The organism is Moorena producens 3L (assembly GCF_000211815.1).
In the GTDB taxonomy this organism is placed as follows: Bacteria; Cyanobacteriota; Cyanobacteriia; order Cyanobacteriales; family Coleofasciculaceae; genus Moorena; species Moorena producens.
Genome location: NZ_GL890954.1, coordinates 39635 through 97305, shown reverse-complemented (window position 1 = coordinate 97305; position 57671 = coordinate 39635). Strand labels below are relative to the sequence as shown.

The following is a 57671-nucleotide window of genomic DNA, read 5'->3' as shown; positions in this document are numbered from 1 at the left end:
CGAAAAAATCAAACACGTGGTTAATAACTCGAACTATGGTGCTGAAGTAAAAGCAACGAAACTAGCTCCTATAGTTCGCGGATGGCGTAACTACCACAGCAGCTGTGACATGAGCAGCTCAAGGGATTCTCTATGGTTCATGAACCACACCGCAAATCGGAAATTCCGTAAGGAAAAGAAGGTAAACCGGTACAAAGCCAATGAACTATGTAAGAAGGCATTCCCAAAGGTAGGTTACAAGCAAAACCAACACGTAAACGTAAAGGGGACTAAGTCACCCTACGACGGTGACTTAGTTTACTGGAGTAATCGGAACTCACGATTATACTCCGATGCTACATCAACAGCTTTGAAAAAGCAGAACCATTCCTGTGGATATTGCGGATTGAGATTCCTAGAAGACGAGGATGTACATCTCCATCACATAGATGGAAACCACGACAACTGGAAAACGAAGAATCTTCTAGCAGTTGATCAGAACTGCCATCAGCAAATACATTGGAGCAAAAGCGAGGTGCGCTTTCCAATGGGCAGATAAACTGCCCCTGGGTCGCACCTCAGCTAAGAATATCTAGGAGCCGTGTGAGACGAAAGTTTCATGCACGGTTCTGAAGGAGAGGTGCTCCCCGTAATAGGGGACATCGACTCTAACGGCGAACAACCTTGGCCAATAGGCACGCGCGTCGCGTTCAACCGTTCAAGCATCCAACCTTCAACCAGATAACCTTCAACCAGATAACCTTCAACCAGATAACCTTCAACCAGATAACCTTGGCCAATAGGCCACGCTACGCGAACAACCATCAAACCTTCACCTCTTTACCCTTGACCCCTTGGAGGGCTTCTACCAAGCTGCGAACCGCTGCTACCATTGCGACTTCGCTATCTAACTGATTGATAGCCGAACCAACGCCAACACCAGCAGCACCAGCAGCAATGGCCATGGGAAGGGTCACACTGGATAACCCGGAAGCACACAACACTGGTACTGAGACAGCACGAGAAATTTCATAGGCAGCTGCCAAGGTTGGTGCCGCTTTTTCAATTAAACCCAAGGTGCCAGCGGAGCGAGGTTTACTGCTGGTACCCCCTTCAGTTTGAATAATATCGGCACCTGCTTTGACTAATTCTGCCGCTAGTTCTACTTGCTGATCTAACTTTAGAATGTGGGGGACAGTTACTGATAAGGTTATATTGGGTAATAATTTACGGGTTTCAATGGTCAGTGCCAATACGTCGGAAGCATCAAACCACTTCCCCTGAGCATAAAAGCTATCAAAGTTACCAATTTCAATCAGATCAGCACCAGCTTGGATAGCAATAACAAACTGCTTTGGTTCTACAGCAGAAACACAAATTGGTAAATCCGTTAACCCTCGTGCCAACCTGACTAGATCGGGGCAGGCGGCAATATCGACAAAAGTCGCTCCACCCCGTGAAGCTGCTTTAACTACAGCAGCAACTTTCTGGGTATCAAAATTATTTAAGCCACTAATTACTTTCAGGCAACGACCTTGGTTTAAGGCTTCGTTTAGTTTGTGATGCATAGTCATATTTTCTGTTTACCCCTGTATTATCAACCAACTTTACCTAATTTTTAATTAACTGTAGGAAATTTTTTTTCTCTCTGAAGAATTCATCCAAACCCCTATATTTTTGCCTAAACTAAAAGCAGATCGGTGCTGATGGCTACTCCTTCTATATACAAATAAATGAATTTCCCCCAAGTCAAGCTATCTCCTTTTCACAGTGACGTCTTAAAGAATACCGAGTTAGGTCAGCTTTGTGGCAAAAAGCAGCTGTTTCGCGCACGCTATGAAGTGTTACGGATGATTGGTCGAGGTGGTTTTGGTGTAACCTTTCTAGCCAAAGATACATCCTTACCGGGTCAGCCGTTTTGTGTCATCAAGCAACTTTGCCCCAAATTCAGTGATCCAAAAGCATTACATAATGCTCGTCAGCGGTTTGAGAGAGAGGCAAAAATTTTGAACAAACTGGGGACTCACCCCCAGATCCCCATGTTGCTCGATTATTTCGTAGACCATGGAGAATTCTACTTGGTTCAAGAGTACATTCGAGGCATTACCCTAGCTAGGTTGGTGAGGCGTTCTGGTTGCTTATCCCCAGGAGCCGTTAAAGGTTTTCTGCGAGACATACTACCGTTATTGCAGTATATCCATGACCATGGGGTAATACATCGTGATATCAAACCTCAGAATATTATTCTTTCTAATGATGATGGTCGGTTGGTACTAATTGATTTTGGGGCAGTTAAGGAGTTAATTGCCCAAGCATCAGATAACAGTGTAAGAAACCCAACTACCCATTTCATCGGTACGGTAGGATTTGCACCACCGGAACAGTTTAGCCTACGACCTGTGTATAGCAGTGATATTTATTCCCTAGGGGTTACCTGTCTTTACCTACTTACTGGAAAAGCCCCCCTAAAATTTCAGAGCGATCGCCAAACTAGTGAACTGAAGTGGGGCAAAGCATTGGACTTGAGTGATTCCTTTGCTAATATTCTCAACAGAATGCTGGCTATTTCCCTCAAAGAGCGTTATTCAAACGCAAGAGCGATCCTAAGGGCCTTGGATCATAAATTACTTCAAGAGAATCTTGACGAGTTTCTAGTTATTCAACCTCAAGCTAATCAACACCAACGACAGGCAAAGCAAAACACCGGGAAAAGTCAGAAGTATACACCTCCTACAGAAAAAACGGCGATCGCGATTCGAGAATGGAAACAAAGGATGCAAGCCAGACACCGCCAGAAGGATATACAAAGAGTTGAACACCTATTTAATCATTAGTGCTAAATTGGCCATTACAATGATTCCGGACAAAAAAAGTTAGTTTTTCATCCTTAATTGGTAAGCATTCAGCCGTCAGCCGTCAGCTTTACGTAACTCAGATTAAATGAATGCTGACCTGTTTTATTCAAAAGCTGTTCGGTGTAGTGTGACCTATGCCGATCAGCACTTCAAGTAGCGTGCCCTATGCCCATCAGCTGATACGCGACACGCTGATAGCTGATAGCTTACCTTTATTTTTTACATGTCAGCCAGTATTACGCATGCCAGCAGCAATACCGTTGATCGTCAATAAGGCTCCTCGTAGTAACTCTCCCTTACTATACCGGGATTGAACCACACCCAATGTTACCTGGTTGCTATGTTGACGTAGGCGTTTGAGCAAAGATACCTGTAAAAATCCTAAGGGAACGATGGTACCATTACGCAAATGTACAGACCGTTGTAAATTGGGGTCGCCATCTAGGAGTGTTTGGTGTCCTGTAATCGTCAGGACTAAGTTGCGGGTCAGGTTAAATTCCTTAGCAATTTGCTCAAACAAATGCTCGAAGCGTTCCAGGTCTTCAGGGTTTGAAAGTTCCTTGACATAGTGGTGAGCAATTTGTAGATCCACCTTGGCTAAGGTCATCTCTACTTTGGAAATGACCATTTTGAAGAAGGGCCATTTTGAATAGAAACAGCGCAATAGGTTGATATTTTCCTCTGGAGCTTGATCAACAAAGCTTTGTAGGGCAGTGCCAACACCGTACCAGCTCGGTAGCAGGAAGCGGCTTTGAGTCCAACTAAAGACCCAAGGAATTGCCCGCAGACTGCTTAAATCCTTCTTCCCTGATTTACGCCGTGCAGGGCGAGAACTAATTTGCAACTGGCTAATTTCTTGAATTGGTGTCACTTGATGGAAGAAATCTACCAGATCCGGTTGGTCGTGAATCAGAGCTCGGTAATGGCTACGGGAGATCTGAGCTAATTCCTCCATAATTTCATTCCAGGGCTGGATATCATCAAAGCCATTATTGAGTAAGCTAGCTTGCATCACTGCTGTGGCTATTGTTTCAAGATGATAGAGCGCTAGTCCTGGAAGAGAGTACCTAGAAGCAAGGACTTCCCCCTGTTCGGTAATTTTGATTCGGCCATTGATACTACGACCTGGTTGCGCCAGGATAGCTTCATAAGATGGACCGCCACCACGACCCACTGAACCACCACGACCATGGAAGATCCGTAAAACAATACCATACTCTTCGGCCATGTGCTCTAAGGCTTTCTGAGCTTTGTGGATTTCCCAGTTGCTACTGAGGAAGCCAGAATCTTTATTACTGTCGGAGTAGCCGAGCATTACCTCTTGTAAGTTAGGAGAGGTTAACCCTTGTTCCCGTAGCGTGGCCGTTCGCGCAGCGTGGCCTACGGCCTTAAGGTCAGGGTTATTTGGTTGTTCAGCTTTGGCATTCGAGTAGGGTAGGTTATTTAGTTGACGGTTATTTGGGCTAACCTGCATCTGTTGATATCCACCAGCCAAACTAGCACGATACAAGGGTAGCTCAAACAGGGATTTCATCACTGCTGGAGCACGCTTAAGGTCTTCCACTGTTTCAAACAGTGGCACCACGCGAATGGTACTTTTACCAGTGGCTGGGTCATACAGACCAGCTTCCTTCGCCAACAAGAGGACTTCCAACAAATCACTGGCCGTGTGACTCATACTGATGATGTAGGTTTGGCAGATTTGGGGACCAAACTCTTGTTGCAGTTGCCGCACCATCCGGAAGGTTTCGATAGTCTCGCAGGTTTTTTCCGAAAATGGTAGTTCTGTTGGGATTAATGGACGTCGGGTTCGCAACTCAGCGGTTAACCACAAGGATGCTTCGGATTCCGATAGCAAGTTGTAGGGCTTAGGCAAAACTTGCAGGTACTCAGCAATTTCACTCAGGGCTTCTGAGTGGCGAGAACTTTCCTGGCGAATATCTAGGTGAGCCAGGTAAAAGCCATAAATTTCCACCTGACAGATTAAATTGTCTAACTCACGACAGTTCAACCCGGTTTCCAGCAGATTACTCTCAATCAGCTTTAGTTCTGCCAAGAATTCTTCTCCAGAGCGGTAAAAACTCCAGCTTTTACCATTAGCCATCTCATCTGGTACAGGCATACCATTGGCCAGCTGTTGGTTTCGCTCACGGGTGTTTTCGAGTTTTTGCTTAACGTAAGTCAGTTTGAGTCGATAGGGTTCTTGGCGATAGCGAATGGCGAGCTGTTCGTAAACCTCTGGCAATTGAGAGCGGTCTTGTTCTAGAGAGTCTAACAGTTCTGGTAGCACATCACACCAGTGCAAGGACAGGCTCAATAATTCAGTCAGATTCCTAACTTCACCTATATATTTACCTAGCACCAAATCTCGTTGATAGCAGGCAGTTTGCCAGGTAATTTGGGGAGTGACAAAAGGATTACCATCCCGGTCTGACCCTACCCAAGAGCCAAAATGACAGAAGTTCTTAGCGGGTGGGTTCAGCCAGGGGAATGAACCCTTTAAGGCTTGCTTGAAGCGACTATACAATTGGGGTATAGTATCAAACAGTACTTCTTGGAAGTAGTGAAGAGTGTAATCTACTTCATCAAGTACTCCTGGCTTAAACTGATGTAGCTCATCGGTGCGCCACCAGAGGCGAATTTCTTCCATGAGCTTTTGGCTACATTCAGTCACCTCCCAGGACGAAGTGATTCCCAAGGTACCATAGGTTTGCTCCGCTTGGTCTAATTGTTCGAGAATCTTAGCCATCCGTCGCTGTTTACCCCGAATGGTACGACGGACAATTTCAGTAGGGTGAGCTGTGAAAACTAAACGAATATCAAGATTATCAATCAGCCGCTGAATTTGACCTGGTGGCACATTTTGCTTATGCAAATGGGGAAATAACCAATCTAGTAGCCCTAATTTTCTTTGAGATCCTTGGTTTTCTTGCTGGCTCTTTTCGATAACATTGGTAACGGCACCCCCTGGTTGAGTAACATCATTGCCTATGTCCACCTCTTGCTCAACTGTTACAACAGTTGAGAAAGACGAATTACCATTTTTTGTTAAAATACCTTGGCTGAAGGGGCTTAACTCGGGTTCAGTGCTTTTTCGGTAGGAACGGCGTCTTGAGAGTTGTTGATTTCGCTGTTCATAATGTTGTTCGACAATATTGATCAGCTGAAAGTATAGAGCAAAGGCTCGTGATGCCCGGATAGCCTCATTAAGGTCAAGCTGTTGGATTAAATCAGCTACTGAAGATTTAGGATCTTCAGTGGCTTGTCCTTCTGGAGAACACAATTCCCGCAGTTGCTTGAGTAAATCAACGAGTTCCTGACCACATTCAGATAGGAGAACAGATTCCCACAAATCCTCTACAATTTTAAGTCGATGGCGCAGAAACAGGTCAGAGGTAGCCGGGAAGGTTGAATCTTGATTAGATGGAGATGGGAGAAAACTCATAGGCTCTATCTATTCCCTATACAAAGCTGATCTATTTTACGGGTTTGAGGTTCTTTAGAGTAATTAAGGAACAAGAATTTATATTTATTGGGAAAGCTCATGGAAGCTTAACATCTTTACATTAACTTTAATACTAAGCCAAATTGTTGAGTATCTGTCTAGCGGTTATCAATTTGGTGAGGTACAGAGTCTTGGGTTTTATGGAACAGCGGATCCCCGGAACAGGGAACACATAAGAGTTAATATGGAAGAGCTAACACGGAACACATAAGAGGGAACAGGGAAAAAATCCTGTGTACCTCATTAGGCTAGAAACCGCTAGAAAAATCATTAAATTTCTGAAATCTGACTATTGGGTGTAACTGTGAAACTACAAATCTTTATACGTTTTTCTTGAACCATGACCCCAGTGTGGCTACTTCCCCCAACAGATTTGCAACTATTGAACCATGATGTCCATCTCTGGCGTGCGCAGTTGGAGCTGAGTGAATTATTGATTGAAAAATTGGCAACTACTCTTTCTGAGGACGAGCAGCAAAGAGCTCAGCGATTTTACTTTGAGCGGGATCGGAAGCATTTTATAGCAGGTCGGGGTCTTTTGCGCCAAATCTTGGGTCGCTATTTGGCCATGAACCCACGCCAAGTGGAGTTTTGTTATGGAAAGCGGGGCAAGCCAGCACTCCAGGAAACCTCTGGGGGCAGAAGACTCCGTTTTAATGTTTCTCACTCTCATGGACTAATTCTGTATGCTATTACCCGGGATCAGCGCATTGGCGTTGACCTAGAATATCTGCGACCAATGCCAGATGCTGAGCAACTCGCTCAACGTTTCTTTTCCCCCCAAGAGTATGCCGTGATTTGTTCTGTGTCTGAGGAGCAAAAGCACAAGGCATTTTTTCAGGGATGGACGAGTAAGGAAGCCTATCTCAAAGCAATTGGTGAAGGACTAGCTGGCTTGGAACAAGTGGAAGTTTCTGTAAATCCAGCTGAACCGACTGCCTTGCTGAGCATCAACAAAGACCCTCAGGCAGTTTACCCTTGGTCTATAGCTGGTTTAACCCCTGCGCCGGGTTACTTTGCCTCGTTGGTTGTCGAAAGAAAAGATTGGCAGTTAAGTTGTTTTGATTACACCGAGGAATCAGTCCCTGGTTAGAGTGTGGAGTGACTGGGTGTAGGGTAAAATTAGGCCGTAATCCTAACTGGTTAATCGTAACTGAACCAGATCAAGTAGTTTGCATCGGAATGCGATCGCTTATATCATGTCAGGATAATTACCCTTAATAAAAATTTCCCCCATCTCCCCATATTCCCCTCCTGGGAGGGGTTAGGGGTGGGTTCCCATCTCCCCACACTTTCCACCCTCCCCACCCTCCCCGCGCCCCCCAAAATTGATGGGTATTCAACCAGAATTGATATTAGGGGTGACCGGGGGAGCCTCAACACCCATTCACCCCGAACGGGTGTATAATCTTACCGTAAAATGGCACTAAGTAGGGATAGATTGTCACATCTCCCACACCTTTTTATAGGGGTATGCCTATAGATTGATAGGGCTGAGTTATCTTAGTTGGGTAGGTCGTGACTTGTCGATCATCGCTAGGCAAACGGGCACTCCCCTGATCCTAAGTTAGGGTGTCCACATTAGCCTCTGGAGTCGGCGACAGTCGCTTCATTCAACATTTGTTTTTTTAAAATTACCTCAAACTACCTTGGAAAGGAGTCAGTCGTGGCAAGTCATAAAATCCTGGTAATCGATGATAGTACGGTAATCCGCAAGCGTGTCAAAGAGATGTTACCTCCGGGGTTTGAAGTCCTCGAAGCTAAAGATGGGGTGGAGGGAATTAATTTAATTTACCAGGAAGAACCTAACTTTATAATGTTAGATTTTATCCTGCCAAAAATGAGTGGATTTGAGATTTTTGATAAACTTCAAAGTGAGCCTAAATTACAAAGAATTCCTCTGGTATTAATGTCAGGTCGAAAAGAAGAGGTAACTGCTAAAATTAAAGAACCTTTTAAGTATTTTGCCTTTATTGAAAAGCCTTTTAATAAAAAGCAGCTGACGGACGCTATCAAAGAATCTATGCAAAAGGCTAAGAAGCGACCAGCAACTCCTGCACCACCAACAATTAGTGCAGCTACCGATCAGTCCTCAGTCGCATCAGCTCAAGAAATTGCACAGTTGAAGGCAAAGGTTGCCAAAATGCAGAAAGAAATTGATGCCTTGAAGAAACAATTAGGTCAGCTGGTGACCTTTATTAAGCAAAAGTTGAAGTAGTTTATGCAAGTATAAAGGATGAAGTATGTTCTTACTTCATCATTCATCCTTCACTAATTCTTAGTCCAATTACTCCAACTCACGGCGTCCTTCTAAGGCTCTAGCTAAGGTTACTTCATCTGCATATTCTAGGTCTCCCCCCATGGGTAAACCAAAGGCAATCCGGGTCACTTTGGTAAACGGCCTGATCAGTTGACCTATATATAGTGTGGTTGTCTCCCCTTCTACACTGGGATTGATGGCTAAAATGACTTCTTGAATCGTTTTCTGGCTGACTCGTTGTACAAGTTGCTGGATATGGAGTTGTTCTGGACCAATGCCATCCATGGGGGAGATCACTCCTCCCAGAACGTGGTATTTACCTCGGTACTCGCGGGTTTTTTCGATGGCAATCACATCCCTTGAGTCGGCAACTACACAGATAGTCTTCTCGTCCCGGTTGGAATTGCGGCAAATTTGGCAGACGGGTTCAGCAGACAAGTGAAAGCATACTCTACAGAAACCAACTTGTTGTTTGGCTTCCACCAACGCTTGCGCTAGGGCTTTGACTTCCGGTGTTGGACGCTTGAGGATATGAAGGGCTAGTCGTTGGGCAGTCTTTGGACCAACTCCAGGCAGGCGTTGTAGCTCTTCAATTAAGCGAGCGAGGGGGCGTGTGTAAACCATCTATTGACACTCCCCGCCCTTGAAGGACGGGGATTCTTTCTTCAAAGGGATTCCAACGAATTTACCCTCAGAAAGCATCTTGACCGTGTGTCCCACGGCTGCAAGTCCGCGCATAGCGACTACTTGAGCGGCTGCAACATCTCTACTGGTTGTGTAGCCGCAATCTTCGCAATGATGAACACGCTCAGCTAACGTCTTTTTCCCAGTTTCAGTTAAGCAGTTGGGACAGATCTGACTAGTCTTTTTGGAGTCTACTTTTTGAAAATAGACGCCACGCTTAAAACAACATTGCTCTAATATCTGGAAAAACTGTCCCCATCCTGCATCCAAGCAGTGCTTACCCAACATCCCTCTGGCCAACCCTTTAAGATTTAGATCTTCAACAAAGATCATTCCAGCCCAATCACAGAGATTATGAGCTAATTCCCAGTGGTAATCTTTTCTGACGTTAGCAATTCGTTCGTGTAACTTACTGACTTTCTTTTGTGCTCGCACACGGTTTCTACTTCCAATGCGCTTCCTACTTACCCTCTTTTGCAGCAATTTAAGCTTGCGTTCAAGGCGTTTGAAAGGGCGTGGATTAGGAAACAAAGCACCATTGCTAACAGCAACAAAATGTGAAATTCCGACATCAATCCCCAAGGCTTCTCCGTGAGGCATGACTTGGGGAACATCTACATCCCATGCTAGAGTGAGCATCACATACCAACCGGAGGATCTCTTGACTACTCTAGCTTGCTTGACTACAGCATCAGCGGGTATCTCCCGTGATTGCCTCATCTTCACCCAACCAATCTTGGGTAGTTTTACTCTGTTAGCTTCAAGGGGCTTGACTCCTAGTTGTGGAAAGACAAAAGACCGCATTTGTCCCTGCTTCTTAAAGCGAGGAAAGCCATGTCCTTGTTCCCACATACTTACAAAGGCTTTTTCTAACCTTTTGAGTGTTTGTTGCAAGACATGAACTTGAACAGCTCTTAATTCTTCAATAGCTTTTCTGGCAGCAGTTAAACCACGACACTGACTGGCATAAGTAGGACGTTTAGCATCGGCTGGGATAATGTATTCCCTAGGGAGAGAGCAGGCGTTAATTTGACAGCTACGAGACTTATACCAGTCCTTGCGTTCGACTAAAGCGTAGTTATAAACCTTGCGGCATTGCTCCAACCAGTCTTCAAATAAAGAGACTTGCTTGGCAGTTGGCTTCAGTTTAAACTCGTAGGTTAAATTAAACAATTGGCTTTCCTCCTTAAGCTCAGGATAACACATTTTTGAATAAAGGTGCAAGCGTTAGCTCAATAAGTGGGATGACATGCTCAAAGCCGCCCTAGAAGGGCGGGGCTTGAAACCCATTATTTTTGTTTGGTCAAGAATCGGGAATCGGGAGTAGAGAATCGGGAAAGTGTTCATGGACAATTTAGTGCTACTAGATCATGGGATTTTTAGAATCACAGTGGCAAAACAAAACATTAGAATCAGCTCAGCTATAAGATATATAGATCTAGATAGATCTGCGATCGCATTTTATCCGCCCCTATGAGTACAACCCCTGATTTCCTGAGCCACCTCAACCCTTCCCAACTTCAAGCCGTTGAACATTTCTGTGGTCCGTTGTTAGTTGTTGCTGGTGCCGGGTCTGGCAAAACCCGAGCCTTGACCTATCGCATTGCTAATCTGATTCTCAAACACAAGGTCTCACCAGAAAATATCTTGGCGGTGACGTTCACTAACAAAGCCGCACGGGAAATGAAAGGGCGGATTGAGCAAATATTTGCTCAGCAGCTGGCGCAACAGAAGTATGGTCAACGGTTGGAGCTTCTGCCAGAAGACCAACAAACCCAGTTGCGATCGCGTGTTTACAAAACTATCACCAAACCGTTGTGGATTGGCACCTTCCACAGTCTGTTTGCTAGGATTCTCCGGTTCGATATCAATAAATATCAAGATGAGCAGGGACGGAAGTGGAATCGTAACTTTTCCATCTTTGACGAATCCGATGCCCAGACCCTGGTTAAAACCATTGTCACTCAAACCTTAAATCTTGATGACCACAAATTTAACCCCCGTTCTGTGCGCTATGCCATCAGCAATGCCAAAAATCGCGGTTTTTCTCCCCAGGAATTTGAGCTACAACAGTCCAATTTCCGGGGACGAGTGATTGCTGATGTCTATAGCCACTACCAAGAGCAGTTAGCTGCTAACAATGCTTTGGACTTTGATGACCTCATCTTAGTGCCAATGAGGCTATTCCAACAGAATGAGTCGGTCTTAAGCTACTGGCATCAGCAATTTTATCACATTTTAGTGGATGAGTATCAAGATACCAATCGGATTCAGTATGAACTGATTCGCTTGTTGAGTACCAATGGCGAAACTCGAAAGAGTCAGTGGGATTGGCAGAATCGCTCAGTTTTTGTAGTAGGGGATGCAGACCAGTGTCAGCCACCAGGTACTCAAGTACTCACTACTGAAGGATATGTCCCAATCGAAGCACTAGATCCAAATCAACATCGGTTAGTCAGCTATAACCCTCATTCTTCCGCAGTAGTTGGCAGAGTCGAAGGTTATCGTTTCAACAAAGCCAGTCGTCCTTTTAGTGGCCATCTGATTGAGGTAACGGTTGATAGCCAAACTACTCGCTCCACACCAAACCATCGATGGCCAATCCGGTGGAATCAGCAAGCTAAGGACAAGACTCATGTTGTCTACCTAATCCGCCGAGGTCAGTGGTACCGAGTCGGATGGTGCAAGCTATTTAAAAGCGATGGTGGATTTCAGTTAGGCTATCGAGCCAGGGTTGACAAAGCAGATGCCGCTTGGATTCTGGTGACAACCGACAATCGGACAGAAGCTTCCTTCAAAGTTTCTTATATTGCCGCTCGCTATGGTATTCCCACTGCCCCGTTTGAACCAATTAATGGTGCCACTGAGTACACCCGTCAGATGCTGGAGCAGTTATTTAATGCCCTGGGTGATGTGTTACCAGAACGGGGGATTTCCTGTCTTCAAGACTTTGGACTCGACCCAAACTACCCGATTTACAGCCCTGATATTGCCTATCAAGGCGGACGGGGTAAAAGTACTATCGAGCTAGCAGCGATTAATTTATTACCAGAACTGATGGATATAGCCGTCTATCAGGGTGGCAAAACAGTGGCTTGGAAACCAATTAGGATTCAGCGTCAGGAATACAGTGGCTTGGTGTATAGCCTAGAGGTAGAGAAGCACCATGTCTACTTTAGCGATGGATTGCTTACTCATAACTCTATCTACAGTTTCCGAATGGCAGACTTCACCATCCTTCTGGGTTTTCAGCAAGACTTTGGTGACGGTTTAGCCGATCAAGATACTCGCACTATGGTCAAGCTAGAAGAAAACTATCGCTCTAGGGAAAATATTCTTCAAGCTGCTAACCACCTGATCGAAAATAATACCCAGCGGATTGAGAAAATTTTGCGAGCAACACGGGGTATCGGGGAAAAAATCTATTGTTATAGCGCTGATGACGAATTGGAAGAAGCTCAGTTTGTAGTCAGTAAAATTATCCAGCTAAAACGACAAAATCCAGAACTGGATGGAGGCAGTTTTGCTATTCTTTATCGTACTAATGCTCAATCCCGTGCCTTTGAAGATGTCTTGATCAGAGCCGATATTCTCTATACTGTAGTTGGTGGGTTCAAGTTCTATGACCGTAAAGAAATTAAAGATGCTCTGGCTTACCTAAGAGCGATCGCAAACCCATCCGATACTGTTAGTCTATTGCGCATTATCAATACTCCTCGACGAGGAATTGGACAAACTACCATTAACAATCTGGTCGCAGCTGCCCAAGAATTAGGAGTTCCCCTGTGGGAAATTATCAGTGATGAGACCTCAGTTCATACATTTGCTGGACGGTCAGCTAAAGCGGTAAAGAAATTTGCTCAGCTTATTTCTCAATGGCAGGAGCAATTGGAAGAGCGATCGGCATTAGAGATTCTCAAAGGGATTATGGAAGAGTCTGGTTATATTGGCGATTTAAGAAACAAAGGCACTGAAGAAGCTGAGAATCGATTGGAAAATATTGTGGAATTGTTTAATGCAGTCCAGCAATTTCAAGAAGAAAACGAAGAAACGAGCTTAGAAGGGTTTCTTGCTAATGCAACTCTAGCCTCTGACATGGATAACCTGGAAGAGGGGAAAAAAGCAGTTTCTTTAATGACCCTTCACTCTGCTAAAGGGCTAGAATTTCCCATTGTCTTTCTAGTCGGCCTAGAGCAAGGACTGTTTCCTCACAGTCGTAGTCTCAGAGATCCTGTAGCGTTGGAAGAAGAACGGCGTCTGTGTTATGTAGGGATTACTCGCGCTCAGGAACAACTGTTTTTATCCCATGCTCATGAGCGACGCTTTTATGGGAATCGGGAACCGGCTAACCGTTCTCAGTTTCTCAAGGAGTTACCCTCAGAGTTAATTGAGACTATGGTGGGAATGTTTTGATGGTCTCCTCGGTACTTGATACATAGCGCCTTCATAGGTAAGCATTCAGCCCTCAGCTGTCAGCTGTCAGCTTAAAATAAACCCGGCGTAGCGTAGGCTCTTCCCGTAGCGTGCGCCAATGCGCAATGGGCAAAGGGGAGAATTTAATATTGATAATTGATAGATTAATGAGAATTGAAAGTTTTCATAAAAGTCCTTGGTCAAGGCCAAAGCCTGATAGCTGATAGCTGATAGCTGAATGCTTGTCTTCATACTTGATATTACTTCATACTTCATCTTAGACAGATGCCTTGGCAATTTCCTCAAAGACTAACCCAATCCCTAGGAGCAATCATAATTATCCTAGGTTGTATCTTAGCAGTTGGCAAGCTACAGCAACCCCAACTCAATGCCCTTAAACAAAGCTCCAAAAACATCTCACCCGCAGACCTCCAGCGAGACGTAGAAGCAAAACAAGTGTATCTCAATCTGCTTCAGAGACTACCTACATTTGGCTTCGATAATGTATTAGCTGACTGGGTATTTCTGAATTTCCTTCAATACTTTGGTGATCAAGACGCTCGCCGAATTACTAGCTATCAGCTTAGCCCAGAGTACTTTGACGTTATTATAAACCGAGACCCCAAATTTTTAACAGCGTATTTTTTTCTATCTAGCAGTAGTTCCTTATATGCAGGAATGCCAGAAAAATCGGTCGCCTTAATGGAAAAAGGACTCCAGTCACTATCCCCTAAAGTTCCTCCTAAATCTTATTATGTGTGGCGTTACAAAGGAATTGATGAATTATTATTTTTGGGTGACCCTAAAGCCGCCCAAAAATCCTTTGAAAAATCAGCAGATTGGGCAAGTCAATACCCTGATGAGCAAAGTCAAAACATTGCTGAAATTTCCCGCAACACTGCTGAATTTATAAAGCGCAATCCTACTAGTAAGATAGCTCAAGTGAGTGCTTGGTCAATGGTTTTAAATAACTCTCCTGACCCTCGCACTAGCAAAATCGCCATCAGTAGAATTGAAGCCCTAGGTGGTAAAGTTATCATCACACCAGAAGGAGCAGTTAAAATTCAACTGCCCCAGACAGATTAATAGTGTTTGTGGTTGAAGGTTAGAAGGTTTAAGGTTAGAAGGTTGAAGGTTAGAAGGTTGAAGATTAGAAGGTTTAAGGTTAGAAGGTTGAAGGTTAGAAGGTTTAAGGTTAGAAGGTTAGAAGGTTAGAAGGTTGTTCGCGTAGCGTGGCCTTTTGGCCAAGGTTGAAGGTTAGAAGGTTAGAAGGTTGTTCGCGTAGCGTGGCCTTTTGGCCAAGGTTAGAAGGTTAGAAGGTTAGAAGGTTGTTCGCCTTTGGCCTTCGGTGTAGGGTAGGTTGAGGATTGTTCGCGTAGCGTGGCCTATTGGCCAAGGTTGACGACTCTGAGATCGCCATTACCCATTACCAATTATCCATTACCCATTACCCATTACCAAAAAAACGACACTCATTCCTATCAACATGGCTATAAAATTGCTATTAGTAACTGATTTAGTAATAACCCTAGACTAAAACCTGTTAGAGAAACCCCACAGATGATCCAAAAAGCCTGCCATTCACCGTATCCTTCTGTTTGAAGATCTAATCTGGTTAAGGCAGCAGCAGCAATCAGCACCAGAATACGGCTAGAATAATGAATCCAGCGCAGGATGATAACGGCTAGGAAAGAGCTGAAAATTACGGAGACAAAAGCTTTGGTATCAGATTTCATCCAAGTCCCGTACAATTTTCTAATCTGATACACTGGAGCAGTTATCGCTAAAGCCATCAACACGATATAAACTGCTCCGATCAGCCAGAGCCATACCGATATATGAAATAAGGAAGGATGTGATGCTGATGTAGTGTGTTCTACCGTAATCAATTCCTGAAAGTCAACAGATATCATCCAGCCAAAAATACTATGGCTTAACAGAAGAATTGATAATGAAAACCAGGGCAGTTTTTTGATTAACCACATTTAATTTAAAGAATCCCACGACTAAAGTGCGTGGGATTTGAGGTCATTAATCATTAGTCTTTTATTAATTGTTAATGGCTAATTGTTAATGGTTACTTGTTAATTAACCATTAACAAGTAACCATATCCTATTATTAAATGACCAATGACTAATGACTAATCACAAATGACTTAGGAGGTCAGCTGTCAGCCGCCAGCCGTCAGCTGTCAGCTGAGGTAACAGAGATTAAACCAATGCTTACCTGTTTTATTCAAAAGCTGTTCACTGTAGCTTGCCCTATGCCCATAAGCTGATAGCTGATAGCTGATAGCTGATAGCTGATAGCTGATAGCTGATAGCTTACCTTAGGACTTAGGAGACATTGCTTGAATAATGTAATCGAAGTAGGGACCTGTCAGCTCAGCCTCCTCGTCGGTGAGGATTCCCAAAGATGCCTCTTTTAAGCAATTTATCGCTTCTGACATCCCTGCCATTGGCACACCTAGGGCATTATACATTTCTCTTGCCCCGATTATACCAATGTCTTCAATAGGTTTCTGATCACCAGCAAGCACACCATAGGTGACCAAGCGCAAGTACCATCCATAGTCCCGTAAACACTGATTTCGTTCACGCTGACCATAGGCATTGCCTCCTGGTGCTATGAAGTCAGGGCGTTTCTGCCACAGCTGACTACTGGCTTTTTGTACAATCTTTTTTTCATTTTCCGACAGGGTGGCAGCAATGCGCAATCGCTGCTCACCGCTTTGCAAAAAATCATTGATACTTTTGAGTTCACCAGAGCTGAGGTATCTCAGCTCGTCGTCGGCTTTGAGAATGACTTGACTAACTACACTCATGTTATTAGTTTATGGAGTTTTTTATTGAGTTACTCAGGCAATTCATCCCAAGCTAAATTACAGATTTTACCTCGGGACTTGTTGCCAGAACTGTTAATTAGTAGTTTACCGACTTTGGGTGACACAACGGAAGGCATTGGGCATAAGATCAACAAATAGAGCAAAACCCATGCTTGCTTGCTGGCATCGATAGTCTCTTTCCCCTCTTACCCCATCCTTTACATTCCCTTGAAGCATCCTTTGCCCCCTCTTGCCATCTGTAGCTGGCATGAAAACAAAACTATCAGGATTTACGCAAAAACGCTATAAGTACTAGGGTACCTTAATAAAGCCACCTACAGGTAGCGACGGGTGCGCCGACCTGAGGTGGTTTCCACCATGAGCTACTGCATTCGATCTCCCTACTCCCTACTCCCTACTCCCAGATCCGCTGTTCCCTTTGCTATATAATGCCAATGATGATAACTAATCAGCCCAGCCCTGAGTGTTGGCAACAAGGTCAACTGATTGAGGTAATGATTACAGACCTCAGTGATAGTGGTGATGGCGTTGGACGCCTAGGAAATCGGGTCGTTTTTGTTCCGGATACTGTCACAGGCGATAGAGCTTTGGTGCGCCTGATGCGGGTCAAACCTAACTATGCTACTGGTAAGTTACACCAACTGTTAGTGGAATCCCCTAATCGTGTTCGTTCCCGATGTATCGTGGCGGATAAGTGTGGTGGTTGTCAATGGCAGCATGTGAGCTGGGACTATCAGCAGTTGGCGAAGCAAAATCAGGTGATTCAAGCCCTCAAACGCATTGGTGGATTTAGCGAACCCACCGTAGCCCCAATCTTAACCACAGATTCTCCCTTGGGCTATCGCAACAAAGCGACCTATCCCCTTAAACGCTCAGCAACGGGTTCAGTTCAAGCGGGTTACTACCAAAAAGGTAGCCACCAGCTCATTAATCTTAATCAATGCCCCGTGCAAGACCAGCGCTTGAATCCCCTGCTAGGGGAAATTAAGCAGGATATTCAGCAATTGGGGTGGTCGATATACAACGAAAGCCGCCACCAAGGACGATTGCGTCACCTTTCGTTACAGATTGGACAACAGACTGGCGAGATGTTGCTGACCTTGGTCACAACGGATCTGAATTTAAAAGACTTGGATATCCAAGGGCAAACTTGGCTAAATCGTTATCCCCAACTGGTTGGTGTTTGTGTGAATCATAACCCCCACCGCAGTAATGTCATTTTTGGTTCCCAAACCTATTGTGTTGCAGGTCAGCCATACTTGAGGGAAAACTTTGCTGGTCTTGAGTTGCGGCTGCGACCAGATACGTTTTTCCAAGTTAATACTGAAGCGGCTGAGGTTTTGTTAAACCTAATCATTAAACAGCTAGCCCTGAAGGGGCATGAATGTGTAGTTGATGCTTACTGTGGCATTGGCACGTTTACTCTACCCCTTGCCCAACAGGTAAGCCAAGCTATCGGTATTGAAGTGCAAGCCGCATCAGTAGAGCAAGCTGAGCAAAATGCCTTGATCAATGGGATCACTAATGTGAAATTTCAGGCGGGATCAGTGGACCAGTTACTCCCCCAGTTGACTATAGCGCCAGATATTATCTTACTTGACCCACCCCGTAAGGGATGTTCTCCAGCAGTTATTGACATCCTCAGGCAAGTGGCACCAAAACGGATCGTTTATATTAGCTGTAACCCAGCTACCTTAGCACGAGACCTCAAACTCCTTTGCCTCAACGGTGACTACCAGTTAACCCACATCCAACCTGCTGACTTCTTTCCTCAAACCTCTCATGTTGAATGTGCTGCTTTTCTCGAGCACTGATATTGGCGTTGCCCAATTGTGGAACACCCAAGCATCATCCCTGATTGGTGATGGGCAATTGGTGATGGGGAATTGGTAGCTTACCCAACGGTGGCACGGGCATCTAAATAGTTTCTTTATGTATAGTCTTTATGTATAGTCTCAATTATCTACATCAATTATTTACCTATTTCACTGGTATTTCATGAGGAAACTACCCAGAAGGGTCTGGTCTGAGCGAAAATTTTCTGATACTATAGACGTAGGGAATCAGAAATACACTAAGGTTAGGGAAGATGAGTAACGCTAAATGGCTATTATAGCGCTGTTTAGGCATTTTTTCCATTGAGCTGATAGGTAAAGCAGCGACATTAGTGAAAAACCTATTGAACTACCTATTGAACTAATTAACAGAATAATTAACCATAGAGAGGTTGTAGTTTAGCTATGCCAGCAGGAATCTTCATGTCTGAATATAGAAGCCAACCTCAAGAAATCGAGAGTTCCTAGTCAGGTGGTTGCTAAGCACGATTCAGCCGTGTTTAGCGTTAACCCGATCAAAATCAGGCATCTAGCCTCCTATTATATCAAGTCCACCAAAAAAAAGCTAGGGGTTTCTTGAGTGATTGCCACATCTTTGAGTCCGGCTGAGTGCGGTTGGGAAACGGTTAGCTTTGCTTCTACCCTTTACCTTTGCCCGATCCTCGATTTGCTTCTTGAACAAATTCCCAATAAATGGCAACCGGAACTCCGGCTGGGATTACAAGAAGCGTTAGTGAATGCAGCAAAGCACGGTAATAATTTAGACCCAAGTAAGACCGTAGAGGTTCAATTTTCAGTAGTCAATGGTGAATATTGGTGGGTAATTTCAGATGAAGGGTCTGGTTTTACCCATGGTGATGACCAAGAGAGTCCCGAGGTTAGCCTACCCTGCGATGAATCAGAAAGCGGTAGAGGCATGAGCCTGCTTCACCAAATTTTCGATAAAGTCCTGTGGAACAACCAGGGAACAGAAATTAGGCTTTGTAAACAAGTGAAGCATCCCTCTAAGCGCCCTCTATTTTCCTAAGCCCCTATTTCCCTAAGGGTGGCGTTTCCCATGAGTTGGACAAGGGGGAGCTGAAATAGAGCGGTCTAGCCATCCAGAGGCTTGGCGCAATCGTTCAAGGGCTTCTTCTGGATGATCATTGAGCAGAAATACCAAAGCAGCAGCAGCCTGCTCACTGGCTCGGGCGGAGCGATTAGACTTGAGGCGATGCCAATCATTGGGTCTGATCGCCAAACGTTCTGCTAAGGCTTGAGCCAATTCCAGAGTGCTAGGTTCCATCTTAGCATCAGTTTTGGTGAATTGGATGGATTCAGGCATTGTTTTTTGAGTGCTGAGTGGGGGAGTGTGTCAGTGCTTACCAACTCCCAACTATTTTAACCTAGGATTTAAGATTGTTATATGCCTCCAGAATCGTTTCATTCATCTTACCGTGATTCACGAAAAAATAGACAGGATCAACAAGATGTGAATGAGTTTGAAGAGGAATTGGCAGAAATAGAGCGATCGCTTAATACTCTCAAGACACGTTATACTCAGGTGCAGCGGGATCAGCGACAGCAAGCTCAACTCCAGGAGCGTCGAGAGCAAGTTAGGAAAGACTTGCGCAAGACTAAACGTAATAATACTAAAACTAATAATACTAATAGTAATCGACAAGCCCTAAAGGCTGAGTTAAGGCAAATTCAGGAACAACTGGAAGTCCTGGAGCTGAATTTAGAGAGTCAGTTGTTTTCTTGGCACAGTCTACAGGAACCGTTTTGGCATGGGGTGCGGTTTGGGGGATTGGGGTTGGTGATTGGTTGGATACTTAAGTCTTGTGTTAGTTAGTTAGTTGTTGACGGTTGTTCTTGTGTGCCTAAAGCCTAATTCCTAATCCTCGAATCGAATAATCCAATAACTCTATCGGATGCATTAAGGTAATGTCTTTTCCTTGCAGCCGCAAATGCTTCTTGATCTGTAACGAACACCCTGGATTTGGGGAAGCAATCAACTCTGCGCCAGTATTTAATAAATTATTAACCTTCTGCTGTCCCAGCTCATCGGCTACTTCCGGTTGCAGCATGTTGTAAACTCCAGCACTACCGCAACACAAGGCGGCATCCATCGGTTCCTTTAAGGTCACTCCTGGAATTTGCCGCAATAACTGTCTCGGTTGTACACTAATTTTCTGTCCATGTAATAGGTGACAAGCATCCTGATAGACAATAGTTAATGGCTCATCCCTAAGCGGTGAAAGGGTTGCAGTTAGTCCTACACTAGCTATAAACTCCTGGGCATCCCTGACCTTACCTGCAAATTCTTGAGCTTTTTGAGCATACTCGGGGTCATCTTCCAGGATGTGACCATACTCCTTCAAGGTATGACCACAGCCAGCAGCATTAATAATGATGGCATCAACTTCTGTGCCCTCAAAGCTATCAATCATCTGTCGTGCTAAGGCTTGAGCTTGCTCTGTTTGTCCTTGGTGTTCTGGCAAAGCGGCACAACAGCCCTGAGTTTTGGGAATCACCACTTCACAGCCATTGGCGGTTAACACCCGCACCGTTGCTTGATTCACTGAGGAGAAAAACAACCGTTGCACACAGCCAAGTATTACTCCTACCCGGTAACGCTTCTTGCCCACAGGGGGAATGACATCGGGTAAATTATCCCGAAAGGAATCTAGAGTAACCTTTGGTAGCATTGACTCCATGGCTGCTAAGCGAGGAGATAGCAGTTTGAGCCAATTCGTAGAGCGCACTAGTTTCTGCACGCCCAAGGTCTGGTACAGATACAAAGGAAACAATAATGAACGCAATCGCCCCGGATAGGGAAACAAGCTAAAGATTAGCTGTCTAAACAGCAAATCTGGAAAACTACGAGGCTGATTTCGCTGAACTTGATGACGAGTGGCAGAGATTAGCTTATCGTACTCAACCCCAGACGGACAAGTTGTCACACAAGCTAAACATCCCAAACAAGAATCGAAATGTTGTGTGCTCCCTTCGGCCAAGGGGGCTTCCCCTTGACTAATTGCATTCATTAAATAGATCCGACCCCGAGGGGAATCCATCTCTTTCCCAAGCACCCGGTAACTTGGACAGGTGGAAAGACAAAAGCCACAATGAACGCAGGCATCAATCAATTCTTGCTTGGGCGGTTTTTGAGCATCAAAACCCTTTTGCTTATTCGTTGTTAGTTCTTGGATATTGGTCATTGTTTAAAGGTTGGAAGGTTGAAGGTTGAAGGTTGAAGGTTGAAGGTTGGAATGTTGAAGGTTGGAAGGTTGAAGGTTGAAGGTTGGAATGTTGAAGGTTGAAGGTTGGAAGGTTGAAGGTTGAAGCTTTAAGGTTGAATGGTAATTGGTTAAAGGCTAATTGGTAATTGATGATTGATATAGCGTTTATGATAGTTATATGATACTTTCAAGTTTTTTACCCCGACTCCCGACTCCCGACTCCCGACTCCCGACTCCCGACTCCCGACTCCCGACTCCCGACTCCCGACTCCCGACTCCCGACTCCCGACTCCCGTTCCCCTCCTGGGAGGGGTTAGGGGTGGGTTCCGACTCCCGACTCCCTAAAACCCATAAATCAAATTCCTCCAACAAATCGACCAGGACTTAAAACATTTTCTGGGTCAAATTTTTGTTTAATACCACGCATTACGTCTAACCCATTGCCTTGATATCCCCAAATATCTAACTCTTGCTTCAAGGTTATAGGAGCTTCTAATACTGTTAAAAATCCTTGTTCAGATTCACAATAACTGCGCATAGTTTTAATCATTTCCGAACTAACTGCTTCGGAATCAAACCACACTTTACCCAATCCACTTCTAACATGAATTACTCCCAATCCTCCCAAGCTTTCTAGGGTGTTGAATGTTTTAGCAGCAGCAGTTGGTAATACTCCTATTTTGCAGACAATTGTTGAGGATTGTCGCGATTTCCCGATTGAGTTTGCCAATGATTCCCATAGACTCGTGTCATCCCCGTTACTATAAAAACTATTCCGTAACCCTAACTGTTCCGCAACTGACTGTATTCGAGCACATTGCTCTTTAACACTGTCTGCTACACTTTGGAACCTTACCATTAATCCCATATCCTGACCAATCCCTAATTCTGTGACTAACTTAGGGGATAATAAATCTAGTGCTGTGGGAGTCAAGGCTGAGGCTAATACTGTTTTTATAGCTGAGGCAATTCCATCCATTTCACCTGTCAACACAATAGTTTCTGCTGCTTCTGGTAATGGATATAGCCGAAAGGTTGCCTGAGTGATAATTCCGAGGGTGCCATAGGAGCCAGTAAATAGCTTCATCAAATCATATCCAGCGACATTCTTTACCACTCGACCCCCGGCTTTAGCGATTTGTCCATCACTGCGGACAAAGGAAATCCCGAGCAACATATCCCGAACCCCTCCATAGCGTTGACTTAGGGAGCCGCTGTCTGCGGTAGCAATAATACCTCCAATGGTCGCTTCTTGAGGATAAGCTGGATCTAATCCTAGAAATTGACCGGTTTTTGCTAAAATAGCTTGTAAGTCAGCTAATTTAACTCCAGCTTCTACGGTAACTGTCAAGTCTCCTACGGCGTGGTCAATGATTTGGTTGAGGTGCTTGGTACTTACTACCACATCAACGTCTTTACCGATACCTCCCCAGCCTAATTTACTGCCGTTACCACAGGGGAGGAGATGATAATGTTGCGAATGAGCTAGAGCGATGACTTGGGCTAGTTGCTCGGATGTGCTAGGGTAAACGATACTATCGGGAAGGGTGTCGGGAGCAATGGCTGGTTTGATGCGCTCTTGCCAGCTTGGGTCTAGGTTTCCCCAGGTGTAGATATTGGAATTTCCGACAATTGGTTCGAGGGTTGAAGCGATCGCATTCATACAAGTTGAGGGGGTTTGTTGATCAGATTGTGGGATAATCCATATAGTAATCGTAATGGATTGGTGAACAAAAACAGATCCTGATCGTCTTTCCTATCAGCCCATAACTGTGTGTTAGAGCTATAAACAGTACAGCGAACCTTTATTGAGAGAAAGCGGAAATGTCTGTCAATTATGCTGATTCCTATTGGCAATATCTCGAAAGTGCTGGTCTGAATCTGGATTCAGAGGCTTTATCTACTGTAGAGACCAGTATTGAAGGTACCTCTTGGGAGAATCCGACTTCTGCTATAGAATTGAACAACTGTGCTGTAATAGCATTAATTGAAGCTGAGCAATGTGAAAACTCATCCCTACGTGCCATGTATCTTGAGATGGCTTTTGATGCTTTGAGTCAGGGAATTGAGTTGTCTGATCATCCCCTGTGTGCTGCTCATTTAGCTCTAGTTTTCGCCATGACTGGAGAAATGGAGCAGGGGATACAAACAGCATTTCCGACGTTAATTAATACCCTACATCCTGCTGATATTAATGAGCAATCCATTCCTCTAGGACTAGTTTATCTACCTCCTGGAAATGACTTTACAGATAATCGGTATGAGCAATTGGCTCACATTCTAGATGCTGAGGATGGCTACGCTCAATCAATTTTTTTGTTAAGTGAGGTTTTATGTCGCTCACAATTGGTGTTTTATAATGCTACGGGATTAAGATTTCTCCATCTTGCTGTTCAACTCTTCTCCGATTCCCCTTCTATTCATTTAAAGTTGGGAATTGCCAACCTGATCAATAGTCAATGGGAAGGATTATTTAATTTACACCAGGCTAAAAATTTGGCTCCCTATTCGGCTAGGATTATACAATCCCTATACCTCGCTTATCGAGATTTAGGACAGATAGACTTAGCTAAGTATTGGCGAGATATGGGGCTAGCTAGGGCTGGCGAGATTAGGGACGAATATTCGGATTTAATCGGGTTTGAATGGACTGAATTGGAGCTTGAAAGTCCATTTACTTATGTAACCTTTGAAGAGCAGTTACTATTAGCGGTTGAGCCAAGTCTCCGGAGTTTGGTGACAAGTGTGTTAATTGCTCAAGGAGACTGGTTTGAAAAAGAAATGGAGTTTTGGCGCAACTGGCTCCAACCTGGGATGACTGTAATTGATGTTGGTGCTAATGTGGGAGTCTACACTTTTAGTGCTGCTTTACGAGTAGGATCAGAAGGCTGTGTGCTAGCGGTTGAACCGTTTTCTGGTTGTGTTCGTTGTTTAGAAGAAACCTGTACTATTAATCAGTTAGAGTGGGTGAAAGTTTGTGCAGGAGCAGCTAGCGATCGCAATGGTACTGCTCAACTGGCTCTTCATGGTGCTAGCGAACTTAATGAAATTGTTTCTAGTGATGAAGAAGCAACGGTCAAACCAGGTAATTTTGAGGAGGTTTCCTGCTTTACTCTGGATAGTTTGATTGAGCAAGAAGCTATTAGCAAGGTTGATTTGTTAAAAATTGATGCAGAAGGTCATGAACTGCAAGTTTTAACAGGCAGCAACAGAATTTTAACGGAATTTACCCCAACGATACTATACGAAAATATTGCAGGGAGTCGGGGTAGTAACCTAGCTGTTGCTGATTTTCTCAGAGATAGAGACTATCAACTATTTCAATATCAGCCTTACCTAGGGCATCTAATTCCGATAAATTCTAGGGAGGATTTACAAGGAAGACTGAATATTATTGCGTTGCCTGAAAATATAGCAAGGGAAGAATAGTTGAGGATATAGTATTTTGGTTTAAAGGGAACAGGGAACGGAGAACAGGGAACAGTGATAATATTTGACTATTTCAGTACTTCAATTCATTGTTATCACTGTCTTGATGCAGTCGCTCATGGGGGAAACCACGGCAGTCGCTCATGGGGGAGACCCCCAAGACCGCGCTGCCTCCCCAAGACCGCGCTGCATCGCTTCCGTTATTAATTTTTTGGTACTGGTGGAATATGTTAAAAAAAAGTAGTTAAATAAAACAACAAGCAACAGGAAACAGGCAAAGATTGATTTGATAAACTTTTAAAGAACAAACTAGACTGATTGCCTGTGTAGTCGTTAACTAACTTGTCATTCCCTCAAAAGTGAACTGCTGACAGCGTTGCAAAAATCCCAGGGGAACCTCAAGACAACTACCCCAATGGAGATGAACATAGGAAGCATGGAGCTGATACAGTTGCCAACCTTCCACTCCAACCTTTCTCTGGTGATATCCCCGTAACTCAAACAAGGGATTGGAGGGCATGACTGTCAAGTGGGAGCGATGAAATTCATGTCCCCAAACCGTTGCTCCGGCAGGTAACAATGGTCCATCTACCAAAGCAGTTGCCTGTCGATATCCTAAAGTAAGGGATTTTCCCATCACCGTAACCGTGGGTAATACCCCTACCATTGACCAAGATTTCCCGTCAAAATCTGTAATCTGCTCCCCTAAATACATCAATCCGCCACACTCAGCATAAGTGGGCATTCCTGACTCAATAGCTGTTCTTACTGACTCTCGCGCACTAGTATTTGCAGCGAGTTGCTGAGCAAAAACTTCTGGAAAACCACCACCAAAGTACATCCCTTGTAAATCAGGAGGTAAAGTAGTATCGGTGAGGGGACTCCAATACACTAACTCTGCTCCTAGCTGTTCCAAACTATCGAGATTGTCTTGGTAATAGAAACTAAAAGCGCGATCGCATGCTACAGCAATTCGGATTAGGGCAGGTTGCTGGTTAGTAGAGGTTACAGGTTGCTGGTTAGTAGAGGTTACAGGTTGCGGGTTATTTGGTTGCAGGTTAGTAGAGGTTACAGGTTGCAGGTTATTAGAGGTTACAGGTTGCAGGTTATTTGGTTGCAGGTTGTCTAGAGAACCTTGGCCAATAGGCCACGCTTTCGGCAAAGCCGTTCGCGTAGCGTGGCCAAAGGCCTCCGCTGCGCGAACGCGAACAACCTCTAACCGGCCAACATTCAACTCAGAGTTAAGCTCTAACCTGTTAACCTTCAACTCAGAAAAACCTTGGCCTATTGGCCACGCTTCGCGAACAACCTGTAACCTACTAACCTTCAACTCTGAGTCAAGATGCTCCCAATTAAAGCAACTCTGTCCTAGATCAGCAAGTCGGTTAATCAAAGCATCCAGTTGAGTAATTTCAGCAGTAGGTATCAAGCCCAAATGCCGATCGGGAATAGTTATATTATCCTGACGCTGTAGCTCTCCTAATACAGGAATGTGTAATGGTTCGAGAGCATCCTTGAGCAATTCCAAATGCCGTGAGCTTCCGACTCGATTCAATACTACTCCAGCTATGGTAATCCTGGGATCCAAGGATTGATAGCCATATGCGATCGCAGCCACGGAACGAGATAACCGAGAGCAATCCAACACTAATAACACTGGTACGTCTAACAACCGTGCTACATGAGCTGTGCTGGCAAAATCATCTTTTCCTGATGCTCCATCAAATAACCCCATCACCCCTTCAATCAGGGCATAATCTACTCCCTGGCAATGGCGATAAAAGCACTCTTTAACATAATCTTCACAGGTTAATACTGGGTCTAAATTCCGACAAGGACGTCCAGTAACCCGCTGATGAAACATGGGGTCAATGTAATCCGGACCGACTTTAAAGGATTGAATTTTATAGTTACACTTGGATAAATACGATAATAGGGCGAGCGTAACTGTTGTTTTGCCCACCCCACTACGTTCACCAGCGATGATTAAAGCCATTGAATAGTTGAAGGTTTAAGGTTTTAAGGTTAAAGTTTATGATCTCAAAATTGAACGTGCAACTTGTTAACCTTCAACGCTTTTGTGAAACCTTCAACTTGTTACCGTCAAATTCAAAATTTCCTTGGTCACTGCCATACTTTCTTCGTATAGCATCTCCCTACCCCAGCGTTGTAATTGCTGAGAGAGCAAAAACTCTGTCTTCTGGTCAAACAAGGGCGATACCTGCTGAATGCGGCAAGACTGAGCCCCACCACCAGCTTCCATCCGCATACAACCTGTGGTTTGTGAACACAACACAGTGCAGCAATCAGCTTGCAGGTTGGTCGAACCCAAGCGCAGGCTAATCAAATCACCTGCCACATCTCCGACATCAGCTACGGGGATAGCTGCCAATTCTGCTTCTACAGGTTGCTGGTTGGGTCTGATAAATTTAACACGCCGCAGGTCGTAATCCCCACCTTCTTTGAGATCAGACGTGGGAAGCCATTCTAAGCGAGACGCTAACCAACTGAGAAACATCAGTGCTTGAGCCTCATTCCCTTTTTCGTAATCAATGGTAACTTGATCAACTTCGTAGATTGCCCCACGACGTTCTGGTGGATCAAATGCTTCTGCGGTTAACTCTTGCCATGCTGCCAACCGTGCCCAATTTAGGTCAGCCACTGGTGTGCCCTGATTGATCAGCTCACACATTTGTGATAACTGTTCCTCTGGATTGGTAAAGCTACTTGAGTCAACAATGACGGTATTACTTAGCCCTGCTAACCGTTGGAACAACCCATGCTCAGGATCAGGAGTTCCCTTCCACCAGAGGAATTTCGGCAGTTCTGCTAACATCAATTCCGAAATGACACCGCTAATCCGTTCCAAAGCAGCAGCGGTGCCAGTTAGAGTGATGTATTCACAACATATTAATGTACTCTGGCTTTGCTTTTGAATGGGGCAAGAGGCAGATACCTGAGCCTTAACCCCTTCATCTTCCCCGGCAATAGGACAAAGGGCAATAATGCGACAGGGGTTAGAGGCTGCGATCGCATCGGCAATTCCAAATCCTTCTAAATCACCGGAATACTGTAGATTCTTCTGTCTCTGTCCCTTCTGGAGAGATTCATTGTATTCCTCCCGTAGTTTTGCCTTAGTCGCCTCATCTGCTTTACCAGTTCTTGCCAATCCGTAGGCTTTCTGTGCTGCCTTGAGAGCAGCGACCATGCGTGGACCTAGGATACCATCGATTGGACCAGAATAATATCCCAGTGCTGCTAATAGCTGCTGGGTTTCTTCGGGTTCATAAACCACTAAACTAAAGGTGGTTGCCCTGATCGCACTGGGAGAGTCACCGTTTTCACCATAGCTTTGCCAAATTTGACGCAGTTCCGCTTCAATTTCACCCAAGGAAACATCTTTGGGAGGTTGTATCGAAAGCACCGGAGGAGATTGTGTAGCCATAGCAATTCACTTGTTTTTTGTCAATAGTCATTACTTACTAGTCATTAGTCAGTAGTCACTAGTCAATAGTCACTACTGACTAACTAACTTAAAGTCTGCGCCAGCGACGTCCATCTCGATTAATTAGGTGTTCGGCTTCCTTCGGTTCCCAAGTTCCTGCTTCATACTGAGGTATGGATGCTGGATCAGCCGGACCATCCCAAGCTGCCAAGGCTGGTGTCACTACCCGCCAGGCTTCTTCCACTTCATCAGCACGGGTAAACAAGGTTTGATCCCCTAACATACAGTCAAGTAACAGCCGATTATAGGCATCAGCGGTTGCCACGCCAAAGGAAGAACCGTAGCTAAAGTCCATATCTACAGTGCGGGTGCGCAAATCTGGTCCTGGCCGTTTTGCCTCAAAACGCAGAGAAATTCCCTCATTGGGCTGCAAGCGCAGGGTTAAGACATTCGGGCTAGTCTGCTGAGCCGCAGATTTAAAAATCATTAAGGGAACTTTACGAAACTGAATTGAGATCTCACTGACTTTCTTCGGCAGTCGTTTACCCGTGCGGAGGTAAAAGGGCACTCCTTGCCAGCGCCAGTTATCAATCAGTAGCTTGAGGGCGACGTAGGTGGGGGTAGTGGAATTGGGGTCAACCCCTTTCTCTTCGCGATACCCAGGCACTTGTTTGCCTTTCATCCAACCTGCTGAATACTGACCCCGCACTGCTGAATTTTCTAGATTATGAATATCTGCCAGGTGAGTAGCTTGAATCACCTTGACCTTTTCAGTACGGATACTGTCAGCGTCCAGAGCATTGGGAGCTTCCATGGCCGTTAGGCAAAATAGCTGCATCAAATGGTTCTGCACCATATCCCGCAGTGCGCCGGATTTGTCGTAGTAACCTGCCCGTTCTTCTACCCCTACCGATTCGGCTACGGTAATCTGGATATGGTCAACAAACTGGCGATTCCACAGGGGCTCAAAGATAGCATTACCAAAGCGGAACACTAACAGATTCTGAACAGTTTCTTTACCCAGATAGTGGTCAATGCGATAAATTTGCTCTTCCTTGCAAACTTTTTGTACCACCCGGTTGAGAGATTGAGCTGAACTTAAATCCTTCCCGAAGGGTTTTTCAATTACCAAGCGCTGCTTTACTGGGTCAGTCAGCATTCCCGCTGCCCCCAATTGCTGGATGGCTTCTGTAAAGAATCTGGGAGCTACGGCTAAATAAAATACCCGGTTTCCCCGTGTTCCCCGTCTACCATCGAGTTCTGCCAAGAAAGCTTTCAGCTTCTGGTAACTTTCCGGTTTATCCATGTCACCGGAACAGTAGAACAGGCCATCGGCAAAGTCTTGCCACAACTCCTCCGATTGAATCCCGTCGGAAAATTCTTCGATTCCCTCCCGCATTTGTTCCCGGAAGTAGTCATGAGTCCAATCTCGACGGGCAACACCAACGATGGTAATTTCTGGTGGTAGCCGTCGTTCTCGTTTAAGCTGGTAAAGTGCTGGTACAAGCTTGCGTTTAGTCAAATCTCCGGACGCGCCATAAATCACCATAATCAATGGTTCTGGCGTGCGCTCCTGTTGCAAGCCCACTCTTAAGGGATTTTCTAACAGAGTAACCATCTTTGCCTATTGAAGGTGATCAGGGTCAAGGGTAAAGCTTAAAGGTTATTTTTGCCCAGGGGTCTGGTTTAGGGTAGGTTGAAGGTTGAACGCGACGCGCGTGCCTATTGGCCAAGGTTAAGACTTTACATTAGCTTTCTATCGAAGCCATTTTGTCACCCGACAACCTTCAACCTAAATTAACTGGAAACCTTAAACGTCTTCTATTACACCGTAGCCAATAGTTTGACTTTGCTTTCTAAAGATGATATTAAGGAATCAAAGGGCTTAACAAATTTAACGATCCCTTCATCAAGCAATTCATCCATAACTTGGCTGAGATTGATATTGACATCAGGATCGTTTAGAGAGTTGATGGTTTGGTAAGCTTCTTCAACACCTGTCTCAATCCGACTTTCTGGGGAACAGTGATCGGCACAAGCTTCGATAGTATTGGGAGGCAGGGTGTTGACAGTATTCGGTCCAATGAGTTCATCGACGTACATCACATCGCTGTAGGCAGGGTTTTTGGTGCTGGTGCTTGCCCACAATAACCGTTGTACCTGTGCCCCTTTTGCTGATAGAGCTTTCCAGCGATCGCTTTGGATAATTTCTTTGTACTTCTGGTAGGCAATTTTAGCATTAGCGATCGCAACTTTGCCTTCGATTCCCTTTAGCTTCGCTGTCAAATTCGGGTCATCGCTCGCCGCACTTTTTTCCTCCAATTTTGCATCCACTTTGCTATCAATGCGGCTGAGGAAGAAACTAGCTACAGAAGCAATCTTGCTAATATCTTTCCCTTCTGCCGCTCGTTTTTCCAAACCCCGGATATAAGCCCAGAATGTCTCAACGTAGCTTTCTACAGAGAAGAGCAAGGTGACATTAACGTTGATGCCTTCACTGATAGCTTGCTCTACTGCGGGTAACCCTTCTGGGGTACCGGGAATCTTAATCATCACGTTTTCCCTACCAATAGCTTGGTAATAGCGTTGGGCTTCGGAAATCGTGCTTTGAGTATCTTTAGCGATAGTGGGTGGGACTTCAATGCTGACGTAACCATCTAACCCATTGGTTTCGTCGTAGACAGGTTTGAAGATATCACAAGCATTAGAAATGTCTTCAAATACCAGGGATTCGTAAATTTCCATCACCGACTTCTCGGCACGAATACCGGCTTCGATATCGGTATCGTAGATGGCATTGCCTGCGATCGCTTTTTCAAAAATTGCTGGGTTTGAAGTGATCCCACAAATTCCCCGGGTTTGAATTAGTTCTTTGAGTTCTCCAGACTCAATCAGCGTGCGGCTCAGATTATCCATCCAGATACTCTGACCATAATTTTTTTCAATCTGAAAAATCGGATTCTCGGCTGTCGTTGTCATTGCTTAGCTCCTTACTTGTTATTTGTCAAGGGTTTACAGTTATTTGGTTGTTCGCCTTTGGCATTCCCTTAGGGTAGGTTGGTTGGTTGGTTGAAGGTTGGTTGGTTGAAGGTTGGTTGGTTGAAGGTTGGTTGGTTGAAGGTTGGTTGGTTGAAGGTTGGTTGGTTGAAGGTTGGTTGGTTGAAGGTTGGTTGGTTGAAGGTTGGTTGGTTGAAGGTTGGTTGGTTGAAGGTTGGTTGGTTGAAGGTTGGTTGGTTGAAGGTTGGTTGGTTGAAGGTTGGTTGGTTGAACGCGATCGCGTGGCCTTTTGGCCAAGGTTGTTCGCCTTGGGGTTCGGTGTAGGGTTAGTTGGTTGGTTGAAAGTTATTGGCTTGACTATTGGCTTGACGGTTGGTTGGAGTGGGGTAAAGCCTTTCTCAAAGAGTAGCCGTCGCCTTACCCCAAAGGATAAACCGAAGGGTAGGGAGGTTTTCAAAGCCACCTTCAACCGGTTAACCTTCAACCGCTTAACCTTCAACCGCTTAACCTTCAACCAGTTAACCTTCAACCGCTTAACCTTCAACCGCTTAACCTTCAACCAGTTAACCTTCAACCGCTTAACCTTCAACCAGTTAACCTTCAACCGGTTAACCCTGATCTACGTGCCCTGCCACTTCCAACTTTTCTTGCGCCTGCCTTGCTTTTTCCTCAATAAAGGACTTGACCAAAGCTACATCCTCTTTGCTGCCAATAATTAATGGAGTACGAGCATGGAGGGTTTTTGGCACAACGTCCAAAATGTTTTCAGTACCTGTACTGGCAGCGCCTCCGGCTTGTTCTATCAAAAAGGCTAGGGGAGAAGATTCGTATAGTAGACGCAACTTCCCTTCTGGTTTCTTAACAGTACCGGGATAAAGGAAGACACCACCCTGATGCAAGATGCGGTGAAAATCTCCCACTAATGCCCCACCATAGCGAGCAGTATAGCCTTCATGGCGATGGACATAGCGAATATAGTCCCTTATTGATTCTTCCCACTGCCAGAAGTTTCCTTCATTGGTGCTATACACTGGGCCATGTTCTGGCACCTTAATGTTTTCCTTCGACAGGATAAACTCTCCCAAACTTGGGTCGAGGGTGAAGACATGAACACCCGTACCGATGGAATACACCAGCATTGTGCTCGGACCATAGAGAACGTAGCCAGCAGCAATTTGCTTATGCCCGTTTTGCAGAAGATCACGGGCTTCCCCGTCTAGATCCTCTCCTTCTTGCTTACGAATCGAAAAAATCGAACCAACATTCAAGTTGGTGTCGATATTGGAGGAACCATCAATGGGGTCATATAGCAGAGTGTAACGTCCAATTGGGCAATTTTCCGGGATATAGTAGGGTTTTTCCATTTCCTCGGATGCCAAGCGACAGACGAGACCACTTTGCTTAAATACCGAGATGAAGACATCATTGGCATAGAGATCCATCCTTTTGACAGATTCACCCTGCACATTGACTTCACCCGTGAATCCTAACACCCCTTCCATCAAACCAGCTCGGCTCAAGCGTTGAGAAATTAGCTTGGCAGCTAGGGCTATGCGATTCATGAGGGCACTGAGGTCTTGTGCCTCCATGGAAAAACTTTGGAGTTGCTCGAAAACGTGACGGGATAACGTTTTACAATCCCGATCCAGGGCTCTTTCTTGAGTTCTAGGTTCAGCTACCTCTGCCATAATTTTTGTCCTCCCTAGGTCTTAGGGCACTTGGTTTGTCAGAGATGTTGGTGTTCGCGTAGCGTGGCCTATTGGCCATCGGAAGAGTACCGATTGGCCCAGTGCCTAGTCCTCTTCACTTTCTATCTTAGGAAGGCATTTTTAATGATGCTTAATAACTTTAGAAGAAATACAGAAATCAAATCTTCACACCATTTTTCTTGTCTAATAGCCTATACCTGAGGTCAAATTGATGTGAACATAGGCATTGCAACCTTAAACGGAGATTATGGGAGAAACTAAACGCATTGGCATTCTCACCAGTGGTGGAGATTGTGCTGGTCTCAATGCGGTGATTCGAGCTGTGACTCACCGAGCTGTGGCTACTTACAACTGGGAGGTGCTTGGCATCTGTCGGGCTACTCAGGGGTTGATGCAAAATCCTCCTCAAGCGATTAACCTAACTTTGGACAAGGTTGATCGCATCTTGACTATGGGTGGTACAATGCTTGGCACTACTAACAAAGGCGACCCCTTTGCTTTTCCGATGCCAGATGGTACGCTATGCGATCGCAGCGCTGATATTGCTGATGGCTATCACCAACTGGGTCTAGACGCTCTCATTGGTATTGGGGGCGATGGCAGTTTGGCGATTTTGCGCAAACTTGCCCAACAAGGGGGGATGAAATTGGTAGGTATACCCAAGACTATCGATAATGACGTTGCCATTACCGAACGCTCTATTGGGTTTGACACTGCCGTTAACATTGCCACCGAAGCTCTAGATCGCTTACACTTCACAGCGGCTAGCCATGACCGGGTGATGATTTTGGAAGTGATGGGGCGTGATGCTGGTCACATTGCTATCAGTGCTGGCATTGCAGGAGGGGCTGACGTTATTCTGATTCCAGAAATTCCTTATACCCTTAACAATGTCTGCCATAAAATTAAGCAACTTCAGGAGCAGGGGCGAAACTTCTGTTTAATCGTAGTTTCCGAGGCGGTTCGCACTGCAAGCGGTGAGGTGCTTCAGAGTAATGTGGGGTTTGGTGAATGTCGATTAGGTGGCATTGGCCAATATCTAGCCCAAGAGATTTGTAATTCGATTGGAGCGGAAACGCGAGTGACAGTTCTTGGACACACCCAGCGGGGTGCCACTCCTTCACCCCTTGATCGCTTAATTGCCTCAGCCTTTGGTGTGGCAGCAGTTGACTTAATCGCCAATGAACAATATGACCGGATGGTGACATGGCAATATCGCCAGGTGGTGAGTGTACCGATTGAGGAAACGATTAAGCATTATCAAGCTGTGAATCCTAACGGAACTTTGGTGAGAACCGCTAGAGGATTGGGTATTTGTCTAGGAGATTAGAGTGTATTTAAGATTATGAACGTTTTAAGTACATGAATCGTGTTGACTGTTGACTGGTACTGGTCAACGGTCAACGGTCAATGGTCAAATTCTGAACACTTAATCAGTCGTACCAATTAGATGTTCAACAGCTTATTACCAACTACCAGGAATTGCGCCGTTGAGTGTTACGATTATTATTTTCCCGAGGTCTGGCTTTATTGACCCTGATTCTACGTCCCATCCACTCAGCACCATCCAAGCTTTCTATAGCTGAGTCTTCTTGATCTGATTCTGTCATTTCCACAAAGGCAAACCCGCGCATTTTGCCGGTTTCACGGTCTGTGGGCATAACAACTCGTTTAACGGTGCCGTAGTCTCCAAAAACTGTTTTTAAGTCGTCTTCGGTGGCTTGATAGGACAGGTTTCCGACGTAAATGGTCATGTCGATCGATGAGGCAGAACATAGAACTAAAGTTCAGAGGCACAGAAGAACGGAGTACAACGTATTTTGGTTGCTCACGGTCATGTCTGAGGAACCAGTGGTAAATTTCGACAGTGGCCAACCACCCCAGGGGGGGGAAGCAAAATCAAAATTTTACCAAAGGAATCCACTGAACTTGTGAATACCGTTTCATGATAGCTCACTTACGGGATTATCAGTGGTTGTCTAGTTGACAGTATTTCATAATTCATCAAAAAAATGTATTGGGGTAGTGCTTAAGCACCAATTAGACCCCAAATAACCAGGCTAAATATAGTTGAATTAGCTCTTAATCAATGGAAATAGACTGCGGACCTTTATTTTTATCATTTTCGCTTGTGTTATGACCATCTTTGTATATCTCAGAGCCATTTTGAGCCTCTAACCAACTCTTGAGAGGATCATCTGAGAGATTCAGGCGGAACACTCCTGAAAAAAATCCGCCCAAAAAAGCGACAGGCTGCTGAGTAAATTCTTCAAAAATTGGTGTCAGTTCATTGAGGAACATCAGTTGATCTCCTGGTGCTGGTTGTGCTGCCAATAGTTGTATGAGTGATTAGATTAGACATCTCCAAAAATTAACCTCAAACCCTTGCACTGCCTGGGTCAAAACCGAGTGTCTGGAGATGTCTATTGGGATTCTAATTGGGATTCTAACGTTTATTGACACTCCCCATGCCTAGAAGGCAGGGGATTCTTGGCTCACAGACCCGTCTTGCGTGGGCCAGCCGGAACCAGGAAGAGTAGAGGACAGATCTCCCCAAGCGTTTTATTAGAGTCGATGTCCCCTATTAAGGGGAGCACCTCTCCTTCAAATCCGTACGTGAAGGTTTCCCCTCATACGGCTCCTGGATATCCTGGCCTTTCGGTCTGCTCCCATGGATGTATTGGTGACAACTTTGATGTACTGCCATCAAATTTTCAGGCTTCCAGTTGTCGTGATTTTCATCAATGTGGTGGAGATGAACTCTTTCTTCATCAATGAATTTTAATCCGCAATATCCGCAGGAATGGTTTGGCTTCTTCAAAGCTTTTGATGTAGCGTTATTGTAGAGTATGCTGTTACGCTTGCTCCAGTAGGTTAAGTCTCCGTCATAAGGGGACTTAATTCCTTTAACCATTGTGTGGCCGTTTTCTTCCCATGATACTTTTGGGAAGGCTTTTCCTAATAATCTTTTGGATTCGTACCGATTTATTGATTTCTGCTTTCGGAATTTCTTTTCGGCAGATTTCATCGGGAAGTATAAATTATTAGGTGGGTCTTCCATACAGCACCACTTATGGTAGTTTCTCCAACCTCTTACAATGGGTGCTAGTTTCTTTGCTTTGATTTCTGCTCCATAATTCGAGCTGTTGACTATGGATTTTATTTTTTCTAGGAATTTCTTGAGATTCTCCTTAGCGGGGTAGCTCTTGAATCTTCCGTCATACTGGACTCGGAAATACCAGCCCAGGAAGTTAAATCCATCTGTCGTTTTGGTTATCTTGGTCTTTTCTTCACTAATTTCCATCCCTCTTTCGGCGAGGAAGGCTTTGATTTTATTCAGTACCTTTTCGCTGTTATCTTTTGGCTTTAGGAAAATTACCATATCGTCTGCGTATCGGACGCTAGGATGAATCTCCTCTATTCCGTCAAGTGCTATGTTGGCTAGAAGTGGACTGACTACACCTCCCTGCGGTGTTCCTTGCTCAGGAAATTCCAGGTCAACTCCGGCCTTGAGGCAGCGGAATATCCCAGTCTTTAAACTTGCTGGTGCAATTAACTTATCCATGATGGATTTGTGGGAGATTTTGTCGAAGCACTTCTTGATGTCCAGTTCGATTACCCTCTTATTTATGCCGTTTTTGTTGGAACTCAGATTGTTGAATATCTGTTTCTGGGCGTCATGAGCACTTCTGCCTGTTCTGAATCCGTAACTCCGGGCATGGAACTTGGCTTCATGTGCTGGTTCGAGAGCAAATTTTGCTAGACATTGCCATGCTCTATCAGCTATAGTCGGTACTTTCAACATTCTTGTACCCCCGTTTTTCTTGGGTATTGGGATTTCCCGTAACCCTTGGTGCGTCCAATTTTCCGCACTGGATACTAGTCTTTCAAGTAATTCAAACCGTTCGCTGTATTTTAGGGCAGTTTTTCCGTCGATACCGGCGGTCTTCTTGCCCTGATTGAGCTGTGTCACTTGACGGATGGCCAATAACTGTGCCGAACGGGATTTCAGAATCAGCTTCTGTATAGACCTTGCTTTCCTCAAGTCACCAGCTTGAACCGCTTTATACACTCGTCTTTGTAGGCGGAAGAGATTCTTCCGGAGTTGCTTCCAGTTTTGTCCTTTCCACAGTTCACTATAAGATTGTTTTCTCATGTGTCTAACTATGCTCTTCTTAGAGTTTGTGTATTCTGGATACCCGCGCCCAGTTTTGAGCGCATCTTACCCGACAGTGGGGATTAAGTTTGGCATAACTTACCGAGGTTACGACCTATCCTCAGACCCATATTTTTGCTGTCGTTTTTATTCGTTCCATCCAACAGATTATTCTGGTGATTTAGGGCAATCCAATTTGCCTATCCTCTTCTCGGAGTTTATAGTTATCCCTACCAGAACACTATGAGAATGAGAGGATGAAGTCCACATTGTATTTTGTTCAGATTGTGGCTTCCGGATTAGACATTTTTCTAGGATTTGTTTACCCGTGTCACCTCCCCGTTAGCGGCAGTGTGGCTAATCTGTTTCACCTCTGATTCCGCCCTGGTGCCAGCTTCACTCTGCGAGGTTGCCGCCTGCTCGGTGTGGCCAGATAGGGAGTCACTTGTCTCCTCAAGGATGGGGTTTTCACCCATATCCGTTAGATAGTTAGGATTTTTGAGGTTTTAACCCTCGCGAATCCCCCAACCCATACCCTTTCAGTTTCTGAAAGCTCCTGGTTGGAACGAACCGCACGATAAGTTCCCGTGTGCCCCACGGTACCCAAGGCTCTGCTTAGGATATTTTTAGCAGCATTGTGTTCGCGAAGCGGTTCCGAAGGAACATCACGATCCAGCCGACACCCGCATTTACAGGCATGGGTTCTAGTCGATAAAGATTTCTTGACCACTTCACCACAGCTGGAACAATTTTGGCTTGTGTAGGCTGGATTAACTGCGACAGTTATCCGACCAAACTTTTGGCCGAAATACTCTAACCACTCTCGAAATTGGTACCAACCTGCATCGTTAATAGACTTAGCTAAACAGTGGTTTTTAACCAGGTTTTTAACTCTTAAATCTTGCCTTCGGCACGCTGCGCGAACGTAGGCGACCAGGTCGTTAGACCGGATTACGCAGCGCGCCGGAGACGAAACCTTAGATAGTGGAGCCTTTATGGGTGTTCGGCTTTGCATAAAAGGGTTAAATCTTTTGTAATAAGGCTCCACTATCTTACGGTAACTTCTAACCAGTCTCTTGGCGTGCTCTTCACGTTGTCTACTTATTTTAAGGTGTGTCCTACCTAGTCTATTAATTGCTTTTTTACGGTTAGCAGAGCCTTTCTTTTTTCGAGAAACTCGACGTTGATAAAATATAGCGCGCTTTTCACCTTTTTTGTAAAACCTGGGATTAGGTTCAGAGTATCCGTCAGAGTCGGTATAAAATTCCTTCAAGCCTAGGTCCAATCCAACAGTAAAGCCAGTGGCTTCTAATTGTTCTGAATTGTCTACTTTGACGCAAAAATGGACATAGTAACCATCGGCTTTTTGGACAATCCGAACTCGCTTGATTAATTTTTGTTCGAATCTCCACAAGTCCCATGTACCCTTGAGCTTGACTTTTCCGATCCCCTTCTTGTCGGTGAATTTTATGGACTTATTATCTGGGGATAACTTCCATCCAGATTGCTTATACTCGACTGACCTAGAATGTTTCTTGAAACGAGGATAACCCTTCTTTCCAGGAATTTTCTTTTTGCAGTTATCGAAGAAACGTTTGATAGCACGTTCTACGTTCTCAACAGAGGCTTGGCAAGCATGACTATTGAGGTCTTTAACAAATTCAAACTCTTCCCTTAGTTGAGTGTTGTATCGATAGAGTTCTTTCTTCCCTGTTCCACGATTGTCCATCCAATACCGAAGTACCTTGTTACGGACAAAACGAGCCGTTCTAATGGCTTCATTTATTGCCAACTTTTGAGGCTCTTTAAGGACAGCCTTGAATTCCATAACCAACACTTAAAATCACCTCCTTGGTATTGATGCATTGCTTTCTATTATAGTCGATATCTTAGGACGAAAATTTTCGGGCAGTTAGGGAATAAATTCCTGTTCGGGCTAACCCCATGGTTTGAAGTTACCGTAAGGAGAGTGGAGCCTTGTCTTGATGCAGTCGCTCATGGGGGAAACCCCCAAGACCGCGCTGCATCGCTAATCAATAAGTTTTAACCTTTTTATGCATAGCCTGCCAACCATAAAGGCTCCACTCTCCTAAGGTTTCGTCTCCGGGATAGAATCCAGGGGCTTGCGCCCTCAGGGTCTTTGGTCAGCCAACTTGGGGCTTGCTTCCATCCTGAGCTTGAAACTACCCTACATTTAGGTGCGACCCGTGGCGAATTTAATAATTAGATGCGGAAAGCTCACCTTTCCGCTATTTTATGGGCTATGTCTAAAAAAAAATGCCTATTGCTGTTTGGCGATCGCCCCTAGCTCGCGCAATCCATCACAATCGCAGCCTACCTTATGCTCGTTACTTTCAACTGGCAACCGTTGACCCCAAGGGCTATCCTGCTAACCGCACCGTAGTTTTTCGGGGTTTTTTGGACAACTCCAACCAACTCAAAGTTATTACCGATACCCGTAGCCAGAAAATTCACGACATTAATCATCATCCCTGGGGAGAAGTTTGTTGGTACTTTCCCAACACTCGCGAACAATTTCGTTTAGCAGGCCAGTTGACCCTGATCACTGCTGATTATCCTGACGAAGGACTTCAACAAGTCCGCCAGCAGACTTGGCAAAATCTTTCCGATGCAGCTCGCTTACAATTTGCGTGGCCTGACCCTGGTGTTGCTAGAGTACCAGATAAACAAGCCTTTTCCCCACCACCACCTGCCCTAGATCAGCCTTTGCCAAATTTTTGCCTATTATTGCTCGAACCAGTCAAGGTTGATCACCTAAGGTTGCAGGGTTTCCCCCAAAACCGATGGCTTTACTACCAAGACAGTTCTGGGGAGTGGTTTCAAAAAGCTGTTAATCCTTAGCTTCGGGGTCACACCAAAATGGGTGTGGTTAAAATATTCTATTGTGTTACTAATCCGATTCCCTGTCTAGAGCCAACAGGAACGACAGGTAAAACCTTCAACCTTTAACCTGCTAACATTTGACAACTAGCTCAAATCCCATAACTATCTAAACACTGCCGAATTTCTTTATCCTGGAGATCACAACATGGGGCTTTAGCCCCCTTCTCTGGAGCATCTGGTGTTGAAGAGTGATCAGACATCATTGATGCCATTGAAGATCTTTGCTGAGTTAACTCTTGTAGCTGTTGTTCGAGAGACTCAATCCGGTCTACTAACGCTCGAATTACTTTGGCTTCTGAGTCAGGCAAGCTACCATGTTCAAGGGGATTGACTCGTACACCGGAACGATAGACAATCCGACCTGGTATACCGACCACAGTACAATCGGAAGGAACATCTCGCAAGACCACTGACCCAGCACCAATGCGGACATTATTACCAATTTGGATATTCCCTAGCACCTTAGCACCAGCTCCCACTACCGCATTTTCTCCTAGAGTAGGGTGGCGCTTCCCACTTTCCTTTCCTGTACCGCCGAGGGTAACACCTTGATAGATTAGACAGTAGTCTCCCACAATGGCGGTTTCTCCAATCACCACACCCATACCGTGGTCGATAAACACACCATGACCAATTTTGGCACCCGGATGAATTTCAATACCTGTAACAAATCGGGATAACTGACTGAGCAGTCGAGGAATGAATGGAATCCCAATCCCATGTAACCAGTGACAGCAGCGATGGAACAGCAGAGCCTGTAAGCCGGGGTAGCAGAACAAAACCTCAAGCCAGTTCCGAGCAGCTGGGTCACGCTCAAAGATAATACGGAAGTCAGCAATCAGGGCAGATAGCACTAGGGGTCACCATAATTAACGCTTGAACAAATTACTAACTAGTTTACCTTGTCTTGATGGAATAGCGAGTGGGGGTTTCCCCCAAGACCGCGCTACCTCGCTGCATCGCTTTTTGGTTACTCAACAGCCGTCAGGGTGTAATCCCACCGTTGTCCTCCCTCAAAGGCACCAACCCAGATTTGGTATGTGCCAGCTGGCCAATTTTGTGCAGTTATGCTGGCATCTTTTTTGGAACCTGTATCATCCCCACAAAGGATTTGATTGTTGGGAAACTGAATCAGTAAAGTGGTATCCTTTCCCTCTGTGTTGACCCCTATAGTTAAACTGGGTAAATCTGCCTCCAAAACCATCAGGTGATCTGGAGTAGGGTCTCCAAAACCAATACAGGGATCATTGTTGCGATCGCTATTTGCAATCGATGACAACGAGTAAGCACCACCGGTGTGACCACTGACTTCTCCCTGACTTGGGGAAAAACCCGGTGATAAGTTTAAAGAAGCAAAATTCGCTGTCTGGGATAAAACGGGCATAGAACAGAGGGCTACTATTAAAGCTATGACTCCTCTAAGACCTTGTCGCACCATTGCAAAACCCTCCTAAGACTAGTTGTTACTATTTCCTCCCTATTTGAGTACGAGTAAACTCTAAACAATTACAGTACTTACTTATATTTTCCTATAAACCTCTGTTGTTTGATAGGAATAACTGTGACACTATGCTATCTGCCACATTGATTATTAATTGATACCTTTGTCGTTAATTTATTATTTAGCAATTAGCTTAAGCTATCAGCTATCAGCTTAAAAGCTACTTGAGATGCTACTTGAGGTCCTATCAGTTGCAGATAAGAAGAGCCTCAACTGGTACGTCAAAATCTCAAGTCTTGTTCATTTAAAATTGTTATATTTTTGGAAAAGTACGGCACACGCGCAACAGTTTATAGCAAATAGAAGCGCTGGTAAGGGCGATCATGGTAAAGGGTGTCGATAGTTTAATCATTTAAAGCCTCCTTGAAGAGGTGATTAGTATTGCTGAGCAGTTGTTTGCCTCTAATCTCGATCTTAGAGGATATCTGAAAAGTTTTTTTATACTGAATTTTGCCCCCCTAGCCGCCCTAGCGAGCAATCCCTCGCTTGGGGGGAACAAGAATCAATTTGCTGCTAAAAGTACCCCAAGCGAGCAATCCCTCGCTTGGGGGAACAACGGGGGCTTGGATGTAGCAAATGAGACTTCTCAGACAACCTCTTAGTGATTGCGTCATTGAATGGTAGATTCAACTAGCTTTAAGATTTTTGAAAATTTACTTTCCTATGGAAATTCAGGGCAAAAACATCTAAACTATAGAAGCCTTACTCAGACAAGATTACAAAATTAATAAGCAAAATTACTTATCGTATTAGTTTCATATCGAGTAGGCATTTCACCATTAGATGCGTTTACGCTGTATGGAACTTGGGAATAAAAAGAATAGTTTGGGCACCGGATGTTAATACTGATGGTAACTACTTTAAATATTGGTAGATATTAATCAGCCACCTTGACATCTCCCCCGGCTAAAGCACGGGGGATTCTTAAAGGATGTTACGCGGTAGGGTGAACCCGTACCGCTCCACCCTTATATCGATATGATTTAGACAAGTGACTGAATAAATCGTATCGGTGCGGGAGTGTCAATGCTCCCCTAGCCACCTTAGCCAGGTCGAATGGCTGTGTGGTTACTTTTCTGAGGATGTTACCAGCGCCGTTACAATCGGCGTTGATCAACATTCCTGAAGCAGTCTGATAAAGTCCGCGCCTAACTCTTTTGCCAGATGGCCTCCATCCTTCGGGTTTTGCACCTAATTTCGGTAAGGAGTCGTCATCCAAGAAAGACGCTTTACTAGTGTATGACTCTTCTGTGATTATGAGCTTTATTCCATATTCGAGACAAAGTTGCTTAAGCCTTTCTATTAGTCGTTTAGTGGGAATAACTACAAACTTTTGATTACCTTTTCTCCCCATATTGGAACGGCTCTTTTGGCCTTCGTTCCAACCTATTACTATGTTTCCTATTCCGTCGTTCAAGCAGCGATTAATAATAAATCGGGCAGCTTTGTTGACTGCGTCCCTCATTTGATTGTTTCGCTTCAACTGGATTCTGTCTAGGGTTGAATTCCAGTATTTTTCTGGTTTTCCAGTTTTATGTTTCGCTACTAATCGGGAATAGCCTTGATTCATAGCCTTGAGCTTCTTTCCATCTACAATGAAGCTCTTCCCTAAGGTCGAAACGCAGGTCAGCCAATTATCTCCACCATGATCTATACCCAAGGCTTGGGAGTAATTGAGATCTGGATTAGTAGCTAGTGGCTGCTTCCCATCCTCTATGATCCAGTCGATCCACAGCTGTCCATAACAGGGGCGAACTGCGACCTCTTTAACCCAATCCGGATCTATAAAGTCCGGAGGATCTAAGGTTATTTGAGTTAGCAGTTCTGGCTTACTTTCTTTGCTAACTGAAGGATAAAACAAACCCTGCTTATAAGTGAGCGCCTGCCTAGGGAAAGTAACAGAAGCTAATCCACCGGATTTTCTGTAACGAGGAAATCTAGGTTTGTCAACTTCTCCTTTGTAATATAATCCAACTAACTGGTTATAGCTTGCGATCGCCTCTCCTACAGTTTTAAGAGTCTGCTGAGCAGATTGGGCAGCCATAGCTTTGTAGTGAGGCGACATTTTTAAAGCTTTATCTATCTCAGGGTATTTAACCCCACATTTGTAGGTCGTCCAACCTGCCTTTAGTTCGTCTTCTCGCCAATAAGTTGTATAAGCCTGCTGCTCTTCTAGCCATTTATAGTGTTTCTGTTTTGCGTAATAAATAGCGCAGTTAAATAAGCTATTAGCTTGCTGGCATTGAAATTCCCAAAACGCTTTTTCTTCATCTGAAAAAACAGCTTTTACTGGTATCGTCTTATACATTGATAACCTCGACCTCTTTTGTTACCATATGTCTAGTCTATACGTAGGGTCTAAATATGTCAATTCAAAACCAGAAAAACTCAAAGAAAAAGATGAGGGGAGTTCCTGTCTATTACGATGAACTCAAAAAACCACACACTATAATGTTCACTGACAGTGTGTGGAAGTGGTTACAACTTTCCGCCAAGGACTCAAACACCAGTGTTGGTGAATTTATAGAACGTTGGGCTAGAAGTCAAATAGAGGACACGACTGGATAAATCCAGTCTCTCTTTTTCATCCCCCGGCTAAAAGCGCGGGGGTTCTCAAATTTCAGTAAGTTTTGATAGCTGATCACCCCATCATCTGCTCATTATATTTAGGGTGAATAAATAAAATTGCGATTACTAGAGGTAGAATAAAGGTCAAAACTACGAAAACAAGCGCGTTACAGCTATTTACGTCCTATGGTCGCTCAATCGTTTGATCAACCTCTTCTTGAAATCAGTGTTGAACAACTGGCAAGGCAGATGGCAGATTCCCCGGAGCAGTTACAGCTTATTGATGTCCGAGAACGGCAAGAAGTTGCGATCGCTTCTATAGAAGGGTTTGAAATTCTGCCTTTGAGTGAATTTGCTCAGTGGTCTGGGGAAATCTCTACTCGCTTTGATCCCGCAGTTGAAACCATGGTGATGTGCCATCATGGTATGCGCTCTGCTCAGATGTGTCAGTGGTTAATCAGTCAGGGGTTCACGAATGTCAAGAATGTAGCTGGGGGTATTGACGCATACTCAATCATAGTTGATCATAGCATTCCTCGTTACTAATTGCAGCTCACTACTAACTACTGCTATGAGTAGATTCTGCTATCTTAGAACAAATGTTCTTACAGCAAATATTTTTAGATAAAATGTATTAATAACCAACTTAATCCTTGGGTGAGCAGACGCTGCCATAGCTATGGATAAATCCCAGATACTTCCAAGTTTCACCAAAACCAACCCTGATTTTTGGTGATTGATTGGGATATCTAATTATCAGCCCTACTGTTTTGGACTAAAGCAGGCTTAACTAGACCCAGCTTTTAGGCAACATTCCATTATTAGTATGTTTGATCACCTTAATGGTAACTCCTCCCTCTAATTTAGACTTTTTTCCCTTTCAAATTAAGTTCAGCTTTGGTTCAAAATGTCTCGCCAACAACTAAGTTTAACAACTCGGCAACAACATATTCTCTGGGCGACTATTCGTCACTATATTGCCACGGCGGAACCGGTTGGTTCTAAAGCCTTGGTTCAAGAATATGACCTGAGTGTTAGTCCAGCCACGATTCGCTCTTGCATGAGTATGTTGGAAAAAGTTGGACTACTATATCAACCCCACACCTCTGCAGGTAGGGTTCCTTCTGATTCAGGTTATCGAACCTATGTTGACCAGCTGATTCAACCGTCAGAAACCTTGAGTCAGTATGTTGAAAATTTACTGGCAGAGAAGTTGAACTGGGAGGAAGCTAAGTTTGAGGTATTGCTAAGGGATGCTGCTCAAATTCTGGCAACAGTCAGTGGATATATTGCTTTAATTACTTTCCCTGACAATCGCACTACTCGCCTGCGCCATCTACAGTTGATGCACCTAGAGCTAGGACAGGTGATGTTGATTATAGTTACGGATAGTTATGAAACTCAGTCGGTATTGATGAATCTGCCCCAGTCAGAGGATGATAGCACGGTTGATGAGTCGATTGTGGAGCGGGAGTTAAAAATATTATCTAACTTCTTGAATAGTAAGCTGCGAGGGCGAACTCTCACGGAATTGGAGAAATTAGATTGGAGTGAATTAGACCGAGAATTTGTCCGCTATGCGGATTTTTTAAGCAATTTATTAACTGAGTTGACCCGTCGCACTGTAGTACCTAAGTCCAGCCCGATTATGATTCGTGGCATCTCAGAGGTGTTGCGTCAACCAGAATTTTCGGAAATAGACCAGACTCTAGACTTGCTACATCTGTTGGAAGAGGAACAGGAGCAACTGTGGTCAGTAATCTTTAAAGTACCGGAAGAGTTGGAATTTAAGTCTCGTGTGAAAATTAGGATTGGTGCCGAGAATTCCTTGGAACCGATGCGTGGCTGTACTTTGGTATCTGCTAACTATCAGCAAGACCAAGTCCCAGTGGGAAGTGTGGGAATTATTGGACCAACTCGCATGATTTATGAAAATGCGATCGCATTAGTAGAAGCAGCGGCGGATTATCTAACTGAAGCCTTGAGTCAACCAGCTTAAAGGGAAGTGTTACCGTAACGGCAAGACGTTGATCGCAAATGCTGCATCTAGCTCTTTGTCGAAATTATTCACATTACTATACTTAACCGGACTTGAACAATTTTTAAGTCCCAACTCAGTTGCCTCCCTAAAACAGGGAGCATTGATCACCATAGGTAGATATGCACCCGAATCCACCCATTCCCCTTGCCACTGGGTGGGCAGGTCACGGATTTTTGTAGCTTCTTAAGAGTTTAGGAGGTAGATCTTCAGGAAGGTCCGTATCTTTCCTGCTTGTTTCAGCAGAAGACTCACTATGAGCCGATATTTTGTTGATAATCTCCTGGATTTGACTGTTTAAATCTAAATTTTGCCAAATCTGAATCCCAGCGTTAGCTCCGACAAGTATTGCGCTCACTACCGCTATCGGAGTTTTCGCTCTTCTGAAATGGTCCCTGAGAGTGGCACGTTTCATTTTGACCCCTTAAGTGATGTACATATATATTTTGTATATCATACGTATAGCGAATTTTACCACTAGCAGACAGGCTGACTTGGGGGATATTTTTTTCAAAAAAGCCTAAATACCTATATTTACTGGGTTATGGGAACCAGATCATAGTAATTTCTGATCACACTGATCACCAAAAAGCTATAATACGTATATCACTAGCCTCCAAAAAAGCTATAATACGTATATCACTAGTTAATGTCAATAAATTGTTATGTCTAGGAAACTAGTTAGCTTCAGACTATCTGAAGACCTAGCACAAGCCCTCAAAGAGCGCGCTGAGGAGAAGGGCATTTCAGTGACAGAGTTGATCAACAGACTGCTGAGACAGGGTTTGGAAACCGATGACTCAGTAGAGGAGCGTTTAACAGTAGTAGAAGCCTCCGTTGAGAACCTCAGAAAACAAACCAATGTTACTGATCTCGCACTTGCCATTCAAGGAGTTGCTCAATCCCTGGGAGTATCCCCTGTACCTAAGACTGACTCCAATGTAGAGAGGCGTCTGGATGAATTGCAAGAGTTATTCATGGAGATGAAGGAGAATCTAAACCACGTACTGGATCAGGAGCCAAGCAGCCGTAAACCTCGGTCTTCTCTATCAAAGGGGTCTAAATCAGCGCGATTGCGCAAGCTACTAAAAGATCAACAGTCCTCAGTCAACCCCGAGATTCCGAAAGACTCTAAATTCAGGGACTACTAAATTTAGTAACAAGATGCATACAGCGGTTTTGACTTGAATAGCCCCCATCCGTGATTAGGGGGTAAGCTGAGAATGAGCTGTTGGTGTAACCAAGATTCACTGGGTGTGTTCACTGGGTGTGTTCACTGTAGTCTATTCATTTGAGAACTGCTATTGATGTTCAATCATGAGGATTTTGGTCGGTTTAAGCGTCTTGATGTGTCTCCTGATCGAGCAAGAGTCGTTTTCGGAACAGACGCTAAAGTTGTTGGAAATTATTGAATCCCAGCGAATTGAGGGCTATGTTGCCAAATCGACTGTGGCGAAATTCTTTTATTACGCCAAAATCCTGAGGAGCGAAAAAGATGCGACAGAAATTTTATCTCTGGTAATGGGAATTCTAAAGGAATGCTCTGTCGATTACACCATCTTGGAGAAAGATCGATTATACGACCTTATAAAGGTGACAGGTTTTGAAGTTGCTGAAGAGCTGGTTTGTGCAATCGCTAATAATCTGGAAGCCTTTGTAACCTTAAATGCTCAACAATTAAATTCTATGGGCTTTACTTTTCCAGTTTTGCCAGTTTTTTCAGTCAAACAAGTGTTAGATCGTCAGTCATTAGAAGACTGCTTTGATAAGGACTTTGATATTTATGAGATAATTTATGAGCTGCTAGAACCTGAAACATCAGTGCTAAATCCGTGGCAGACTGAACTTGTTCAGAAGGCAATCAACTTGAAGAATTGGTTGGGCAATGACTTTCGTGAGGCGGAGCAACAAAATTGGCATCCATGGCACGAGATTTTAGGAACAGTACAACCTTCTTATAGATATGCTCTTAGGCACATCAAAGGAGTCCATCGAGTTAAAAAAATTAGCTGGGATAATAGATACCAGATGGCTTTAGTGCTCAATGTAGCTATAGAAACTAATAATGAAGTCGATATTTTTCTACAGCTATATGCTATCAGCAACCCAAAGGATTTACCAGAAAATACCAAGATGATTGTACTTGATGACTCAGGTCAAACATTTATAGAAGCACAATCACAACTTGATGATCTTGGCATCCAGCTAAGGTTTAGTGCTGATTATGGGGATAAATTCAGTATTAAAATAGACTATGGTGGTAATTTTAGTTTTACAGAGTTGTTTATGGTTTAGTTTTTTTTATAATTACAAAATGGGTAAATTAGTTGTAATAAATTTAGGAGATGGAAACATTGAAACTGGTTGTTCAGCTACTCTAAGAATTGGAGATGATTGCACTTTTACATTAATAGAAATACTAGGAAAATTGCCTCCAGCACCAGAATTTGCAAAACTCCATAAGCGCTGGCATTTAATATATCAAAACCTAGGTTTTTCTGTACGCGCTTTGAAGAAAAAACCAGAGATAAACACTTCTATCATCAGTAGAGATAAGTTTCGCCAATTATCCATAAATTTGGTAAAAAGTCTAAATAGTTGGCTTAATTCTGAAGATTTTCGTGTCATCAAAGAGGGATTGCTGAAAAATTTAAGCCATTATGAAGAAATTCGCGTACTTATCCAAGTGGAAGATATTCAATTACGACGAATCCCCTGGCATCTGTGGGAAATTTTTGATTTTTATCGGTATGCTGAGGTTGCTTTGGCGGAATTAACCTATGATAGAGTTAAGCGCACCGTCTCTTCTATTATCAACGATAAGGTGAGAATTTTAGCTGTTTTGGGAAACAGTGATGGAATTAATCTTGAAACAGACCGAGAATTACTAGAACATTTACCTAATACAGAAATTACGTTTCTGGTTGAGCCGTCACGCCTGAAATTAGATAGGGAACTATGGGACGACAAAGGCTGGGATATCCTCTTTTTTTCTGGGCATAGTTACAGCCAAGTAGATGGCAAGAGTGGCTATATTTCTATTAACCGAACAGATAGCTTAATAATTAGTGAGTTAAAAAATGCTTTAAAAGCTTCAATTGAACGGGGATTAAAGATAGCTATATTTAACTCTTGTGATGGGCTAGGTTTAGCACAAAGTTTAACTGACTTGCACATCCCGCAAGTTATTGTGATGCGAGAGCCAGTACCAGATCTAGTGGCTCAGGAGTTTTTAAAGGGATTTCTTAAGTCATTTTCAAGGGGAAAATCGTTATATATTTCAGTAAGGGAAGCACGGGAACAACTGCAAGGATTAGAGAATGATTTTCCCTGTGCTAGTTGGTTGCCAGTTTTGTTCCAGAATCCCGCAGAATTGCCTCCCACTTGGAATGATCTTGCTCCAATTAGCTTTATCACTCAGCAGCAAGCCAACAACGAAGACCTGATTTTATATCAAAAAAGACTAGAAGCTTGGAATCAGTGGAGGGAAAGGAACACTGAGTTAGTTCCAGAGCTCATGGAAAGAAACTTAACTGGAGCCAATCTTAGGGGAGCTAATCTTAGTAACGTTAATCTTACTGGAGCTAATCTCACTCAAGCTAATCTCACTCAAGCTAATCTTAGTAACGTTAATCTTACTGGAGCTAATCTCAGTCAAGCTAATCTCAGTGAAGCTAATCTCAATCAAGCCAATTTGACTGGAGCTAATCTAACGGCAGTTCAAGCATTGAATACTAAGTTTGAACAAGCCAATTTTACTGGGGCTTGTATACAAGACTGGAATATCAATCGTGCCACAAATCTTGATGGGATAATTTGTTATTATGTTTATCTACGAGATTCTAAACAAGAGCGCCGTCCCCATAGCGGTAACTTTACTCCAGGAGAATTTACTAAGTTATTTAAAAAAGTTTTAGAAACTCTTGATTTGATTTTCATTAATGGAGTTAACTGGCAGGCATTTATTCCCTCATTCGAGAAGCTAAAAGTTGAAAGCGGGGCACAGGAGCTAGCGATTCAATCTATTGAGAATAAGGGGGATGGTACGATCGTGATTCGCATCAACATACCTAGGGAATTCAACAAAGCAGAAATTCACAATAATTTCATCCATAATTATGATTTATCACTTAAAATATTTCAGGAAAAATATCTAGCTGACTTAAAGGCTAAGGATGAACAAATACAGATTTATCGTCATCAAAGTGCGGATCTAAAAGAAATCATCAAGGTTATGGCTAGCAAACCTATGAATAATGATATTTATATCACAAACACAGTAGATAGTCCACCTATATCAGAAGAGCGTACATTCAACATAGACCAGAGCAATTATTCAATCGGTTTTGGTGACGCGGGAACAGCCAATGACAGCCAAATAGTTGGCACTCAGCACTACTATGCCCCAACCCAAAAACAAAATTTGGCAGAGGCAGCAGCAGAGATTCAGCAACTCCTAAACCAACTCTCACAAACCAACCCAACCACAACCGAAATGGAGAAATTAGAAACTGTAGCTAAGGTCACTCAAGAAATCAAGAGTAATCCTACCCTGAAAGCTAAAGTAATCAATGCCTTGGAAGCTGAAGGAACTGAAGCCTTAAAAGAAGCTATAGACCACCCGCTGGTGAATATTTTGATGGCAATGATTGAGGGCTGGACAGATTGATAGTGTAAGGTTGATAAAGGTTTATAATGGATAAGATTTTTCCAGCTAGTCGTATTTTAATTCGAGTTGTAAACATACTAATTTAGGCAAGAGGCAAGAGGCAAAAGGCAAGAGAGAATAAAATATATAGGTATTTTGGGTAATGTAAAAAACTGTAATAACTTTTTAAAATGTATGGATAAACCTTCCCTATACCAGCAAGACTTTTATGCTTGGACTCAGCAGCAGGCCCAAGCACTGAAGCATAAGCAATTTTCTAAGCTTGATTGGCAGCATCTGGAGGAAGAAATTCAAGCATTGGGAAGACAGGAATATCGGGAATTGGTAAGTCGCCTTTGCGTTCTTCTTGGTCATCTGCTCAAGTGGCAGTATCAGCCAGAGAATCGTAGCCGCAGTTGGTTTTTGAGTATTAGAGAGCAACGTCGGGCTATTAAACGGCATTTACGGCAAAATCCCAGCTTAAAGTCTCGGCGGTCAGAAGCAATGATCGATGCCTATGAAGCAGGTCTTGATTTGGCTTTGCGGGAAACTAATTTACCAATACGAACGTTTCCAGAAGCTTGTCTTTATTCCTTTGAAGAGGTGATTGAGGAGAGTTTTTTGTGTGATACTAGCCAAGATTGGGAAAATTAGCTTGTTGGTTGAGTCAACAACGTTTGAGCCACATTACTTATGCTTTTCAGGCAAAAGGCAAAAGGCAAAAGGCAAAAGGCAAAAGGCAAAAGGCAAAAGGCAATAATAAAGAGGGTTTCAAGGGAACGGTAGTGGTAAAGATGTAGTCCAAACCCTGGCGGTGCGTTACGGGACGGGCTATCCTAACACTGACTACCGAGAAAATTAGGCCGAGCCCGTCCCTAACACACCCTACCGCTGTGAGAGCAAAAGCTAATTCGTGATATAATCCTGTAGAGCTTTTACTCCCAGTGGTTGCGACTGTAGTGAACGAATTGCTGCTGCTGTGGCTTTAGCACTAGCAATTGTAGTTACAATCGGAATCTTATAGCCTAATGCTGTGCGACGAATTAACCGCCCATCGGCATAGGCATCTTCTCCAGAAGGGGTATTAATAATTAGCTGAATCTTTTGATTCTTAATCCAATCCAAGACATGGGGACGTCCTTCATGGAGTTTTAACACCAACTCCACATCCAGTCCATGCTCTTGCAGCACTTTGCGAGTCCCATCCGTTGCCACTAGCTCGAATCCCAACTCGATTAAGTCTTTCGCCACTGGTACCACATTTAGCTTATCTCGGTGATTGGTGGAAACGAACACTGTGCCAGACAGGGGTAAACGCTGACCAGCTGCTAATTCTGCTTTGGCAAATGCCTTGCCAAAATCTGTGTCAATCCCCATTACTTCCCCAGTAGAACGCATTTCTGGTCCGAGGAGGGTGTCTGTACCAGGAAATTTCTCAAAGGGCAATACCGCTTCTTTGACTGCAATGTGCTTAGGGCTAGCTTCTTCAGTTAACCCAAGGGATTCCAAGGTCTCACGGGACATAACCCGAGATGCTAACCCCGCCAGGGGTACCCCTGTTGCCTTGGAAACATAGGGAATTGTTCGGGATGCTCTGGGATTGGCTTCGAGAATGTAAACGGTTTCCCCCTGCACCGCAAATTGAATATTCATCAACCCCACCACCTTCAAAGCTTTGGCCAGCTGGTAAGTCCAAGTGCGCATAGTTTCCAAAGCAACGGGTGTTAGAGAGGTGTGGGGTAAAGAACAAGCGGAGTCCCCGGAGTGAATCCCTGCCTGTTCGATGTGTTCCATGATGCCACCAATCACTACCCGACCAGTATGATCTGCGATCGCATCCACATCTACCTCTACTGCATTTTCCAAAAACTTATCAATCAGAATCGGATGCTCTGGTTCCACCTGCACCGCAAACTTCATGTAGCGTTTCAAATCCTCATCGGAATAGACAATTTCCATAGCCCGTCCCCCCAACACATAAGACGGACGCACCACCACTGGATAACTAATCCGCTTCGCCACTTCTAGTGCTTCCCCATAACTGCGAGCAATTCCATTGGGTGGCTGCTTAATATCTAACTTCCGCAAAATCTTCTCAAACCGCTCCCGATCCTCAGCTACGTCGATTGAGTCGGGAGAGGTTCCCCAAATTTGGGTTACCAGTTGTTGGTTGCCAACCTTCAACCTGCTAACCTTCAAGGCTTCTTGCAACGGCACTGCTAACTTAAGCGGTGTCTGTCCCCCAAATTGAACAATAATCCCTTCCGGATTTTCCGCCTCAATAATATTGAGTACATCCTCTTTGGTCAGGGGCTCAAAATATAAGCGATCGCTTGTATCATAATCTGTAGAAACTGTCTCTGGGTTGGAGTTGACCATGATTGTCTCAAACCCCTGCTTACTCAGAGCATAAGATGCATGACAACAGCAATAGTCAAACTCAATTCCCTGACCAATCCGGTTTGGTCCCCCACCTAAAATCATCACCTTCCGCTGATCCGAAGGTATTACTTCCGACTCTTCTTCATAAGTGGAGTAATAATAAGGTGTAAATGCCTCAAACTCTGCTGCACAGGTATCTACTAGCTTATATGCTGGTACTACTCCTAGATGCTTACGGTATTGACGCACCTGATCTTCCGAGGTCTTGGTAGCAAAAGCAATTTGGCGATCGCTAAATCCCTGACGTTTGACTGCCCATAACTGTTCTTTGTTCAAGGTTTCCAATGGCGTACGTTTGAGGAATTTTGACGTTTCCAGCAATTCCAGCAACTTATCCAAAAACCAGGGGTCAATTCCTGTGAGTTCCTGTACTTCTTCTCGGGTCATCCCTAGCATCAAACCATGACCCACCGTGAAGATACGTTCTGGATTCGGGGTTCGTAAACCATAGCGCACTTGTTCGAGAGATGGCAGCTTCTCTTTGCGATCGCATCCCCACCCGAACCGTCCAGTTTCCAGGGAGCGCAACGCTTTCTGAAACGATTCTAGAAACGTCCGTCCAATCGCCATTGCTTCTCCCACTGACTTCATTTGAGTAGTAAGGATTGGTTTACTACCGGGAAACTTCTCAAAGGCAAAGCGGGGTACCTTAGTTACCACATAGTCAATAGTTGGTTCAAAGGAAGCAGGAGTTTGTTTAGTAATATCGTTGGGAATTTCATCGAGGGTATATCCCACGGCTAATTTAGCAGCAAACTTAGCAATCGGGAACCCTGTTGCTTTCGAGGCTAGGGCAGAACTGCGGGAAACCCGAGGATTCATCTCAATTACAATGACCTGGCCATTGATGGGATTCACAGCAAACTGAATATTTGACCCCCCGGTTTCAACCCCAATCTCCCGAATAATTTTAATCGAGTAATCCCGCAACCGTTGGTATTCCTTATCCGTCAGGGTTTGAGCGGGAGCAACAGTAATCGAATCCCCAGTATGAATCCCCATCGGGTCAACATTTTCAATGGAGCAGATAATTACTACATTATCTGCCAAATCTCGCATCACCTCTAACTCATACTCCTTCCAGCCCAACAAAGACTGTTCCACCAGGATTTGAGACACTGGCGAAGCATCCAAACCCCCCTGAGCCATTGTTTCGTATTCTTCTTTGTTATAGGCAATGCCACCACCACTACCCCCCAGGGTAAAAGCCGGGCGAATAATCAGCGGGTAAGAGCCGATTTTTTGTGCGATCGCTTTAGCCTCTTTGAGATTATTCGCAATTCCCGAAGGACAGACCCCTACCCCAATCCTTTCCATTGCTTCCTTGAACAACAGGCGGTCTTCAGCCTTTTCTATCGCCTCTAGCTTTGCCCCAATTAGCTCCACTCCATGCTTTTCCAAAACCCCATTCTTCGCTAGGTCAACCGCAATATTCAGAGCCGTCTGACCCCCCATGGTTGGCAGTAAAGCACATGGTTGTTCTTTTTCGATCACCTTCTCGACGATTTCTGGGGTTAGGGGCTCGATGTAGGTACGGTCAGCCGTTTCTGGGTCAGTCATGATACTAGCTGGATTAGAGTTTACCAGTACCACTTCATAGCCTTCTTCCCGGAGTGCCTTACAAGCCTGAGTCCCGGAATAGTCAAACTCACAGGCTTGTCCAATCACAATCGGACCAGAACCGAGGAGCAAGATTTTGTGAATATCGTCGCGGCGGGGCATAGTGGTTGCTCTGTGGTGAGATGAAAGTTATTAGATCCTGACTATTATATGCTTGCTTGCCAAATTATTCCCTAGTTATTTATCCAGCTTTTACAAAGCATCTAGCTTTTTATCCAGCTTTAACACATCAAGAGCCCCGATTTGTTTACAGTTTACAGTTGACGGTTGACAGTCAACGGTTAAGTTAACCATTTTGATTAAAACTGTCAAACTAGAGGTAGCGATTTTGCCTGTGAGTGCTATGACCGTTGCCAAGAATTCAGAAGCCACTGCGGAAGTAAATGTAATGGCTGAGTCAGATAGTATTATCATTCCACCATGTGATTTATGGAGTGATGAACCCCCCTTGGAAAGCGATCGCCATCGAGATCAAATTGAGCTGTTACTCGCTTGCCTAAAGTGGTGGTGGCGAGAACGAAGCGACTTCTATGCTACAGGGAATCTCACTATCTATTTCAGTCCTGAGCATATTACCACCAGAGACTTTAGAGGACCTGACTTTTTTGTGGTACTCGGTACGGAAAATCGACCCCGCAAAAGTTGGGTAGTATGGGCAGAACAAGGAAAATATCCCAATGTGATTATTGAACTGCTCTCTAACAGTACAGCTAAAGTTGACAAGGGATTAAAGAAAATTCTCTACCAAGATACTTTCAGGACACCAGAATATTTCTGGTTTCACCCCGATACCCTCGATTTCCAGGGATTTCGCCTGATGGGAGGCCAGTATCAACCCCTCGACCCTAATACTCAGGGGTGGCTGTGGAGTCAGCAGTTGGAATTATTTTTAGGTGTGCATAATTCCCAGCTACGGTTTTTCAGTGGAGATCAGCAATTGGTACCAACACCAGACGAGAGAGCTCAAGCTGCTCAACAACAAGCTCAAGCTGAACGGCAACAAAGAGAATTGGCAGAAAAGCGGGTAGAGGAATTGCTAGCTAGACTCAAAGAGTTAGGTGATGAGTCAGATGCTTGATTCTCGCCATTGCTCCAACGGGCATTGGTCAACTAACTAGAAAACTAGGTAAATCCATGATCAGCTGATCGAGTGATTAGGGGGTTAATTGCTAATTTTCAATTTTTAATTGATACTTTTTCATTGAAATTAAGGCGAGAAGCGCTATAATTATCCAATAAAGCATTGGGGAAAGACAATCATGCCTCCTTCTCCTTTTCCAGGAATGGATCCCTATTTAGAGCATCCCAGCGCTTGGCCGAATGTTCATCATCGACTAATTACTGCAATTGCCGACTTTTTGGCTCCCCAACTGCTTCCCAAATATCAAGTTCTGATTGAAGAGCGAATCTATCAAACTATAGGAACAGATTCAGTCCTAGTTGGCATTCCCGATGCAGCAGTAAAACTAACTCAGACAACAGCCAATCCCACACAAACCAATCCCACACAAACCAATGTTGCTGTTGCCTCAGCGCCAAGTCAGCCAACAAAAGTTATTTTACCAATTCCTGAAAAAGTTAGGCAGCGATGCAGCGCGGTCTTGGGGGTTTCCCCCATGAGCGACTGCATCAAGACAAGGACATTTAGAGATACGGGAGATCGCCACAAGTAACCTGGTGACAGCGCTTGAAGTTCTTTCCCCGACCAATAAACGCTCAGGAGAAGGACGCAATCAGTATGAAAGAAAGCGTCAAACTATATTAGGAAGTTCAACCCATTTAGTGGAAATTGATTTATTGCGGCAGTGGGAACCTATGCCTACCTTAAGTAATGGCATTCAGACCCATTATCGAGTTCTGGTCAGTCAAAATCATCGCCGCCCTCAAGCTGATTTATATGCCTTTAATTTGCCAGATTCGATTCCTACCTTTCCACTCCCTTTGCAACCAGAAGATACTGAACCCCTTGTCAATTTACAAGAGTTATTTGATGGAGTTTATGACCGCTCAGGGTATAGCTTTGTTATTGATTATACTCGCGAACCAGTACCGGTGTTGTCAGAAGCCGATGCAGCTTGGGCTGATGGGTTGTTACGGCAAAAGGGACTGAGGTGATTGTTGATTATCAGCTGATTAATCCTCAAGCCAATTTTCATATAAGCGATCGGTAAGCATATGCGCTACGCGCACGCTACTTGAGGTGCCCTCAGCGGTCAGCCGTCAGCTTATTTTATAGCGGTTTTCCATTGAGTTAGGTACAGATTCATGGGTTTTAGGGAACAGCGGATCACAGGAACAGGCAACAGAGAAGACGGAAGACGGAAGTTGGAAGTGGGGAAAAATCCTGTTCACCTTATAGTTATGAAAAACGCTGTATTCAAAAGCAGCGATTGCACTACGCGCACCCTGCGCGAACAGTACCTTGGCCACAGGCCTTTGGCACCTCAAGTAGCGTGCGCGTAGCGCTAATCGCTGTTCGCTGATAGCTGATAGCTGATAGCTGATAGCTGATAGCTGATAGCTGATAGCTGAATGCTTACGTGATAAGTATAGTTTTTTATAGTTTCTATTCAACAATTATCAAGGATCCACCCAGCGACCATCAGCTTTAAT

49 protein-coding genes and 1 pseudogene (1 of these 50 cut by a window edge) are annotated in these 57671 nt (G+C 44.3%); 23 read left to right on the top strand and 27 right to left on the bottom strand.

What is annotated here, in order from left to right; translation table 11 throughout:
* Nucleotides 1-538 carry the 3' end of a reverse transcriptase domain-containing protein gene (locus LYNGBM3L_RS24565; RefSeq protein WP_008188017.1) on the top strand. Its footprint begins 983 nt before the window's first position, so only the last 538 of its 1521 coding nucleotides appear in the window; its start codon lies beyond the left edge, outside the window; it ends in the stop codon at nt 536-538.
* 265 nt (nt 539-803) lie between these two features.
* Here LYNGBM3L_RS24565 and LYNGBM3L_RS24555 read toward each other — a convergent pair whose 3' ends face one another.
* A complete protein-coding gene (locus tag LYNGBM3L_RS24555; protein ID WP_008188016.1) occupies nt 804-1553 on the bottom strand; it encodes a DUF561 domain-containing protein in 750 nt (249 codons plus the stop codon).
* Between the two features lie 159 nt (nt 1554-1712).
* Here LYNGBM3L_RS24555 and LYNGBM3L_RS24550 point away from each other — a divergent pair, with 159 nt between their 5' ends.
* The gene (locus LYNGBM3L_RS24550; protein ID WP_008188015.1) at nt 1713-2813 is read left to right on the top strand and encodes a serine/threonine-protein kinase; all 1101 of its coding nucleotides are present in this window, start codon (nt 1713-1715) and stop codon (nt 2811-2813) included.
* A gap of 247 nt (nt 2814-3060) precedes the next feature.
* Here LYNGBM3L_RS24550 and LYNGBM3L_RS24545 read toward each other — a convergent pair whose 3' ends face one another.
* Nucleotides 3061-6279 carry a phosphoenolpyruvate carboxylase gene (locus tag LYNGBM3L_RS24545; protein ID WP_008188014.1) on the bottom strand — a complete coding sequence of 1073 codons (3219 nt, stop codon included), beginning with the start codon at nt 6277-6279 and terminating at the stop codon, nt 3061-3063.
* Between the two features lie 400 nt (nt 6280-6679).
* On the opposite strand from LYNGBM3L_RS24545, the gene LYNGBM3L_RS24540 reads away from it, so the two are divergent.
* Together LYNGBM3L_RS24540 and LYNGBM3L_RS24535 are read left to right on the top strand one after the other, a co-directional pair.
* Nucleotides 6680-7432, top strand: a complete 753-nt coding sequence (locus LYNGBM3L_RS24540) for a 4'-phosphopantetheinyl transferase family protein (RefSeq protein ID WP_008188013.1) — start codon at nt 6680-6682, stop codon at nt 7430-7432.
* Between the two features lie 573 nt (nt 7433-8005).
* Nucleotides 8006-8557 carry a response regulator gene (locus LYNGBM3L_RS24535; protein ID WP_008188012.1) on the top strand — a complete coding sequence of 184 codons (552 nt, stop codon included), beginning with the start codon at nt 8006-8008 and terminating at the stop codon, nt 8555-8557.
* A 69-nt stretch (nt 8558-8626) separates the two neighbouring features.
* Here LYNGBM3L_RS24535 and recR read toward each other — a convergent pair whose 3' ends face one another.
* Genes recR through LYNGBM3L_RS48935 form a run of 3 tightly spaced genes read right to left on the bottom strand, consistent with a single transcriptional unit; the run spans nt 8627 to nt 10636 of the window.
* The gene (gene recR, locus LYNGBM3L_RS24530) at nt 8627-9223 is read right to left on the bottom strand and encodes a recombination mediator RecR (protein ID WP_008188011.1); all 597 of its coding nucleotides are present in this window, start codon (nt 9221-9223) and stop codon (nt 8627-8629) included.
* Nucleotides 9224-10456 (bottom strand): RNA-guided endonuclease InsQ/TnpB family protein, encoded by a 1233-nt coding sequence (locus LYNGBM3L_RS24525; protein WP_044494642.1) that lies wholly within the window; start codon nt 10454-10456, stop codon nt 9224-9226.
* 54 nt (nt 10457-10510) lie between these two features.
* A complete protein-coding gene (locus tag LYNGBM3L_RS48935; protein ID WP_267872086.1) occupies nt 10511-10636 on the bottom strand; it encodes a hypothetical protein in 126 nt (41 codons plus the stop codon).
* Between the two features lie 120 nt (nt 10637-10756).
* On the opposite strand from LYNGBM3L_RS48935, the gene LYNGBM3L_RS47820 reads away from it, so the two are divergent.
* Both LYNGBM3L_RS47820 and LYNGBM3L_RS24515 read left to right on the top strand, forming a co-directional pair.
* Nucleotides 10757-13696: a 3'-5' exonuclease gene (locus LYNGBM3L_RS47820; protein ID WP_008188009.1), complete on the top strand. Its 2940-nt coding sequence runs from the start codon at nt 10757-10759 to the stop codon at nt 13694-13696.
* Nucleotides 13697-13981: 285 nt separating this feature from the next.
* Nucleotides 13982-14782 carry a hypothetical protein gene (locus LYNGBM3L_RS24515; protein WP_008188008.1) on the top strand — a complete coding sequence of 267 codons (801 nt, stop codon included), beginning with the start codon at nt 13982-13984 and terminating at the stop codon, nt 14780-14782.
* Between the two features lie 404 nt (nt 14783-15186).
* On the opposite strand, the gene LYNGBM3L_RS24510 is transcribed toward LYNGBM3L_RS24515, so the two are convergent.
* The 3 genes from LYNGBM3L_RS24510 to LYNGBM3L_RS44260 form a co-directional block, all read right to left on the bottom strand.
* Nucleotides 15187-15609: a hypothetical protein gene (locus LYNGBM3L_RS24510; protein WP_229414677.1), complete on the bottom strand. Its 423-nt coding sequence runs from the start codon at nt 15607-15609 to the stop codon at nt 15187-15189.
* A 417-nt stretch (nt 15610-16026) separates the two neighbouring features.
* Complete coding sequence (locus tag LYNGBM3L_RS24505; protein ID WP_008188006.1) at nt 16027-16521, bottom strand: allophycocyanin subunit alpha-B; 495 nt, start codon at nt 16519-16521, stop codon at nt 16027-16029.
* Nucleotides 16522-16626: 105 nt separating this feature from the next.
* Entirely contained in the window at nt 16627-16791 is a 165-nt protein-coding gene (locus LYNGBM3L_RS44260) for a hypothetical protein (protein WP_008188005.1), read from the bottom strand.
* Nucleotides 16792-16970: 179 nt separating this feature from the next.
* On the opposite strand from LYNGBM3L_RS44260, the gene rlmD reads away from it, so the two are divergent.
* Nucleotides 16971-18356: a 23S rRNA (uracil(1939)-C(5))-methyltransferase RlmD gene (rlmD, locus tag LYNGBM3L_RS24500; RefSeq protein WP_008188004.1), complete on the top strand. Its 1386-nt coding sequence runs from the start codon at nt 16971-16973 to the stop codon at nt 18354-18356.
* A 601-nt stretch (nt 18357-18957) separates the two neighbouring features.
* Entirely contained in the window at nt 18958-19404 is a 447-nt protein-coding gene (locus LYNGBM3L_RS24495; protein ID WP_008188003.1) for an ATP-binding protein, read from the top strand.
* Nucleotides 19405-19416: 12 nt separating this feature from the next.
* Here LYNGBM3L_RS24495 and LYNGBM3L_RS24490 read toward each other — a convergent pair whose 3' ends face one another.
* Nucleotides 19417-19701: a DUF6439 family protein gene (locus tag LYNGBM3L_RS24490; protein WP_008188002.1), complete on the bottom strand. Its 285-nt coding sequence runs from the start codon at nt 19699-19701 to the stop codon at nt 19417-19419.
* An 81-nt stretch (nt 19702-19782) separates the two neighbouring features.
* Here LYNGBM3L_RS24490 and LYNGBM3L_RS24485 point away from each other — a divergent pair, with 81 nt between their 5' ends.
* Entirely contained in the window at nt 19783-20211 is a 429-nt protein-coding gene (locus tag LYNGBM3L_RS24485; protein ID WP_008188001.1) for a sll0565 family protein, read from the top strand.
* A 28-nt stretch (nt 20212-20239) separates the two neighbouring features.
* On the opposite strand, the gene LYNGBM3L_RS24480 is transcribed toward LYNGBM3L_RS24485, so the two are convergent.
* Nucleotides 20240-21580: a (Fe-S)-binding protein gene (locus LYNGBM3L_RS24480; protein WP_008188000.1), complete on the bottom strand. Its 1341-nt coding sequence runs from the start codon at nt 21578-21580 to the stop codon at nt 20240-20242.
* 199 nt (nt 21581-21779) lie between these two features.
* On the opposite strand from LYNGBM3L_RS24480, the gene LYNGBM3L_RS41670 reads away from it, so the two are divergent.
* Nucleotides 21780-21989, top strand: coding sequence for a hypothetical protein (locus tag LYNGBM3L_RS41670; protein WP_131827186.1), 210 nt, complete (start codon nt 21780-21782; stop codon nt 21987-21989).
* On the opposite strand, the gene LYNGBM3L_RS24475 is transcribed toward LYNGBM3L_RS41670, so the two are convergent.
* Nucleotides 21957-23264, bottom strand: coding sequence for an FAD-binding oxidoreductase (locus tag LYNGBM3L_RS24475; protein WP_008187999.1), 1308 nt, complete (start codon nt 23262-23264; stop codon nt 21957-21959). The genes LYNGBM3L_RS41670 and LYNGBM3L_RS24475 overlap by 33 nt on opposite strands.
* A 161-nt stretch (nt 23265-23425) precedes the next feature.
* Between LYNGBM3L_RS24475 and LYNGBM3L_RS24470 the strand changes: the two genes are divergently transcribed.
* Entirely contained in the window at nt 23426-25030 is a 1605-nt protein-coding gene (locus LYNGBM3L_RS24470; RefSeq protein ID WP_008187998.1) for an FkbM family methyltransferase, read from the top strand.
* Between the two features lie 337 nt (nt 25031-25367).
* Here LYNGBM3L_RS24470 and LYNGBM3L_RS24465 read toward each other — a convergent pair whose 3' ends face one another.
* From LYNGBM3L_RS24465 to fbp, 6 genes are all read right to left on the bottom strand, one after another.
* Entirely contained in the window at nt 25368-27026 is a 1659-nt protein-coding gene (locus LYNGBM3L_RS24465) for a cobyrinic acid a,c-diamide synthase CobB (protein WP_008187996.1), read from the bottom strand.
* A gap of 93 nt (nt 27027-27119) precedes the next feature.
* Nucleotides 27120-28475, bottom strand: coding sequence for a glucose-6-phosphate dehydrogenase assembly protein OpcA (gene opcA, locus LYNGBM3L_RS24460; protein WP_008187995.1), 1356 nt, complete (start codon nt 28473-28475; stop codon nt 27120-27122).
* 88 nt (nt 28476-28563) lie between these two features.
* Nucleotides 28564-30093: a glucose-6-phosphate dehydrogenase gene (gene zwf, locus LYNGBM3L_RS24455; RefSeq protein ID WP_008187994.1), complete on the bottom strand. Its 1530-nt coding sequence runs from the start codon at nt 30091-30093 to the stop codon at nt 28564-28566.
* A gap of 206 nt (nt 30094-30299) precedes the next feature.
* A complete protein-coding gene (gene tal / locus LYNGBM3L_RS24450) occupies nt 30300-31454 on the bottom strand; it encodes a transaldolase (protein WP_008187993.1) in 1155 nt (384 codons plus the stop codon).
* Nucleotides 31455-31479: 25 nt separating this feature from the next.
* Nucleotides 31480-32076 (bottom strand): hypothetical protein, encoded by a 597-nt coding sequence (locus tag LYNGBM3L_RS48930; protein WP_008187992.1) that lies wholly within the window; start codon nt 32074-32076, stop codon nt 31480-31482.
* Nucleotides 32077-32080: 4 nt separating this feature from the next.
* Nucleotides 32081-33160 (bottom strand): class 1 fructose-bisphosphatase, encoded by a 1080-nt coding sequence (gene fbp, locus LYNGBM3L_RS24440; RefSeq protein ID WP_008187991.1) that lies wholly within the window; start codon nt 33158-33160, stop codon nt 32081-32083.
* 268 nt (nt 33161-33428) lie between these two features.
* Here fbp and LYNGBM3L_RS24435 point away from each other — a divergent pair, with 268 nt between their 5' ends.
* Nucleotides 33429-34511 (top strand): ATP-dependent 6-phosphofructokinase, encoded by a 1083-nt coding sequence (locus tag LYNGBM3L_RS24435; RefSeq protein ID WP_008187990.1) that lies wholly within the window; start codon nt 33429-33431, stop codon nt 34509-34511.
* A gap of 142 nt (nt 34512-34653) precedes the next feature.
* On the opposite strand, the gene rbp is transcribed toward LYNGBM3L_RS24435, so the two are convergent.
* The 5 genes from rbp to LYNGBM3L_RS24410 all read right to left on the bottom strand — a co-directional run bounded on the left by rbp (nt 34654) and on the right by LYNGBM3L_RS24410 (nt 39165).
* On the bottom strand, nt 34654-34935 hold the full coding sequence (rbp, locus tag LYNGBM3L_RS24430) for an RNA-binding regulator (RefSeq protein ID WP_008187989.1): 282 nt from the start codon (nt 34933-34935) through the stop codon (nt 34654-34656).
* A 328-nt stretch (nt 34936-35263) separates the two neighbouring features.
* Complete coding sequence (locus LYNGBM3L_RS24420) at nt 35264-35482, bottom strand: ssl0294 family protein (protein ID WP_044494637.1); 219 nt, start codon at nt 35480-35482, stop codon at nt 35264-35266.
* Nucleotides 35483-35765: 283 nt separating this feature from the next.
* Nucleotides 35766-37337 (bottom strand): reverse transcriptase domain-containing protein, encoded by a 1572-nt coding sequence (locus tag LYNGBM3L_RS24415; protein ID WP_044494610.1) that lies wholly within the window; start codon nt 37335-37337, stop codon nt 35766-35768.
* A 311-nt stretch (nt 37338-37648) separates the two neighbouring features.
* Nucleotides 37649-37813 carry a hypothetical protein gene (locus LYNGBM3L_RS44250; protein ID WP_008187986.1) on the bottom strand — a complete coding sequence of 55 codons (165 nt, stop codon included), beginning with the start codon at nt 37811-37813 and terminating at the stop codon, nt 37649-37651.
* Between the two features lie 5 nt (nt 37814-37818).
* Nucleotides 37819-39165 carry an RNA-guided endonuclease InsQ/TnpB family protein gene (locus LYNGBM3L_RS24410; protein WP_008187985.1) on the bottom strand — a complete coding sequence of 449 codons (1347 nt, stop codon included), beginning with the start codon at nt 39163-39165 and terminating at the stop codon, nt 37819-37821.
* Between the two features lie 449 nt (nt 39166-39614).
* Between LYNGBM3L_RS24410 and LYNGBM3L_RS24405 the strand changes: the two genes are divergently transcribed.
* A complete protein-coding gene (locus tag LYNGBM3L_RS24405) occupies nt 39615-40199 on the top strand; it encodes an Npun_F5749 family FMN-dependent PPOX-type flavoprotein (protein WP_008187984.1) in 585 nt (194 codons plus the stop codon).
* 131 nt (nt 40200-40330) lie between these two features.
* On the opposite strand, the gene cysE is transcribed toward LYNGBM3L_RS24405, so the two are convergent.
* The 3 genes from cysE to LYNGBM3L_RS24385 form a co-directional block, all read right to left on the bottom strand.
* Nucleotides 40331-41095: a serine O-acetyltransferase gene (cysE, locus tag LYNGBM3L_RS24400; protein ID WP_008187983.1), complete on the bottom strand. Its 765-nt coding sequence runs from the start codon at nt 41093-41095 to the stop codon at nt 40331-40333.
* 116 nt (nt 41096-41211) lie between these two features.
* Complete coding sequence (locus tag LYNGBM3L_RS24395) at nt 41212-41679, bottom strand: hypothetical protein (RefSeq protein WP_044494606.1); 468 nt, start codon at nt 41677-41679, stop codon at nt 41212-41214.
* 997 nt (nt 41680-42676) lie between these two features.
* Nucleotides 42677-44050, bottom strand: coding sequence for an RNA-guided endonuclease InsQ/TnpB family protein (locus LYNGBM3L_RS24385; protein ID WP_008187979.1), 1374 nt, complete (start codon nt 44048-44050; stop codon nt 42677-42679).
* 92 nt (nt 44051-44142) lie between these two features.
* On the opposite strand from LYNGBM3L_RS24385, the gene LYNGBM3L_RS24380 reads away from it, so the two are divergent.
* The 3 genes from LYNGBM3L_RS24380 to hrcA all read left to right on the top strand — a co-directional run bounded on the left by LYNGBM3L_RS24380 (nt 44143) and on the right by hrcA (nt 46309).
* Complete coding sequence (locus LYNGBM3L_RS24380) at nt 44143-44310, top strand: hypothetical protein (RefSeq protein ID WP_229414676.1); 168 nt, start codon at nt 44143-44145, stop codon at nt 44308-44310.
* A gap of 186 nt (nt 44311-44496) precedes the next feature.
* Nucleotides 44497-44856: a rhodanese-like domain-containing protein gene (locus LYNGBM3L_RS24375; protein WP_008187977.1), complete on the top strand. Its 360-nt coding sequence runs from the start codon at nt 44497-44499 to the stop codon at nt 44854-44856.
* Nucleotides 44857-45217: 361 nt separating this feature from the next.
* Entirely contained in the window at nt 45218-46309 is a 1092-nt protein-coding gene (gene hrcA, locus LYNGBM3L_RS24370; RefSeq protein ID WP_008187976.1) for a heat-inducible transcriptional repressor HrcA, read from the top strand.
* A 9-nt stretch (nt 46310-46318) separates the two neighbouring features.
* Here hrcA and LYNGBM3L_RS44245 read toward each other — a convergent pair whose 3' ends face one another.
* Nucleotides 46319-46486: a hypothetical protein gene (locus LYNGBM3L_RS44245; protein WP_154659907.1), complete on the bottom strand. Its 168-nt coding sequence runs from the start codon at nt 46484-46486 to the stop codon at nt 46319-46321.
* Nucleotides 46487-47013: 527 nt separating this feature from the next.
* Between LYNGBM3L_RS44245 and LYNGBM3L_RS24360 the strand changes: the two genes are divergently transcribed.
* The 5 genes from LYNGBM3L_RS24360 to LYNGBM3L_RS44240 all read left to right on the top strand — a co-directional run bounded on the left by LYNGBM3L_RS24360 (nt 47014) and on the right by LYNGBM3L_RS44240 (nt 51796).
* The gene (locus LYNGBM3L_RS24360; RefSeq protein WP_008187974.1) at nt 47014-47499 is read left to right on the top strand and encodes a ribbon-helix-helix protein, CopG family; all 486 of its coding nucleotides are present in this window, start codon (nt 47014-47016) and stop codon (nt 47497-47499) included.
* A 247-nt stretch (nt 47500-47746) separates the two neighbouring features.
* Entirely contained in the window at nt 47747-48643 is an 897-nt protein-coding gene (locus tag LYNGBM3L_RS24355) for a DUF1822 family protein (RefSeq protein ID WP_161603185.1), read from the top strand.
* A gap of 19 nt (nt 48644-48662) precedes the next feature.
* The gene (locus LYNGBM3L_RS35070) at nt 48663-51017 is read left to right on the top strand and encodes a pentapeptide repeat-containing protein (protein ID WP_161603184.1); all 2355 of its coding nucleotides are present in this window, start codon (nt 48663-48665) and stop codon (nt 51015-51017) included.
* A 174-nt stretch (nt 51018-51191) separates the two neighbouring features.
* Entirely contained in the window at nt 51192-51650 is a 459-nt protein-coding gene (locus tag LYNGBM3L_RS24345; protein WP_008187971.1) for a DUF29 domain-containing protein, read from the top strand.
* 8 nt (nt 51651-51658) lie between these two features.
* The gene (locus tag LYNGBM3L_RS44240) at nt 51659-51796 is read left to right on the top strand and encodes a hypothetical protein (protein WP_154659906.1); all 138 of its coding nucleotides are present in this window, start codon (nt 51659-51661) and stop codon (nt 51794-51796) included.
* A gap of 106 nt (nt 51797-51902) precedes the next feature.
* On the opposite strand, the gene carB is transcribed toward LYNGBM3L_RS44240, so the two are convergent.
* Nucleotides 51903-55160, bottom strand: coding sequence for a carbamoyl-phosphate synthase large subunit (carB, locus tag LYNGBM3L_RS24340; protein WP_008187969.1), 3258 nt, complete (start codon nt 55158-55160; stop codon nt 51903-51905).
* Nucleotides 55161-55401: 241 nt separating this feature from the next.
* Here carB and LYNGBM3L_RS24335 point away from each other — a divergent pair, with 241 nt between their 5' ends.
* Nucleotides 55402-56136, top strand: coding sequence for a Uma2 family endonuclease (locus tag LYNGBM3L_RS24335; protein ID WP_044494631.1), 735 nt, complete (start codon nt 55402-55404; stop codon nt 56134-56136).
* Between the two features lie 181 nt (nt 56137-56317).
* Nucleotides 56318-57173, top strand: a pseudogene (locus LYNGBM3L_RS50580) (DUF4058 family protein).
* Nucleotides 57174-57671: the final 498 nt, after the last annotated feature.

Excerpts from the sequence above, each read along its gene's own strand:
- LYNGBM3L_RS24505 (WP_008188006.1), bottom strand. The coding sequence starts at position 16,521 with ATGAGTGTAGTTAGTCAAGTCATTCTCAAAGCCGACGACGAGCTGAGA.
- LYNGBM3L_RS24480 (WP_008188000.1), bottom strand. The coding sequence starts at position 21,580 with ATGACCAATATCCAAGAACTAACAACGAATAAGCAAAAGGGTTTTGAT.
- LYNGBM3L_RS47820 (WP_008188009.1), top strand. The coding sequence starts at position 10,757 with ATGAGTACAACCCCTGATTTCCTGAGCCACCTCAACCCTTCCCAACTT.
- LYNGBM3L_RS24555 (WP_008188016.1), bottom strand. The coding sequence starts at position 1,553 with ATGACTATGCATCACAAACTAAACGAAGCCTTAAACCAAGGTCGTTGC.
- hrcA (WP_008187976.1), top strand. The coding sequence starts at position 45,218 with ATGTCTCGCCAACAACTAAGTTTAACAACTCGGCAACAACATATTCTC.
- LYNGBM3L_RS44260 (WP_008188005.1), bottom strand. The coding sequence starts at position 16,791 with ATGCCAGCTACAGATGGCAAGAGGGGGCAAAGGATGCTTCAAGGGAAT.
- LYNGBM3L_RS24475 (WP_008187999.1), bottom strand. The coding sequence starts at position 23,264 with ATGAATGCGATCGCTTCAACCCTCGAACCAATTGTCGGAAATTCCAAT.
- LYNGBM3L_RS24375 (WP_008187977.1), top strand. The coding sequence starts at position 44,497 with ATGGTCGCTCAATCGTTTGATCAACCTCTTCTTGAAATCAGTGTTGAA.
- LYNGBM3L_RS24490 (WP_008188002.1), bottom strand. The coding sequence starts at position 19,701 with ATGCCTGAATCCATCCAATTCACCAAAACTGATGCTAAGATGGAACCT.
- LYNGBM3L_RS24360 (WP_008187974.1), top strand. The coding sequence starts at position 47,014 with ATGTCTAGGAAACTAGTTAGCTTCAGACTATCTGAAGACCTAGCACAA.
- LYNGBM3L_RS41670 (WP_131827186.1), top strand. The coding sequence starts at position 21,780 with ATGATACTTTCAAGTTTTTTACCCCGACTCCCGACTCCCGACTCCCGA.
- LYNGBM3L_RS24470 (WP_008187998.1), top strand. The coding sequence starts at position 23,426 with ATGTCTGTCAATTATGCTGATTCCTATTGGCAATATCTCGAAAGTGCT.
- LYNGBM3L_RS24385 (WP_008187979.1), bottom strand. The coding sequence starts at position 44,050 with ATGTATAAGACGATACCAGTAAAAGCTGTTTTTTCAGATGAAGAAAAA.
- LYNGBM3L_RS24405 (WP_008187984.1), top strand. The coding sequence starts at position 39,615 with ATGCCTATTGCTGTTTGGCGATCGCCCCTAGCTCGCGCAATCCATCAC.
- fbp (WP_008187991.1), bottom strand. The coding sequence starts at position 33,160 with ATGGCAGAGGTAGCTGAACCTAGAACTCAAGAAAGAGCCCTGGATCGG.
- LYNGBM3L_RS24415 (WP_044494610.1), bottom strand. The coding sequence starts at position 37,337 with ATGAGAAAACAATCTTATAGTGAACTGTGGAAAGGACAAAACTGGAAG.
- rbp (WP_008187989.1), bottom strand. The coding sequence starts at position 34,935 with ATGACCATTTACGTCGGAAACCTGTCCTATCAAGCCACCGAAGACGAC.
- LYNGBM3L_RS24410 (WP_008187985.1), bottom strand. The coding sequence starts at position 39,165 with ATGGAATTCAAGGCTGTCCTTAAAGAGCCTCAAAAGTTGGCAATAAAT.
- tal (WP_008187993.1), bottom strand. The coding sequence starts at position 31,454 with ATGACAACGACAGCCGAGAATCCGATTTTTCAGATTGAAAAAAATTAT.
- LYNGBM3L_RS24540 (WP_008188013.1), top strand. The coding sequence starts at position 6,680 with ATGACCCCAGTGTGGCTACTTCCCCCAACAGATTTGCAACTATTGAAC.
- carB (WP_008187969.1), bottom strand. The coding sequence starts at position 55,160 with ATGCCCCGCCGCGACGATATTCACAAAATCTTGCTCCTCGGTTCTGGT.
- LYNGBM3L_RS24435 (WP_008187990.1), top strand. The coding sequence starts at position 33,429 with ATGGGAGAAACTAAACGCATTGGCATTCTCACCAGTGGTGGAGATTGT.
- opcA (WP_008187995.1), bottom strand. The coding sequence starts at position 28,475 with ATGGCTACACAATCTCCTCCGGTGCTTTCGATACAACCTCCCAAAGAT.
- LYNGBM3L_RS44250 (WP_008187986.1), bottom strand. The coding sequence starts at position 37,813 with ATGGGTGAAAACCCCATCCTTGAGGAGACAAGTGACTCCCTATCTGGC.
- recR (WP_008188011.1), bottom strand. The coding sequence starts at position 9,223 with ATGGTTTACACACGCCCCCTCGCTCGCTTAATTGAAGAGCTACAACGC.
- LYNGBM3L_RS24550 (WP_008188015.1), top strand. The coding sequence starts at position 1,713 with ATGAATTTCCCCCAAGTCAAGCTATCTCCTTTTCACAGTGACGTCTTA.
- LYNGBM3L_RS35070 (WP_161603184.1), top strand. The coding sequence starts at position 48,663 with ATGGGTAAATTAGTTGTAATAAATTTAGGAGATGGAAACATTGAAACT.
- LYNGBM3L_RS24510 (WP_229414677.1), bottom strand. The coding sequence starts at position 15,609 with ATGATATCTGTTGACTTTCAGGAATTGATTACGGTAGAACACACTACA.
- LYNGBM3L_RS24335 (WP_044494631.1), top strand. The coding sequence starts at position 55,402 with ATGACCGTTGCCAAGAATTCAGAAGCCACTGCGGAAGTAAATGTAATG.
- LYNGBM3L_RS24380 (WP_229414676.1), top strand. The coding sequence starts at position 44,143 with ATGAGGGGAGTTCCTGTCTATTACGATGAACTCAAAAAACCACACACT.
- zwf (WP_008187994.1), bottom strand. The coding sequence starts at position 30,093 with ATGGTTACTCTGTTAGAAAATCCCTTAAGAGTGGGCTTGCAACAGGAG.
- LYNGBM3L_RS24395 (WP_044494606.1), bottom strand. The coding sequence starts at position 41,679 with ATGGTGCGACAAGGTCTTAGAGGAGTCATAGCTTTAATAGTAGCCCTC.
- LYNGBM3L_RS24465 (WP_008187996.1), bottom strand. The coding sequence starts at position 27,026 with ATGGCTTTAATCATCGCTGGTGAACGTAGTGGGGTGGGCAAAACAACA.
- LYNGBM3L_RS24345 (WP_008187971.1), top strand. The coding sequence starts at position 51,192 with ATGGATAAACCTTCCCTATACCAGCAAGACTTTTATGCTTGGACTCAG.
- LYNGBM3L_RS24485 (WP_008188001.1), top strand. The coding sequence starts at position 19,783 with ATGCCTCCAGAATCGTTTCATTCATCTTACCGTGATTCACGAAAAAAT.
- LYNGBM3L_RS24545 (WP_008188014.1), bottom strand. The coding sequence starts at position 6,279 with ATGAGTTTTCTCCCATCTCCATCTAATCAAGATTCAACCTTCCCGGCT.
- rlmD (WP_008188004.1), top strand. The coding sequence starts at position 16,971 with ATGCCAATGATGATAACTAATCAGCCCAGCCCTGAGTGTTGGCAACAA.
- LYNGBM3L_RS24420 (WP_044494637.1), bottom strand. The coding sequence starts at position 35,482 with ATGTTCCTCAATGAACTGACACCAATTTTTGAAGAATTTACTCAGCAG.
- LYNGBM3L_RS24515 (WP_008188008.1), top strand. The coding sequence starts at position 13,982 with ATGCCTTGGCAATTTCCTCAAAGACTAACCCAATCCCTAGGAGCAATC.